At 74.8% G+C, this 48,156-nt stretch carries 51 protein-coding genes, 1 pseudogene and 1 riboswitch; of the genes and pseudogenes, 24 read left to right on the top strand and 28 right to left on the bottom strand.

Annotated elements, in window-relative coordinates:
• Positions 1 to 133: 133 nt before the first annotated feature.
• The 4 genes from qcrB to ctaE are packed head-to-tail and all read right to left on the bottom strand — an operon-like array spanning position 134 to position 4,410.
• Positions 134 to 1,816, bottom strand: coding sequence for a cytochrome bc1 complex cytochrome b subunit (gene qcrB / locus ACI797_RS24165; RefSeq protein ID WP_456862203.1), 1,683 nt, complete (start codon positions 1,814 to 1,816; stop codon positions 134 to 136).
• Positions 1,816 to 2,913: a cytochrome bc1 complex Rieske iron-sulfur subunit gene (gene qcrA, locus ACI797_RS24160; protein ID WP_456862200.1), complete on the bottom strand. Its 1,098-nt coding sequence runs from the start codon at positions 2,911 to 2,913 to the stop codon at positions 1,816 to 1,818. Before qcrA ends, qcrB begins: the two co-directional genes overlap by 1 nt.
• On the bottom strand, positions 2,910 to 3,788 hold the full coding sequence (qcrC, locus tag ACI797_RS24155; RefSeq protein ID WP_456862198.1) for a cytochrome bc1 complex diheme cytochrome c subunit: 879 nt from the start codon (positions 3,786 to 3,788) through the stop codon (positions 2,910 to 2,912). The genes qcrA and qcrC overlap by 4 nt, the downstream gene beginning before the upstream one ends.
• A gap of 7 nt (positions 3,789 to 3,795) precedes the next feature.
• Positions 3,796 to 4,410: an aa3-type cytochrome oxidase subunit III gene (gene ctaE / locus ACI797_RS24150; RefSeq protein ID WP_456539362.1), complete on the bottom strand. Its 615-nt coding sequence runs from the start codon at positions 4,408 to 4,410 to the stop codon at positions 3,796 to 3,798.
• Between the two features lie 134 nt (positions 4,411 to 4,544).
• Here ctaE and ACI797_RS24145 point away from each other — a divergent pair, with 134 nt between their 5' ends.
• Complete coding sequence (locus tag ACI797_RS24145) at positions 4,545 to 4,955, top strand: hypothetical protein (RefSeq protein WP_456539361.1); 411 nt, start codon at positions 4,545 to 4,547, stop codon at positions 4,953 to 4,955.
• Positions 4,952 to 5,995, top strand: a complete 1,044-nt coding sequence (gene trpD / locus ACI797_RS24140) for an anthranilate phosphoribosyltransferase (RefSeq protein ID WP_456862195.1) — start codon at positions 4,952 to 4,954, stop codon at positions 5,993 to 5,995. Before ACI797_RS24145 ends, trpD begins: the two co-directional genes overlap by 4 nt.
• Before the next feature lie 56 nt (positions 5,996 to 6,051).
• Here trpD and ACI797_RS24135 read toward each other — a convergent pair whose 3' ends face one another.
• Both ACI797_RS24135 and ACI797_RS24130 read right to left on the bottom strand, forming a co-directional pair.
• Positions 6,052 to 6,339, bottom strand: coding sequence for an Lrp/AsnC family transcriptional regulator (locus ACI797_RS24135; protein WP_456862193.1), 288 nt, complete (start codon positions 6,337 to 6,339; stop codon positions 6,052 to 6,054).
• The gene (locus ACI797_RS24130) at positions 6,336 to 8,192 is read right to left on the bottom strand and encodes a DEDD exonuclease domain-containing protein (RefSeq protein ID WP_456862191.1); all 1,857 of its coding nucleotides are present in this window, start codon (positions 8,190 to 8,192) and stop codon (positions 6,336 to 6,338) included. The genes ACI797_RS24135 and ACI797_RS24130 overlap by 4 nt, the downstream gene beginning before the upstream one ends.
• 207 nt (positions 8,193 to 8,399) lie before the next feature.
• Here ACI797_RS24130 and ACI797_RS24125 point away from each other — a divergent pair, with 207 nt between their 5' ends.
• From ACI797_RS24125 to ACI797_RS24105, 5 genes are all read left to right on the top strand, one after another.
• A complete protein-coding gene (locus tag ACI797_RS24125) occupies positions 8,400 to 10,136 on the top strand; it encodes a D-alanyl-D-alanine carboxypeptidase family protein (protein ID WP_456862189.1) in 1,737 nt (578 codons plus the stop codon).
• Between the two features lie 83 nt (positions 10,137 to 10,219).
• Positions 10,220 to 10,534, top strand: coding sequence for a hypothetical protein (locus ACI797_RS24120; RefSeq protein WP_456862188.1), 315 nt, complete (start codon positions 10,220 to 10,222; stop codon positions 10,532 to 10,534).
• 165 nt (positions 10,535 to 10,699) lie between these two features.
• Positions 10,700 to 10,878: riboswitch (cyclic di-AMP (ydaO/yuaA leader) on the top strand.
• Positions 10,879 to 11,002: 124 nt separating this feature from the next.
• Complete coding sequence (locus ACI797_RS24115; protein WP_456862186.1) at positions 11,003 to 11,992, top strand: NlpC/P60 family protein; 990 nt, start codon at positions 11,003 to 11,005, stop codon at positions 11,990 to 11,992.
• 80 nt (positions 11,993 to 12,072) lie between these two features.
• On the top strand, positions 12,073 to 13,338 hold the full coding sequence (locus tag ACI797_RS24110; protein WP_456862184.1) for a M48 family metallopeptidase: 1,266 nt from the start codon (positions 12,073 to 12,075) through the stop codon (positions 13,336 to 13,338).
• Entirely contained in the window at positions 13,335 to 14,471 is a 1,137-nt protein-coding gene (locus ACI797_RS24105; RefSeq protein ID WP_456862182.1) for a glycosyltransferase family 4 protein, read from the top strand. Before ACI797_RS24110 ends, ACI797_RS24105 begins: the two co-directional genes overlap by 4 nt.
• Here ACI797_RS24105 and ACI797_RS24100 read toward each other — a convergent pair.
• Positions 14,459 to 16,252, bottom strand: coding sequence for an AMP-dependent synthetase/ligase (locus tag ACI797_RS24100; protein WP_456862180.1), 1,794 nt, complete (start codon positions 16,250 to 16,252; stop codon positions 14,459 to 14,461). The genes ACI797_RS24105 and ACI797_RS24100 overlap by 13 nt on opposite strands.
• Before the next feature lie 189 nt (positions 16,253 to 16,441).
• Between ACI797_RS24100 and ACI797_RS24095 the strand changes: the two genes are divergently transcribed.
• The 4 genes from ACI797_RS24095 to ACI797_RS24080 are packed head-to-tail and all read left to right on the top strand — an operon-like array spanning position 16,442 to position 19,318.
• Positions 16,442 to 16,873: an SRPBCC family protein gene (locus tag ACI797_RS24095; protein WP_456539351.1), complete on the top strand. Its 432-nt coding sequence runs from the start codon at positions 16,442 to 16,444 to the stop codon at positions 16,871 to 16,873.
• An 11-nt stretch (positions 16,874 to 16,884) separates the two neighbouring features.
• A complete protein-coding gene (locus ACI797_RS24090) occupies positions 16,885 to 18,030 on the top strand; it encodes an ArsA-related P-loop ATPase (RefSeq protein ID WP_456862177.1) in 1,146 nt (381 codons plus the stop codon).
• Entirely contained in the window at positions 18,027 to 18,341 is a 315-nt protein-coding gene (locus ACI797_RS24085; RefSeq protein ID WP_456862175.1) for a hypothetical protein, read from the top strand. Before ACI797_RS24090 ends, ACI797_RS24085 begins: the two co-directional genes overlap by 4 nt.
• Positions 18,338 to 19,318 (top strand): ROK family glucokinase, encoded by a 981-nt coding sequence (locus tag ACI797_RS24080; protein WP_456862174.1) that lies wholly within the window; start codon positions 18,338 to 18,340, stop codon positions 19,316 to 19,318. Before ACI797_RS24085 ends, ACI797_RS24080 begins: the two co-directional genes overlap by 4 nt.
• Positions 19,319 to 19,339: 21 nt before the next feature.
• On the opposite strand, the gene ACI797_RS24075 is transcribed toward ACI797_RS24080, so the two are convergent.
• From ACI797_RS24075 to ACI797_RS24060, 4 genes are read right to left on the bottom strand one after another with little or no spacing between them, the layout of a single operon-like run.
• Positions 19,340 to 20,578, bottom strand: coding sequence for an ornithine cyclodeaminase, nickel-pincer nucleotide-dependent (locus tag ACI797_RS24075; protein WP_456862172.1), 1,239 nt, complete (start codon positions 20,576 to 20,578; stop codon positions 19,340 to 19,342).
• A 16-nt stretch (positions 20,579 to 20,594) separates the two neighbouring features.
• A complete protein-coding gene (locus ACI797_RS24070; protein ID WP_456862169.1) occupies positions 20,595 to 20,930 on the bottom strand; it encodes a VOC family protein in 336 nt (111 codons plus the stop codon).
• A 39-nt stretch (positions 20,931 to 20,969) separates the two neighbouring features.
• On the bottom strand, positions 20,970 to 21,665 hold the full coding sequence (locus ACI797_RS24065; protein WP_456539345.1) for a hypothetical protein: 696 nt from the start codon (positions 21,663 to 21,665) through the stop codon (positions 20,970 to 20,972).
• The gene (locus tag ACI797_RS24060; protein WP_456862167.1) at positions 21,662 to 22,459 is read right to left on the bottom strand and encodes an alpha/beta hydrolase; all 798 of its coding nucleotides are present in this window, start codon (positions 22,457 to 22,459) and stop codon (positions 21,662 to 21,664) included. The genes ACI797_RS24065 and ACI797_RS24060 overlap by 4 nt, the downstream gene beginning before the upstream one ends.
• A 107-nt stretch (positions 22,460 to 22,566) precedes the next feature.
• Here ACI797_RS24060 and ACI797_RS24055 point away from each other — a divergent pair, with 107 nt between their 5' ends.
• A complete protein-coding gene (locus ACI797_RS24055) occupies positions 22,567 to 23,325 on the top strand; it encodes a lysophospholipid acyltransferase family protein (RefSeq protein WP_456862165.1) in 759 nt (252 codons plus the stop codon).
• A 94-nt stretch (positions 23,326 to 23,419) separates the two neighbouring features.
• Here ACI797_RS24055 and ACI797_RS24050 read toward each other — a convergent pair whose 3' ends face one another.
• Genes ACI797_RS24050 through ACI797_RS24040 form a run of 3 tightly spaced genes read right to left on the bottom strand, consistent with a single transcriptional unit; the run spans position 23,420 to position 26,461 of the window.
• Positions 23,420 to 23,983, bottom strand: a complete 564-nt coding sequence (locus ACI797_RS24050) for a TetR/AcrR family transcriptional regulator (RefSeq protein ID WP_456862163.1) — start codon at positions 23,981 to 23,983, stop codon at positions 23,420 to 23,422.
• 1 nt (position 23,984) lies between these two features.
• Positions 23,985 to 24,929, bottom strand: a complete 945-nt coding sequence (locus ACI797_RS24045; RefSeq protein WP_456862161.1) for an alpha/beta fold hydrolase — start codon at positions 24,927 to 24,929, stop codon at positions 23,985 to 23,987.
• Positions 24,926 to 26,461 (bottom strand): flavin-containing monooxygenase, encoded by a 1,536-nt coding sequence (locus ACI797_RS24040; protein ID WP_456862159.1) that lies wholly within the window; start codon positions 26,459 to 26,461, stop codon positions 24,926 to 24,928. Before ACI797_RS24040 ends, ACI797_RS24045 begins: the two co-directional genes overlap by 4 nt.
• Positions 26,462 to 26,560: 99 nt before the next feature.
• On the opposite strand from ACI797_RS24040, the gene ACI797_RS24035 reads away from it, so the two are divergent.
• Positions 26,561 to 27,457, top strand: a complete 897-nt coding sequence (locus ACI797_RS24035; RefSeq protein WP_456862157.1) for a short-chain dehydrogenase/reductase — start codon at positions 26,561 to 26,563, stop codon at positions 27,455 to 27,457.
• A gap of 58 nt (positions 27,458 to 27,515) precedes the next feature.
• The gene (locus ACI797_RS24030) at positions 27,516 to 27,881 is read left to right on the top strand and encodes a nuclear transport factor 2 family protein (protein ID WP_456862155.1); all 366 of its coding nucleotides are present in this window, start codon (positions 27,516 to 27,518) and stop codon (positions 27,879 to 27,881) included.
• A gap of 91 nt (positions 27,882 to 27,972) precedes the next feature.
• On the opposite strand, the gene ACI797_RS24025 is transcribed toward ACI797_RS24030, so the two are convergent.
• Positions 27,973 to 28,617 carry a class I SAM-dependent methyltransferase gene (locus ACI797_RS24025; RefSeq protein ID WP_456862153.1) on the bottom strand — a complete coding sequence of 215 codons (645 nt, stop codon included), beginning with the start codon at positions 28,615 to 28,617 and terminating at the stop codon, positions 27,973 to 27,975.
• A 14-nt stretch (positions 28,618 to 28,631) separates the two neighbouring features.
• Positions 28,632 to 30,107 (bottom strand): glycerol kinase GlpK, encoded by a 1,476-nt coding sequence (gene glpK / locus ACI797_RS24020; protein ID WP_456862151.1) that lies wholly within the window; start codon positions 30,105 to 30,107, stop codon positions 28,632 to 28,634.
• A 35-nt stretch (positions 30,108 to 30,142) separates the two neighbouring features.
• Between glpK and ACI797_RS24015 the strand changes: the two genes are divergently transcribed.
• Genes ACI797_RS24015 through ACI797_RS24005 form a run of 3 tightly spaced genes read left to right on the top strand, consistent with a single transcriptional unit; the run spans position 30,143 to position 31,690 of the window.
• Positions 30,143 to 30,625: a polyadenylate-specific 3'-exoribonuclease AS gene (locus tag ACI797_RS24015; RefSeq protein ID WP_456862149.1), complete on the top strand. Its 483-nt coding sequence runs from the start codon at positions 30,143 to 30,145 to the stop codon at positions 30,623 to 30,625.
• A complete protein-coding gene (locus ACI797_RS24010; RefSeq protein ID WP_456862147.1) occupies positions 30,622 to 31,116 on the top strand; it encodes an N-acetyltransferase family protein in 495 nt (164 codons plus the stop codon). The genes ACI797_RS24015 and ACI797_RS24010 overlap by 4 nt, the downstream gene beginning before the upstream one ends.
• Before the next feature lies 1 nt (position 31,117).
• Positions 31,118 to 31,690: a GNAT family N-acetyltransferase gene (locus ACI797_RS24005; RefSeq protein WP_456862145.1), complete on the top strand. Its 573-nt coding sequence runs from the start codon at positions 31,118 to 31,120 to the stop codon at positions 31,688 to 31,690.
• A gap of 17 nt (positions 31,691 to 31,707) precedes the next feature.
• Here the strand turns inward: ACI797_RS24005 and ACI797_RS24000 are convergent, their stop codons facing one another.
• Positions 31,708 to 32,103, bottom strand: coding sequence for a PaaI family thioesterase (locus tag ACI797_RS24000; RefSeq protein WP_456862144.1), 396 nt, complete (start codon positions 32,101 to 32,103; stop codon positions 31,708 to 31,710).
• A 125-nt stretch (positions 32,104 to 32,228) separates the two neighbouring features.
• Here ACI797_RS24000 and ACI797_RS23995 point away from each other — a divergent pair, with 125 nt between their 5' ends.
• From ACI797_RS23995 to ACI797_RS23985, 3 genes are read left to right on the top strand one after another with little or no spacing between them, the layout of a single operon-like run.
• Positions 32,229 to 33,254, top strand: a complete 1,026-nt coding sequence (locus ACI797_RS23995) for a 6-phosphofructokinase (RefSeq protein WP_456862142.1) — start codon at positions 32,229 to 32,231, stop codon at positions 33,252 to 33,254.
• A gap of 26 nt (positions 33,255 to 33,280) precedes the next feature.
• Positions 33,281 to 34,618 (top strand): class II 3-deoxy-7-phosphoheptulonate synthase, encoded by a 1,338-nt coding sequence (locus tag ACI797_RS23990; protein ID WP_456862140.1) that lies wholly within the window; start codon positions 33,281 to 33,283, stop codon positions 34,616 to 34,618.
• Positions 34,611 to 35,648: a threonine aldolase family protein gene (locus ACI797_RS23985; RefSeq protein WP_456862138.1), complete on the top strand. Its 1,038-nt coding sequence runs from the start codon at positions 34,611 to 34,613 to the stop codon at positions 35,646 to 35,648. The genes ACI797_RS23990 and ACI797_RS23985 overlap by 8 nt, the downstream gene beginning before the upstream one ends.
• Positions 35,649 to 35,656: 8 nt before the next feature.
• Here ACI797_RS23985 and ACI797_RS23980 read toward each other — a convergent pair whose 3' ends face one another.
• From ACI797_RS23980 to ACI797_RS23950, 7 genes are all read right to left on the bottom strand, one after another.
• Positions 35,657 to 36,829 carry a S8 family peptidase gene (locus tag ACI797_RS23980; protein ID WP_456862136.1) on the bottom strand — a complete coding sequence of 391 codons (1,173 nt, stop codon included), beginning with the start codon at positions 36,827 to 36,829 and terminating at the stop codon, positions 35,657 to 35,659.
• 148 nt (positions 36,830 to 36,977) lie between these two features.
• Positions 36,978 to 37,304, bottom strand: a complete 327-nt coding sequence (locus ACI797_RS23975; RefSeq protein WP_456539328.1) for a GYD domain-containing protein — start codon at positions 37,302 to 37,304, stop codon at positions 36,978 to 36,980.
• Positions 37,305 to 37,383: 79 nt separating this feature from the next.
• The gene (gene bfr, locus ACI797_RS23970) at positions 37,384 to 37,875 is read right to left on the bottom strand and encodes a bacterioferritin (RefSeq protein ID WP_456862134.1); all 492 of its coding nucleotides are present in this window, start codon (positions 37,873 to 37,875) and stop codon (positions 37,384 to 37,386) included.
• 38 nt (positions 37,876 to 37,913) lie between these two features.
• Positions 37,914 to 38,108, bottom strand: coding sequence for a (2Fe-2S)-binding protein (locus ACI797_RS23965; RefSeq protein ID WP_456862132.1), 195 nt, complete (start codon positions 38,106 to 38,108; stop codon positions 37,914 to 37,916).
• Positions 38,109 to 38,270: 162 nt separating this feature from the next.
• The gene (locus tag ACI797_RS23960) at positions 38,271 to 39,197 is read right to left on the bottom strand and encodes a deoxyribonuclease IV (protein WP_456862129.1); all 927 of its coding nucleotides are present in this window, start codon (positions 39,195 to 39,197) and stop codon (positions 38,271 to 38,273) included.
• Positions 39,198 to 39,199: 2 nt separating this feature from the next.
• The gene (gene pknB, locus ACI797_RS23955) at positions 39,200 to 41,197 is read right to left on the bottom strand and encodes a Stk1 family PASTA domain-containing Ser/Thr kinase (RefSeq protein WP_456862127.1); all 1,998 of its coding nucleotides are present in this window, start codon (positions 41,195 to 41,197) and stop codon (positions 39,200 to 39,202) included.
• A gap of 108 nt (positions 41,198 to 41,305) precedes the next feature.
• Complete coding sequence (locus ACI797_RS23950) at positions 41,306 to 41,725, bottom strand: pyridoxamine 5'-phosphate oxidase family protein (protein ID WP_456862125.1); 420 nt, start codon at positions 41,723 to 41,725, stop codon at positions 41,306 to 41,308.
• Between the two features lie 61 nt (positions 41,726 to 41,786).
• Between ACI797_RS23950 and ACI797_RS23945 the strand changes: the two genes are divergently transcribed.
• The 3 genes and pseudogenes from ACI797_RS23945 to ACI797_RS23935 all read left to right on the top strand — a co-directional run.
• A complete protein-coding gene (locus ACI797_RS23945; RefSeq protein WP_456539322.1) occupies positions 41,787 to 42,110 on the top strand; it encodes an Rv2175c family DNA-binding protein in 324 nt (107 codons plus the stop codon).
• A gap of 7 nt (positions 42,111 to 42,117) precedes the next feature.
• Positions 42,118 to 42,459, top strand: coding sequence for a lycopene cyclase domain-containing protein (locus ACI797_RS23940; RefSeq protein WP_456862123.1), 342 nt, complete (start codon positions 42,118 to 42,120; stop codon positions 42,457 to 42,459).
• Positions 42,381 to 42,665: pseudogene (locus ACI797_RS23935) on the top strand (hypothetical protein); the annotation flags it as partial. The gene ACI797_RS23940 and the pseudogene ACI797_RS23935, both read left to right, overlap by 79 nt.
• Here the strand turns inward: ACI797_RS23935 and ACI797_RS23930 are convergent.
• From ACI797_RS23930 to ACI797_RS23920, 3 genes are read right to left on the bottom strand one after another with little or no spacing between them, the layout of a single operon-like run.
• Positions 42,662 to 43,597: a phytoene/squalene synthase family protein gene (locus ACI797_RS23930; protein ID WP_456862122.1), complete on the bottom strand. Its 936-nt coding sequence runs from the start codon at positions 43,595 to 43,597 to the stop codon at positions 42,662 to 42,664. The pseudogene ACI797_RS23935 and the gene ACI797_RS23930 overlap by 4 nt on opposite strands.
• Entirely contained in the window at positions 43,594 to 45,075 is a 1,482-nt protein-coding gene (gene crtI, locus ACI797_RS23925; protein ID WP_456862120.1) for a phytoene desaturase family protein, read from the bottom strand. Before crtI ends, ACI797_RS23930 begins: the two co-directional genes overlap by 4 nt.
• Complete coding sequence (locus tag ACI797_RS23920; RefSeq protein WP_456862118.1) at positions 45,072 to 46,265, bottom strand: polyprenyl synthetase family protein; 1,194 nt, start codon at positions 46,263 to 46,265, stop codon at positions 45,072 to 45,074. The genes crtI and ACI797_RS23920 overlap by 4 nt, the downstream gene beginning before the upstream one ends.
• Before the next feature lie 126 nt (positions 46,266 to 46,391).
• On the opposite strand from ACI797_RS23920, the gene metF reads away from it, so the two are divergent.
• Positions 46,392 to 47,282, top strand: a complete 891-nt coding sequence (gene metF, locus ACI797_RS23915) for a methylenetetrahydrofolate reductase [NAD(P)H] (RefSeq protein ID WP_456862116.1) — start codon at positions 46,392 to 46,394, stop codon at positions 47,280 to 47,282.
• On the opposite strand, the gene ACI797_RS23910 is transcribed toward metF, so the two are convergent.
• Complete coding sequence (locus tag ACI797_RS23910) at positions 47,266 to 47,880, bottom strand: hypothetical protein (RefSeq protein ID WP_456862114.1); 615 nt, start codon at positions 47,878 to 47,880, stop codon at positions 47,266 to 47,268. The two genes, metF and ACI797_RS23910, sit on opposite strands and share 17 nt — an antisense overlap.
• Positions 47,881 to 48,156: the final 276 nt, after the last annotated feature.

Below are 48,156 nucleotides of genomic sequence, written 5' to 3'. Positions count from 1 at the left end.
CCGCCCCCCCCCCCCCAACAAATCACGGGCGCCCCCCGCAGCCCACCCCGTGGGGGCGGGGCACGGGGGGCGGGGTAACCAGCTGGGCCCCGGCGCACCGCGGGCGCCGGGCCCCGGCTGCGAACGACCTCGCCTAGTCGCGCGGCTCCTGCGGCCGTCCGCCGTCGGAGGGCCGGCCACCCTCGGACGGGCGGCCGCTGGTGGTGAGCTCGCGGCCGGGCTCCGCCGCGGCCAGCCCGCGGCCCTCCGCCCGCTGCTCGGCCTCCACCGCCGTCGGCGACTCGATCGGGCTGAAGAACCCGCGGATCGCGCGCCGGGCACCGCCGACCTGGTTCATCCGCTTGGGCACCGGGGCGCCGCCGTAGGCCAGCGCACCGTGACCGTGCTCGTCGACCGCGCCGAGCGGCTGGTGCACCTCGATGAACTCACCGTGGGGCAGCCGCCGGATGACGCCGGTCTCGATGCCGTGCTCGAGCACCTCGCGGTCGTGCTGCTGCAGGCCCAGGCAGATGCGGTAGGTGATCACGTACGCCAGCGGCGGGAGGACCACCATGCCGATCCGGCCGAACCAGGTCATCGCGTTGAGGCTGATGTCGAACTTGTCGGCGATGACGTCGTTGCCGCCGGAGATGAGCAGCACCACGTAGAAGGTGAGCGCCATCATGCCCAGCGAGGTCCGGACGGGGACGTCCCGCGGCCGCTGGAGCAGGTGGTGCGAGGCGGTGTCCCGGGTCAGCTTGCGCTCGATGACCGGGTACAGCGCCAGGAGCGTGAACATGATCCCGGGCAGCACCAGCGTCGGCCAGACCGGCGCCGGGATGGTGTAGCCGCCGGGCAGGACGATGTCCCAGGCCGGCCACAGACGGGTCGAGCCGTCGAGGAAGCCGACGTACCAGTCGGGCTGCGACGCCGCCGACACCTGCGCAGGGTTGTACGGCCCCCACAGCCAGATCGGGTTGATCTGCACCAGGCCGCCGAGCGCGGCGCACACGCCGAACACCACGAAGAACAGACCGCCGGACTTCGCCGCGAAGACCGGGAAGAACCGGTTGCCGACGACGTTGTGCTCGGTCCGACCCGGCCCGGGGAACTGGGTGTGCTTCTGCTTGATCAGCAGCAGCAGGTGGATCGTGATCAGCGCCAGGATGATCCCCGGGAACAGCAGGACGTGCACGATGAAGAAGCGCGAGATGATCAGTTCACCCGGGAAGTCTCCGCCGAAGACCGCGAAGTAGGCCCACGGACCGATCACCGGGATGGACAGGATGATGGCGCTGATGATGCGGAGGCCGGTACCGGAGAGCAGGTCGTCGGGGATCGTGTAGCCCGTGAGCCCCTCGAGGAGCGCCAGCACCAGCAGGCCCACGCCGATCAGCCAGTTGGTCTCGCGCGGCCGGCGGAAGGCGCCGGTGAAGAAGATGCGCAGCAGGTGCACCACGATCGAGGCGACGAACAGCAGCGCCGCCCAGTGGTGCAGCTGCCGCATGAACAGGCCGCCGCGGACGTCGAACGAGAGGTCGAGGGCCGAGTCGTAGGCCGCCGACATCTCGATGCCGCGCAGCGGTGCGTACGAGCCGTCGTAGACGACCTCACGCATCGAGGCGTCGAAGAAGAACGTCAGGTAGGTACCGGACAGCAGCAGGACGACGAAGGAGTAGAGCGCGATCTCGCCCAGCAGGAACGACCAGTGGTCGGGGTAGACCTTGTTCAGGGTCCGCCGGAACCAGTTGGCCGCGACGAAGCGCTCGTCGAGCTCGACGGCGGCCTTGCCGAGGCGCGTGGTCGGCACTCCCGGCGCGGTGGCGGTGCGAGCCATCAGGCGTTCTCCCGGTTCCAGTAGCTGGGCCCGACGGGCTCAGGGTAGTCGCTGCGCGCGACGAAGTAGCCGTCGTCGTCGACCGTGATCGGCAGCTGGGGGAGCGAGCGCGTGGCCGGCCCGAAGACCGGCTTGGCCGCCTTCGTGATGTCGAACTGCGACTGGTGGCACGGGCAGAGGATCCGGCTGGTCTCCTGCTCGTACAGCGACACCGGGCAACCCAGGTGCGTGCAGATCTTGGAGAACGCGACGTAGTCGGCGTAGCCGAAGTCCTCCTGGCCGGGGCGCGCCTCGTAGACCGCCATCTGCTCCGGCCGCAGCCGGAAGAGCATGGTCGCGGCGTCGCTGGCCCGGTTGCCGCCCTCGACCGCCGGGAAGACCGTCTCCAGCGAGCCCGGCTCGGCGTCGCCGGGCCGGATCGGGGTGCCGTCGTCGCGGACCAGCCGGACCCCGCGGCCCCACGGGGTGGTGCCCAGCGGGTTGCCCTTGTTCGGGTCCTTGATCAGACCGCCGAGCGGGAGGATGAGCGCCAGGCCGACGCCGCCGCCCATGAACAGCAGCGAGCGGGTGAGCAGCTTGCGCCGGGCCAGGCCGCTGCGGTGGCCCCAGCCGACGAGCGTCGCCGACGTCGTCATCTGGTCGAAGTGGCCGGCGTCGTGCTTGACCTGCACCGCGGTCTCGTGCGGCAGGAGCTTCTTGGTGTAGAGGACCAGGCCGATGCCCACGAAGGTGAGGGCCAGGCCCAGGGTCGCCCCGAGCAGCGGGGTGAACAGCGTGCTCCAGGTGCCCGGGTGCTCGGCCCAGTTCCACTCGGGCAGGAACCAGCCCGAGCCGACGTAGACGACGACGAAGCCGAACGACAGCAGGCCGGCGAGGAAGAACAGCGTGCCCACCTGGCGGACGGCGCGCTTCTCCAGCGTCGAGCCCGGCTCGGGGCCCGGGTCGACGTGCAGGACCTCGACGCCGTCCTGGGCCGCGCCGAGGGCGTCCAGCTCGTCGCGGCTCATCGTGGCCAGCCGCTCCCGGCTGTACTGGGCGTCCAGCCCGCCGTGCTCCTGGCCCCCGGTGCTGCCCGGGCGCTCCTCGCGCGCACTCACGCCTTGCTCCCCATCCAGAAGACCGCGAACATCATCGCCCCGATGCCGACGACCCAGATCACCAGACCCTCACCGACCGGGCCGATCCGGCCGATGCCGGCGCCACCGGGGTCGGACTGCTCGTTGAGCGTCTGCACGTAGTCGATGATCGACCGCTTCTCCTCGGGGGTCAGCTGGTTGTCCCCGAACACCGGCATGTTCTCGGGGCCGGTGAGCATCGCGGTGTAGATCTCGAGGTCGGTGCTGTCGACCAGGCTGGGAGCGGCCTTGCCGGAGGAGAGCGCGCCGCCGCGGCCGACGAAGTTGTGGCAGGAGGAGCAGTTCAGCCGGAACAGCTCGCCACCCACGGCCACGTCGCCGTCGCGCAGGTCCCCGGAGGGGAGCGTCGGGCCGCCGCCGTTGGCCTGGACGTAGGCCATCAGCTGGTCGATCTCCTCGTCGGAGAAGACCCGGGGCTTGTTCTGCGCGTCGGCCTCGTTGCGCACCAGCGGCATGCGGCCGGTGTGCACCTGGAAGTAGACGGCCGCCTCGCCGACGCCGATGAGCGACGGGCCGCGGTTGGGCACGCCCTCGAGGTTGTCGCCGTGGCAGGTGATGCAGCTGGTCTCGTACAGCTCGCGACCGGCCTCGACCGCGGCCGACCCGGAGGTGGCGCCGTCGTCGGCCGCGTTGGCCGGGGCGAGGGTCGAGTACAGGGCGCCGGTGAGCACCAGCGCGGCCATCAGGCCGGCGACGTTCGCCACGCGGCGGCGCGCCTTGGAGCGGCGGCGGGCGCGGGCCCGGTCGGCCGGCGCGCCACCGGAGCGGCGGCGACTGCCGCCGGCCGGGGACTCCTCGTCGCGCGGGGCGTCGGACTGCGGGTTCGTGGTGGACACCGTTTCCCTAGCGGATCAGGTAGATCGTGGCGAAGAGCCCGACCCACACGACGTCGACGAAGTGCCAGTAGTAGGAGACCACGATCGCCGAGGTCGCCTGCGCCGGCGTGAAGCGGCCCATGGTGGACCGGATGAGCAGGTAGACGAAGGCGATCAGCCCACCGATGACGTGCAGCGCGTGGAAGCCGGTGGTCAGGTAGAAGACCGAGCCGTACGTCGAGGACGAGATCGTCGTGGCGTGGTCGGTGACGAGCACGCGGTACTCGTTCGCCTGGGCGAGCACGAAGACCAGGCCCATGACGAAGGTGATCGTGAACCAACGGCGCAGGCCGTAGACGTTGCCCTGCTCGGCCGCGAACACGCCGAGCTGGCAGGTGACCGACGACGCGACCAGGATGATCGTGAAGACCAGCGCGTACGGCAGGTTGAGCTCGGTCGGCTCCGGCGGCCACCCCTCGGTCGCCCGGGCGCGCGCGGTGAAGTACATGGCGAACAACCCGGCGAAGAACATCAGCTCGCTGGAGAGCCAGATGATCGTGCCGACGCTGACCATGTTCGGTCGGGTCAGGGAGTGCACCCGCGACGTGTCGAAGGTGCTGCTCGCAACGGGGGCCGTTGTCACGGCCTCATCATGGCATCGGCGCAGGGTGGTCACGACCGCGGGTGCGATGGCGTGGCGGCGACCGTGACCTCCTCGAGACCGAGCGCCGGCGGCCTTCCCGGGAACCGCTGGTCGCGGGCACTAGGCTCGCGCGCGTGACCGAAGCAACCGTGCTGGTGTACAGCTCCCGTCCCGAGGTGCGGGAGGCCGTCCGCACGGCCGTCGGCCGCCGGCCGGCCGCCGACGTCGGCCCGCTCACCTGGGTCGAGTGCGTGACCGGCGACGAGGTGGTCACGGCCGTCGACCTCGGCGGGATCGACCTCTGCATCCTCGACGGCGAGGCGCAGCCGACCGGCGGTCTCGCGCTGGCCCGCCAGCTCAAGGAGGAACTGGTCGACAGCCCGGCGCTGTGCGTGCTCATCGCGCGCCAGCCCGACCGCTGGCTGGCCCACTGGTCGATGGCCGACGGCACGCTGCCGCTCCCGGTCGACCCGCTGACCGCGCCCGCCGTGGTGGCCGAGCTGCTCCGCGAGCACGCCGCGCGGCCGCCCGCCACGCGGCGGTGACCACCCCCACCTGGCCGGGGCTGCTGACCCGGCTGCTGGCCCGGCAGGACCTCACCGCGGCCGACACCGCCTGGGCGATGGGCGAGATCATGTCCGGCGAGGCCAGCCCGGCGCAGATCGCCGCCTTCGTGGTGGCGCTGCGGGCCAAGGGCGAGGCGCCCGAGGAGGTCGCCGGCCTCGCCGACACCATGCGCGACCGCGCGACGCCGGTCGACCTGCCGCTGGACAGCGTCGACGTCGTCGGCACCGGCGGCGACGGGGCGCACACGGTCAACATCTCCTCGATGGCGGCGGTGGTGGCCGCGGCCACCGGCGCCCCGGTGGCCAAGCACGGCAACCGGGCGGCCTCGTCGTCCTCGGGCTCGGCCGACGTGCTCGAGGCCCTCGGCGTCGCCATCGACCTGCCCGCCGACGGGGTCGCGCGGTGCGTGCAGCAGGCCGGCATCGGGTTCTTCTTCGCACCGGTCTTCCACCCCGGCATGCGGCACGCGGCCGTGCCCCGGCGGGAGATGGGCATCGGCACCGTCTTCAACTTCCTCGGCCCGCTCACGAACCCGGCCCGCCCGGTCGCCGCGGCCATCGGCTGCGCTGACCTGCGGATGGCGCCGGTGCTCGCCGCGGTGCTGGCCGGGCGGGGCACCCGCGCGGTGGTCTTCCGCGGGGACGACGGGCTGGACGAGCTGACCACGGCGACGACGTCCTCGGCCTGGGTGGTGCGCGACGGCGAGGTCGAGCCCGACCGCGTCGACCCGACCGCGCTGGGCATCGCCCCGCCGCCGGAGGGCGCGCTGCGCGGCGGCGACCCGCGGTTCAACGCCGATGTCTTCCGCCGGGTGGTCGACGGCGAGCGCGGGCCGGTGCGCGACGCCGTCCTGCTCAACGCCGCGGCGGCGCTGGCCGCCTACGGCACGCGGGCCGAGCGGCTGCACGACGCCCTGGCGGCCGGCATGGCGACCGCGGCCGCGGCGGTCGACGACGGCCGGGCGGCCGCGCTGCTCGACCGGTGGGTGGCGGTCAGCCGGGAACTCGCGCAGACCTGACGCCCCCCTGCAGGGTCCCGGCGTGGGCGTGCGAGCGTCGGGGGCAAGGGGTCCTCTCAGTCGGCGGTGTCGAAGCCGATGGAGAAGGCCGACTCGAGGTCGTGCTTCGAGTAGGCCCGGAAGGCGATGTGGGTGTCGGTGTCGACGACGCCGGGCACCTTGTTGATCCGCCCGGCGATCACCTCGGCGATCTGCTCGAACTCGCGCACGCGGACGACCGCGATCAGGTCGGTGTCGCCGGCGACGGAGTAGACCTCGCTGACGCCCTCGAGGTCGGCGACGGCCTGGGCCACCTCGCCGATGGAGTCGGTGGCCGCGTCGATCATCACGATGGCGGTGATCACGCCGGGGAGCCTAGCCGGGGTCGCCGGTTCGGCGCGGCCTCCGGCCGCACGCGGTCCGGGCGGGCCCGCGTGCCCAGCGAGCGGGAGTCGGCGAAGGGGTCGCGCTCGGCCCGGCCGGCCTCGACCCGGTCGAGGAAACCGGTGTAGGGACCGGTGCCCGGGGCGGGGCAGGCGAGCACGCCCTCCACCTGCACCAGCCGCGTGCCCGGCTTCTCGATCCAGCGCATGACCAGCTCGGTCTCGTCGACGGAGGCGGCGGGCTCGTCCTCGGGCCCGACGGGGGTCTCGGCGGTGGCCAGCAGGCCGGCCAGCGTGCCGCGCACGGTCGTGCCCCGCGGCGCGTTCCCCGCGGCGACCAGCCGGCCGCGGCGGACGACGGACAGCTGCCAGCCGCCGTCGCCGTCGGGACGGGCGAGCACGAGCTCGCGGACGCGGGCCAGCGACTCCAGCCGCTGGCGGCGGCGGACGGCGCGCACCAGCACCGCGATGCGGTCGCGCAGCACGGCGGCGTCCTCGTACCGCTCCTCGGCGGAGAGCCGCTCGACCCGGGCCAGCAGCGGGGCGACGATCTCGCGCGGGTCGGAGGCGACGGCGGACCGGAACACCGCCGCGATGCCGGCGTACTCCTCGACCGACTGGGCGCCGGTGCACGGCGCCCCGCAGCGGCCCATGCCGGCCAGCGCGCAGGCGGTGGTGTGCGTCCGCGGCGAGAGGCGGGCGGTGCACTGGCGCAGCGGCAGCGCCTCGTGCACCGCGGCGGCCGCGGCGTCGGCCGCCCGGCGGTCGGGGAACGGCCCGAGGAACACCCCGGCGCCCGGGCGGACCCGGCGGACGACGGAGAGCCGCGGGAAGGGCTCCTCGGTCAGCCGCAGCCACAGCGCGCGCTCGGGGAAGCGGGACCGGCGGTTGTAGCGGGGCTTGTGCTCGGCGATCAGCCGCAGCTCGCGGACCGCGGCCTCCAGGTCGTGCGCGCAGGACAGCGCCTCGACCCGCGTGGCCAGCCCGATCATCTCGGTGATGCGGCTGCGCTGCTCGCTGGCGGAGAAGTAGCTGCGGACGCGGCTGCGCAGGTCGTTCGACGTCCCGACGTAGAGCGGCTCGTCGCGCGGGCCGCGGAAGACGTAGACGCCCGGACCGTGCGGGACGTCGTCGGCCAGGTGCCGCTTGCGCCGCCGCTCGGGGTCGATCTGCCGGGTGAGCGAGGTCAGCTCCTCCAGCGACGTGATGCCCAGCGGGCCGAGCCGCTCGAAGAGCCCGTGCAGGACGTCGACGGTGGCCCGCGCGTCGGCCAGCGCGCGGTGGCACGGCTGGGTCGTGGTGGCGAAGTACGGGGCGAGGGTGGCCAGCTTGCAGTTGGGCACCTCGTCGCTGGTGAGCAGCCGCCGGGCCAGGACGGCGGTGTCGACCGACGCGGCCGGGGGCCAGGCGAAGCCGTTCTCGGCGCAGGCGGCCTTGAGGAAGCCGATGTCGAACGGCGCGTTGTGCGCCACCAGCACCGCGCCGCGCGCGAACTCGAGGAAGGCGGGCAGGACGGCGCCGATCCGCGGGGCGGTGGCCACCATCGCCGAGGTGATGCCGGTGAGGACGCTGATGTAGGGCGGGATCGCGGTGCCCGGGTCGACGAGCGTCTGGAACTCGCCGAGCACCTCGCCGCCGCGGACCTTGACCGCGCCGATCTCGGTGATGGCGCTGTCCTTGGGCGAGCCGCCGGTGGTCTCGAGATCGACGACGACGAAGGTCACCTCGGCCAGCGGCGTGCCGAGCTCGTCGATCGTCGCCTGCACGAAGCCCGGCGGGTCGAAGACGCGGGAGCCGGCCCGGGGAGCGGGAAGGGGACCGGGGGAGGGGGGCACGGGGCGGACGGTAGGTCGGGGGGCCGACAGTCCCGGGGACGCGCGCCGGGCCCGGGGGGCCGGGCACCGTTCGGCGACGGCGGGCGCCGGAGCCGCCCACGGGTCGCCCGGGAGGGGTAAAACGGCTGCTCACCTGGCGAGGAGGGAGGGACCAGGTCACGATTCCGTCGTAGGGGCGCAGCGGCCCCGTCCCGCAGAGGTGGTTGCATGCTCCCGCGCTCCCGGTGGCGCGCCCGACGCCGGTGGACGGCGATCCTCCCGGTCGTCGTCGTGGCCGCCGCGGTCGCCGTCGCGACCCCGGCCGCCGCCGCGCCGAGCGACCAGCCCGGCGGCACCTCCGGCGTCCTCGACAGCTCGGCGCTGGACAGCCTCCAGCAGCGCGCCGCCGAGGTGCAGTCCGGGCTGCAGCAGCGGCAGGCGGAGATCGCGGCCGCGCGCGAGGAGCTCGCCCTCGCCCAGCAGCAGGTCGACGCCGCGCAGGCCGCGCTCGCCGACACCGAGGGCGTGCTCGCCGAGCGGCAGGCGGTGGTGGCGCGGTACGCGGCCGCGGCCTACCGCGACGGCGGTTCGCTCACCCCGCTGACGGTGCTGCTGACCGGTGGCGACCCCGGCGACATCGTCGCGGCCCTGGGCTACCTCGACGCCGTCGACGCCTACACCGCCGAGGTGCTCGCCGCCGCCGAGCAGCAGCGGCAGGCCGCGCTGGCCGACCAGGCCGCGGCGCAGGCGGCGCTGGACGCCGCGCGGCAGCGGGCCGACCAGGTGCAGGTGCAGATCCAGGAGCTGGAGGCGCAGGCCGCCGCGGTCACCGAGGAGCTCGACCGGGCGCTCGACGTCGTCGACGACCAGCTCACCCAGCTGCAGCGGGAGCAGCTGGAGGTCAACTCGCGAACGGCGGCCAACTGGCGGGTCTACGTCGATCAGCTCGCCGCCGCCGGGGTCGTGCCGCCGCCCGCCGCCGAGCTGCTCGACCCGGCCGCGACGCTGCCCGCAGGGCTGGTCCCGGTCGCCTCGGCCGCCGGTGGCGCGCAGGCCGGCGCGGCGCAGCGGCCGGGCCAGCCGACCTCGCTGCTCGTCCTGCCCGCCGAGACCCTCGCCGCCGTCTCGGCGGCCATGGACCAGCTGGGCCTGCCCTACGCGCCGGGCACCGCGGGCCCGGACTCGTGGGCCTGCGGCTCGCTGGTTCAGTCGGTGTTCGGGGCGGCCGGGCTCCAGCTGCCGGGGGACCAGGCGGGGCTGTTCGCCGGGACCACGCCGGTCGACGCCCGCGACGTCCTCCCCGGCGACCTGGTGTTCCTCGGCACGCCCGAGTCGGGGCTCGGGCACGTCGGCATCGCCCTCGACCCGCAGACGATGCTGGCCGCCGACGCCCGGGCCGGCGCCGTCGTCGTCCGCCGGCTGCCGACCGACCAGGTGATCGGCATCGGCCGACCGAGCCTCGGCCAGCGCGCACCGGTCGCGGCCCCCGGGCCGACGGGCGGCGCGCTGCGGGTGGAGTGCGGCAACACCGTCTACCCGCCGAGCTACGACGGCGCCCGGTCGTGGGGCGGCTACCCCAACGGGCTGATCCCGCCCAGCGCGCTGTGCCCGATCGGGGTCGGCGGCCACTCGCTGCGCTGCGACGCCGCCGCCGCGTGGAAGGCGATGTCGACGGCCTTCGCCGGGACCTTCGGCACGCCGATCTGCATCACCGACTCCTACCGCACCTACGCCAGCCAGGTGCGCCTGTACGGGCAGAAGCCCGCGCTGGCCGCGGTGCCCGGCACCAGCAACCACGGCTGGGGGCTGGCCGTGGACCTGTGCGGCGGCATCGAGTCCTTCGGCACGCCGCAGTACGCCTGGATGGTGGCCAACGCCGGCCGCTTCGGCTGGCTGCACCCGACCTGGGCCGACCCGGGCAACGGGCGCGAGGAGCCGTGGCACTGGGAGTACGCAGGCACCTGACCGCCCGCCTGTCAACCCTCGCGGCCCGGAACTGTCGGTGGCCGCTCCTACCGTGCGGACGACTCACGGAGGAGAACACACCGATGCTCATCGACTGCGACACCTGCACCTCCCGCGGGACGGGCTGCGCCGACTGCGTCGTCACCGTGCTGCTGGGCGCGCCCCCCGGCTGGCAGACCGACGACCCGGTGGTCCTCGCGCTGCCCGACCGCGCTCCCGCCCGCACCGAGCCGGCCCGGACGGCCGAGGACGCCGTCGTGCCACCCCCGGGCGTGGTCGTGGAGTTCGACGACGTCGAGCGGCGCGCGGTGCGCGCCCTGGCCGAGGTCGGGCTGGTGCCCCCGCTGCGCCACTCCCCGGGCACGTCCGGCGGCGAGGACGGCCGGCGGACCGGCTGAGTCGCGGTACCCCCGGCGCCATGTGGGGCGATCACGGCGCGCCGCCGTGATGCTGCTCGCAGTGACGATCACGACAAACCCAGGGGGCCCCGTTTGTCACACCTGCATCACGCCCGTATGGTCGCTCCGTTCGACCGAGCGGTCGTCGCCCACCGGGGCGGCCTCGGACGGACACCGCCGAATCGCCGACGGCACCGCCAGGTGTCCGAGGTGAACCGGGGACCCACCGCAGTACTGGGGTGAGTTCTCACGTGCGCCGGCTCGCCGGGGCACCGAGATAGGGCACCTTTTTCTTCCCAGCCCGAACCCGTCAGCTAACTCGGTAGGCGGTCAGCTGAGGAAGAAGGAGAGCCGCCGAACGTGGCGACGTCTCGCCCTGCCCTGGGGCATGCCCACGCACCCTCCGAACCACACCGCACCACCCGCACCCGCCCCTCCGCCTGGCTCCGTTCCGGGCTGCTGCTGGGCGTGACCGCGGCGCTGACCGTCACGCTGCTGCCCGGCACGGCCGCCGCCGAGCCCGGCCGCGCGACCTCCCCCGAGCAGGCCGCCCAGCTCGTCGCCGAGGCCAGCCACCAGCTCGAGGTCGTCCAGGAGCAGGTCAACACCGCCCGCGAGGAGCTCGCGCTGCAGCAGGCCGCCGTCACCGCGGCCGAGGCCGACGCCGCCGCGGCGCAGCAGCAGCTCGACTCGCTCGACGGGCAGATCCGCCAGCTCGCCCACAGCGCCTACACCGGCGGCGACCAGAACCTGCGCGCGCTGGACGTGATGCTGACCAGCGAGTCCGCCGAGGACTTCCTCACCCAGCTCGGCACCCTCGAGGCGATCGCCGGCCACACCACCGAGGCGATCGAGGAGGTGGCCGAGGCGGCCGCCGCGGCCGAGGACGCCCGCGGCGAGGCCGACGCGGCCGCCGCGGAGGCCCAGCAGACCCTGGACACCATCGAGGCCCAGGAGGCCGAGCTCCAGGCGGACATCGCCGACTACCAGGAGCAGTACGACCAGCTGACCGCTGCCCAGCAGCAGCAGGTCGCCGCCGCGCACGGGGGCGAGTCCCTCGCGGCCCCGGCCGTCGCGCCGGCCGCCGCCCCGGCCGCCGGTGGCAGCGCCGCCGCGCAGACCGCGGTCAGCACGGCGCTGGCGCAGGTCGGCGACCCCTACGTCTGGGGTGCCGGTGGGCCGAACAGCTTCGACTGCTCCGGCCTCACGCAGTACGCCTACGCCGCGGCCGGCATCAGCCTGCCGCACTCGAGCAGCATGCAGTCGCGGATGGGCACCCCGGTGTCCCGCGACGCCCTGCAGCCGGGCGACCTGATCTTCTTCTACAGCCCGGTCAGCCACGTGGCGATGTACATCGGCAACGGCCAGATGGTGCACGCGTCCACGTCCGGCCAGCCGGTGAAGGTGGTCAGCGTCGGTTCGATGCCGGGCTTCAACAGCGCCCGCCGCATCGCCTGAGCGGCCAGGCTCGCCACGAGGGCCGGTGACCCCGACGGGGGTCACCGGCCCTCTGCGCGCCCGGACCCTATGGTGGCCGGGTGACCGTCCGCCGCGCCGCACTGGTCGCGGCGGTGCTCCTCGGCGCCGCGTTCGTCCTCGTGGTGGTCCTGCGGACCCCCTGGACCGTGCTGCCCACGCCGCCCGGCGGCTCGCCGCCGGTCGACCCCACCGCCGGGCTCCCGGCCGACGTCGTCGCCCGCGCCGACTCCTTCGCCGCGGCGATCCGGCCGGCCTCGCTGGCCAACCTGGTCCTCGGCCTGGCCGTCACCGCCGTTCTCGGCCTCACCCGGCTGGGCGCCCGCCTCGTGCGCGCCGTCGCCGCCCCGCTCGGCGGCGGCTGGGTCTGGCAGGTCCTCCTCGGCACGCTCGCGCTGGGCGTCGTCGGCCGGCTGGTCACCCTGCCGCTCGCGGTGTACGGCGAGGTGGTCCGCCACCGGTACGGGCTGTCCACCCGCAGCTGGCCGCTGTTCCTCCGCGACGTCGCGGTGTCCACCGCCATCGACGCCGGCCTGACCGCGCTCGGCGTCCTGGCCCTGGTGGTGCTCGCCCGCCGGGTGCCGCGGTTCTGGTGGGCGTGGGCCGCCGCCGGCGCGGCGGTGCTCGTGGTCGTCGGCTCGTTCCTCTACCCGGTCGTCATCGAGCCGGCGTTCAACCGCTTCGAGTCCCTGCCGGCCGGCCAGCTGCGCACCGACCTGTTCGCCCTGGCCGAGGAGAACGGCACGCCGATCGAGGACGTGCTCGTCTCCGACGCCTCGCGGCGCACGACGGGGCTCAACGCCTACGTCTCGGGCTTCGGCTCGACCCGCCGCGTCGTCCTCTACGACACGACGCTCCGGACGCTGCCCGACGACGAGATCGAGTCGATCGTCGCCCACGAGCTCGGCCACGTCGCCACCGACGACGTCCTCACCGGCACGCTGACCGGCGCGCTCGGCGCCGCGGCCGGCGTCGCCCTGTTCGGCTGGCTGCTGACCTGGTCGCCGCTGCTGCGCCGGGCCGGGGCCGACGGGCCGGGCGATCCGCGGGTGATCCCGCTGGCGCTGCTCCTGGTCGCGGCCGGCACGCTGCTGGCCACCCCGGTGCGGAACCTGGTGTCGCGGCACGTGGAGGCGCGCGCCGACGTGCACGCCCTCGACCTCACCCGGGACCCGGACGCCTTCGTGTCCATGCAGCAGCGGCTGGCCACGCGCAACCTCGCGCAGCCCGACCCCCCGGCCGCCTGGCAGTGGTTCTTCGGCAGCCACCCCACCTCCTCCCAGCGGGTGGCCCTGGCGCGCGACTGGGCGGAGCTGGACCGGCCGTGACGAGCCCCAAGACCCTGGTCGTCACCAACGACTTCCCGCCGCGCCAGGGCGGCATCCAGACCTTCGTCGCCGCGCTGCTGGCCCGCACGGACCCGGGGTCCCTCGTCGTCCTGGCCTCGCGGTCGCCGGGGTGGGAGGCCTACGACGCCGGGCTGCCCTACCCGGTGGTCCGGCGGCCGACGTCGATGCTGCTGCCCACGCCGGGGACCGCGCGGGCGGCGGCCGAGCTCGTGCGCGCGCACGCCTGCGACACCGTCTTCTTCGGCGCGGCCGCCCCGCTGGGGCTGCTCGGCCCCGGCCTGCGCGCGGCCGGCGTCCGGCGCCTGGTCGGCGCCACGCACGGCCACGAGACCGGCTGGGTGGCGCTGCCCGGCTCCCGGCAGCTCATGCAGCGCATCGCCGGCGAGCTGGACCTGCTGACCTACATCAGCGAGTACACCCGCGGCCGGCTGGCGCCCGCGCTGGGCGACCGCACCGCGCTGGCCCAGCTCTCACCCGGCGTCGACGTCGACCACTTCACCCCGGACGCCGACGGCGCGGCCGTCCGCCGCCGGCACCGGCTGGGGGAGGCGCCGGTCGTGGTGTGCGTGTCGCGGCTGGTCGCCCGCAAGGGCCAGGACGTGCTGGTGGGGGCGTGGCCGCGCGTGCTGGCCCGGCACCCCGGCGCCCGGTTGCTGCTGGTGGGCGGCGGGCCGCTGGAGAAGAGCCTGCGCCGGGCGGTCACGGCCGCCGGGCTCGAGGGGTCCGTCGTCCTCGCCGGGCCCGTGCCGCCGGCGGAGCTGCCGGCCCACTACGCCGCCGGGGACGTGTTCGCCATGCCGTGCCGGACCCGCCGCGGCGGGCTCGACGTGGAGGGGCTGGGCATGGTGTTCCTCGAGGCGGCGGCCTGCGGCCGGCCGGTGGTGGCCGGCACCTCCGGCGGCGCCCCGGAGGCCGTCCGGGACGGCGTCACCGGGCACGTGGTCGAACCCCGCTCACCGGCCGCGGTGGCGACGGCGATCAGCGGGCTGCTCGACGACCCGGCGAAGGCCGCGGCGATGGGCGCGGCCGGCCGGGCGTGGGTCGAGCAGCGCTGGTCGTGGGCGCACATCGCCGCCACCTTCGAGCGGCTGCTCGCCGGTCAGCGGGAGTAGAGCGCCTCGACCTCGGCGCCGTGCTCCTTGAGGACGACGGCGCGCTTGAGCTTCAGGCTCGGCGTCAGCATGCCGTTCTCCTCGGTGAAGTCCGAGCCGAGGACGCGGTACTTCTTGATCGCCTCGGCGTTGGAGACGGCCTTGTTGGCCTCGGCCACCGCGGCGTCGAGCTCCTTGATCAGGTCCTCGTCGTCGCGCAGCTGCTCGACGGTGGTGTCCTCCGGCTTGCCGCGCTGGTCGAGCCAGGCCGGCAGGGCCTCCTCGTCGAGGGTGATGAGCGCGGCGATGAACGGCCGCTGGTCGCCGACGACGATGCACTGGCTGACCAGCGCGTGCGCGCGGAGGCGGTCCTCGAGGACGGCGGGGGCGACGTTCTTGCCGCCCGCGGTCACCAGGATCTCCTTCTTGCGGCCGGTGATCTTGAGGAAGCCGTCGCCGTCGATCTCGCCGAGGTCGCCGGTGTGGAACCAGCCCTCGTCGTCGATGGCCTCCTTAGTGGCCTGCTCGTTCTGCCAGTAGCCGCGCATCACGATGCCGCCCTTGATGAGGATCTCGCCGTCTTCGGCGATGGCGGCGGAGACGCCGGGCAGCGGGCGGCCCACGGTGCCGATCCGGAAGGCCTCGTCGTGGTTGACCGAGGCGGCCGCGGTGGTCTCGGTGAGCCCGTAGCCCTCGTACACCGTGACGCCGATGCCCCGGTAGAAGTGGCCGAGCCGCTCGCCGAGCGGGGCGCCGCCGGAGACCGCGCCGATGCAGCGGCCGCCGAGCGCGGCGCGCAGCTTGCCGTAGACCAGCTTGTCGAACAGCGCGTGCTGGGCGCGCAGGGCGAGGCCGGGGCCGCCGTTGTCCTGCGCCCGCGACCAGTCGATGGCCACCCGGGCGGCCTTGTCGAAGATCTTGCCCTTGCCGCCGGCGTCGGCGGTGGCCTTGGCCTGGTTGTAGACCTTCTCGAACACCCGCGGGACGGCGAGCACGAACGTCGGCTTGAACTCGCCGAGGTCGGCCACCAGGTTCTTGACGTCGGGGGTGTGCCCGACGACGGTGCGGGTCTTCACGGCGCCGACCTGCAGCACCCGGGCCAGGACGTGGGCCAGCGGGATGAACAGCAGCAGCGAGCCCTCGACCGACAGGAACCGGCCGAGCAGCGTCATGCCGTTGTTGATCTCGAAGAGGAAGTTGCCGTGGGTCAGCTCGCAGCCCTTGGGCCGGCCGGTGGTGCCGCTGGTGTAGATGAGCGTGGCCAGGCTGTCGGCGCCGAGCGTCGCCCGGCGGGCCTCGAGCTCGCTGTCGGGGACGTCCCCGCCGGCCGCGGTCAGCGTGCCGACCACGTCGTCGTCCATGACCCACACCGGGCCGAGCTCCGGGGCCTGGTCGCGCACCGACTCCATGGTCTCGGCGTGCTCGGCCCGCTCGACGATCGCGGCCTTGGCGGCGGAGTCGGTCAGGATCCAGGCCACCTGGTCGGCGCTGGAGGTCTCGTACACCGGCACGGTGACGGCGCCGGCGGCCCAGATGCCGAAGTCGCAGACGGTCCACTCGTAGCGGGTGCGCGCCTGCAGCGCGACCCGGTCGCCGGGGCCGACACCCGCGGCGATGAGCCCCTTGGCCACGCCGGCGACCTGGTCGGCGAACTGCTTCCAGGTGACGTCCCGCCACTGGCCGTCGCGGTGGACGCGGTACCCGACCTCGTCGCCGTGCTCGGCGACGTTGGCGGCCAGCAGGTCGGGGATGGCCTCGCCGGGGCCGACCTCCGTGGTCGCGGGGACGCTGAACTCGCGCACGCCTGGTCCTCTCCTCCCGGACCCTCCATCGGGCGCCGTCGCCCGCGGATCCGAGTACGGGTCTCGATCAATCTAACTGCAAAGTCCCCGAGCGTCCTACTCGTGAGTAGCCGGAGGACCCACCCGTGGGTGGCAGAGGGGTCCCCACCGCCCCCGTGCAGCGCCCGCCGAGCGGTTAGCCTGCCCTCCATGGCCGACCAGTCCACCCAGTCGATCGTCGTCGATGCGCCCGCGGCCGACGTCATGGCGGTCATCGCCGACTTCCCCGCCTACCCGCAGTGGGTCGCCGCCGCGAAGAAGGTGGAGGTGGTCGAGGACGGCCCCGACGGCCGGGCCCGGCGCGTGCACTTCGTGCTCGACGCCGGCGCGGTGAAGGACGACTACGTCCTCGACTACACGTGGGACGGCGACCGCCAGGTCTCCTGGACGCTGGTCAAGGGCCAGATGCAGAAGCGCCAGGACGGCTCCTACACGCTGGTGGAGAAGGACGGCGCCACCGAGGTCACCTACTCCATCACCATCGACCTCTCGATCCCGATGCTCGGGATGATCAAGCGCAAGGCCGAGAAGGTCATCCTCGACACGGCGCTCAAGGAGCTCAAGAAGCGCGTGGAGAGCTGACCGGCGGGCCGATGCGCACGCTGCTGTTCACCGGGCCGGGCGGCGCCGGGACGTCGACGACGGCCGCGGCCGCGGCCGTGCGGGCCGCCCGCGGCGGTGCCCGCACGCTGCTGGTGACCCGCCAGGCGCCGCCGGTCGCCGGGCTGGCCGCGGTCGCCGGGCTCGAGCTGGCCGTCGTCGACGCGCAGGCCGCCGCCGAGCAGGCCTGGCGGACGCACGCCGCCACCCTCGCGGCGCTGGTGCCGCAGGTGGACCTGCCGCCGGCCAGCTCGGTCGTCCCGCCGCCCGGGGCCGCGGAGCTGGCCGTGCTCGCCGCCCTCGACCGCGCCGACGCCGACGTCGTCGTCCTCGACGCCGGCCCGCTGGAGGCCGGCACCGCCCTGGTCGCGCTGCCCACCACGCTGCGCTGGTGGCTCGACGTCGCGCTGCCGCCGCGGATCCGGGCGCTGGCCGCCATCCGCACCGCCGCCGTCCGCTCCGGTGCCGCCCGGTCGGGGCCGGTCGACGCCGTGCTCTCCGCCGTCCCCGCCGTCGAGCAGCTGCTCGCCCGGGTCCGCCCGGCCGATCCCGCCGCCACCTCCGTCGTCCTCACCGCCACCGGCCGGCCTGCGGCCGTGCGCGCGCTGCGCGCCGCGGCCACGACGCTCGGTCTGCTCGGCCAGCGGCCGGCGGCGGTCGTCGCCCGGGAGCTGCCCGGGGGCCCGGGGGAGTGGTGGGCCGGCCGGCTCGCCGAGCAGGAGGCGGTGCTCGCCGACCTCGCCGCGATCGCGCCCCTGCGCCGGGTGCCCGAGTCGGCGGCGACCCCGGCGGACGTCGACGGGCTGGGCCCGCTGCTGGACGCGCTCGAGCTGCCCGACCCGGCCCCGCTGCCGGCGCCCGCTCCCGAGCGGCTGGACGGGACCTGGCGGCTGGTGCTGCCCCTGCCCTTCGCCGAGCGCGACCGGGTGGAGCTGACCCGCTGGGCCGACGACCTGGTCGTCACCGCGGCCGGCGTCCGCCGCTCGGTCCGCCTGGACGCCCTGCTGCGCCGCTGCGCGGTGACCGGCGGCCGGCTGGCCGACCCGGGCACCGCCCAGGCGCGCCTCGAGGTCACCTTCGCCCCGGATCCCCGGCTCTGGCCGGCCGATCTGCTTCCCGCCGAGGAGAGTTCCCCATGACGACCGGTGCCGACTGGGCCGAGCAGGCCCGCCGCCTGCTGGAGGCCGTGAAGGAGGCGGCGCAGACCGAGACGGCCGAGCACGACCCGGCCGCCGGCGAGTGCAAGTGGTGCCCCCACTGCCAGGTGCTGGCCGTGCTGCGCGGCGACCGGCCCGAAGTGACGGCGGCGCTCGACGACGTGCTCGCCACGGCCTCGGCGGCGCTGCGCTCGTTCTCCGGCGAGACACCGGCGCAGGAGCCCCCCGGCCACGAGGACGACCCCTCGCACAGCGATCCCGCGCCCGAGGTGCAGCGGATCGAGATCGCGTGATCCCGGCCGCGCAGCAGCCCGCGGTCGGCGTCGACATCGGTGGCACCAAGGTGGCCGGTGGCCTGGTCGCCCCGGACGGGCGGGTGCTCGACACCGCCCGGCGGGCGACGCCCGGTGCCTCGGTGACCGAGACCGAGGACGCGATCGCCGGCGTGGTCGCCGACCTGCTGGGGCGGGCCGAGGGGCCGGTCGTCGGGGTGGGCGTCGGCGCGGCCGGCTGGTTCGACCGCACCGGCGACACCGTGCTGTTCAGCCCGCACCTGGCCTGGCGGCACTCCACCCTGCGCCAGGACCTCGCCGCCCGGCTGCGGCTGCCGCTGTGGGTGGGCAACGACGCCGACGCCGCCGCCTGGGCCGAGTACCGCTACGGCGCCGCCCGCGGCGCGGACCTGGCGCTGATGATCACGCTCGGTACCGGCATCGGCGGCGGCATCGTGATGGACGGCCGGCTGCAGCGCGGCTCGCACGGGGTGGCCGGCGAGTGGGGGCACATGCGCGTGGTCCCCGACGGGCGGCTGTGCGCGTGCGGCAACCGCGGCTGCTGGGAGCAGTACGCGAGCGGCACCGCCCTGGGCCAGACGGCGCGGGAGGTCGCCGCGTCGTCCCCGGCCGCCGCGGGCCGGCTGCTGGAGCGGGTGGACGGCGTCGCCGCCCGGCTGACCGGCGAGCACGTCGCCGCGGCCGCCGCCGACGGCGACGCCCTGGCGCTGGAGCTGGTCACCGAGGTCGGCACCTGGCTCGGGCAGGGCATCGCCGACCTCGCCGCCGTCCTCGACCCGGAGGTGGTGGTCATCGGCGGCGGCGTGAGCAAGCTGGGGGAGCTGGTCCTCGCCCCGGCGCGCCACCGCCTGGAGCGGGCGCTGCCCGGCCGCGGCTTCCGGCCCGGGCCGCGGGTGGTCGCCGCCGAGCTGGGGCCGCAGGCGGGGCTGGTGGGCGCGGCCGACCTGGTCAGGACCGGAGTGGATCCGTCGGCGTGACGCGCACCGATCCCCTCCGGATCAGGTGAGCTCGCGGGCCAGCTGCTCGAGGAACAGGCCGATGTCGGTGACGATGCCCATCGCCTGGGCGCTCCCGCGGTCGGCGAGCTTGGTGACCGTCGCCGGGTTGATGTCGACGCAGACCAGCGGCACCGACGCCGGGAGCAGGTTCCCGGTCGCGATCGAGTGCAGCATCGTCGCGACCATGATGCAGAAGCCGACGTCGTGCAGCTCGGCGCGCATCGCGCGCTGACCCTCGATGACGTCGGTGTGGACGTCGGGCAGCGGCCCGTCGTCGCGCACCGAGCCGACCAGCACGAACGGCTTGCCGGCCCGCACCATCGCGTGCATCACGCCGCCGGTGAGCACCCCGGAGTCCACCGCGGCCCGGATCGACCCCGCGCGGCGGATGGTGTTGATCGCCCGGATGTGGTGCTCGTGCCCGTGCGGCACGCCGGAGCCCTTGGCGAGGTCGACGCCGAGCGACGTGCCGTACAGCGACGCCTCGATGTCGTGCGTGGCCAGCGCGTTGCCGGCGAACAGGACGTCGACGTAGCCGGCCTCGACCAGGCGCACCATGGCCGGTGAGGCACCGGTGTGGACGACGGCCGGGCCGCCCACCCACAGCACCCGCCGCCCGGCGGCCTTCACCTCGCGCATCCGCTCGGCGATCTGCCGGACCAGCAGCGCCTGCGGCTTCTCGCTGGAGGCGACCGACGACATGAACCCGAACGCCTCCTCCTCGCCGCGGACCACCGCCGGGGGCATCTCGACGCGCACCCCGTTCGCGCCGCACACCACCCGGTCGCCGGCGCGCACGTCGCTGACCGGGACGGTGCGGACGACGACCCGGCCACCCTCCTCGCCGACCACCAGGCCGCAGTCCATCTCGGCGCGGTCGACGGCGAGCCACTCGCGGTCGAGGCGGACGAAGGTGTCCAGGTTGGTCGTGGAGTAGAAGTCCTCGGGGAAGACGCCGTCGGCCGGTGCCGGGCGCAGCGTCGCCGTCCCCGGGTCGACGGCGTTGGCGCCGTGGGTCTGCAGGCGCATGAGGATCCGGTCGAGCAGGTCGGCGTCCGCGGTGCGGACCGAGACCACCGCCCGCGACTCGTCCTCGTGCTCGCGGCCGAGGTCCAGGCTCTCGATGCGGTAGTCGCCGCCGTACTCGAGGACGTCGTCGAGGACCCGCGCCAGGATGCCGGTGTCCATGAGGTGCCCGGTCAGGGCCACGGTCGCGGAGTGCGGCGCGGTGGTGCTCACCGACCGGACGCTAGCGTCAGGCGCCCGTCACGACCACGGTGTTGCCGTCGGGGTCCCGCAGCCGCAGCACGCGGCCGACGCCGGCCGGCTCGGGGCCGTCCCGGACGATCCCCGCGGCGCCGAGCCGGGAGGTGACGGCGTCGACGTCGTCGGTGCCGAGGACGACCGTCGACCGGCCGGCGCGGTCCGGGTCGACCCAGACCTGCACCCCGCGACCCTCGCCGAGGTGCCACTCCACGAGCCCGTCCATCGGGCGGGTGTCCGGGCCGCGGCCGAACAGCGCCGAGTACCAGGACTCGGCGCGCGGGGCGTCCGAGACGGTGGCCTGCGCCAGCACGCTCGTGAAGTCCATGTCAGGGAGGACGCCCGGCGCCGGCCGGACTCATCGGTCTCAGACGACCGCGCCGTCGTCCCCGTCGTCGTCCGAACGGTCGCGCATCCGCGACACCGCGACGAACACCCCGCCGGCGACGGCGGCGACGCCGAGGAACAGGCCGAGGTCCTGGGACAGGCCGATCAGGCTCGGCGCCCAGACCAGCAGCACGCCCGCGGCGATGAGCAGGAAGGCGTACAGCGACGCCGGCGACGGCAGGCCGACCGGGGGCGGCGGCGGGGGCTCGAAGTGCTCGTCGGGCCGGTCGAGCACGTCGGGCTCGGCCGGCGGCGGGGGAGGGGGCAGCGGGGCGTCGGCCGGCGGGTCCTCGACCGGCGTCCGCCCGTTCTCGGCCTCGTAGGCGGCGACGATGCGGGCCCACTCGGCGTCCTCGTCGAGGTCCCGGCGCAGCCGCGCCCGCTCGGGGACCGGGCCGCGGGCGTGCTCGTCGGCCTGCTGGTCGACGAGGGTGCGGGCCTCGGCGCGGCGGGCCCGGTCGACCCAGAGCCGGTCGCTCGGCGGGCTGGGGAGGAACACGGTGCGGGTGTACGGGCCCACGTCGGTGGCCGGCTCGAGGTAGGCGGCGATCCCGGCGTCGTAGAGCACGTCGAGCAGATGGTCGCCGACCCGGGGGTCGACGTCGCGCAGCGGGCTGTAGAGGGCGGCGTCCAGCCCGTTGTCCCGGCGGCCCCGGCCGCGGCGCGGCTCGCTCATGCCGGCTCCGCCGCGGCGGTGCGCTCGCGGATCCACACCGCCGACCGCTCGAAGATCAGCGGGGCGTCGTTGTCGAGGGTGGCGACGTGGTAGCTGTTCTCCAGCACGACCTCGGTGGCGTCGGTGCTGGAGATGCCGGCCAGCAGCGCCGCGGTGGAGGCCGGCTCGACGACGTGGTCCTCGCGGCTGCGGAAGACCAGCACCGGCGCGGTCACCTTCGCCAGGTCGGCCCGGGTGGCGGTCCACAGCCGGCGCAGCCCGAGGACGGCGCGGGTGGGCAGCTTGGGGTAGGCGAGCTCGGTGACGCCGGGCTTCTTGATGTCGCTGCCGATCGGCGCCCAGCTCGGGGTGACCCGCGCGAGCAGGGGCAGCAGCTTGGCGTCGAGGCGCAGGGTCATCAGCGACGGGTTGACCAGCACCAGGGCCGCGACGTCGTCGGGACGCCGCTCGGCGAGCCGGATCGACAGGGTGCCGCCCATCGACAGCCCGGCCACCACGACCCGGTCGACGTCCTCCGCGAGCTCGTCGAACGCCGCGTCGACCGCGTCGACCCAGTCGTCCTCGGTGGCGAGGTTGCAGTCCTGCCAGCGGGTGCCGTGCCCCGGCAGCAGCGGGCAGCGGACGGCGAAGCCCTCGGCCGCGAGGTGCTCGCCCCACGGCCGCATGCTCATCGGCGCGCCGGTGAAGCCGTGCACGAGCAGGACACCGGTGCGCCCCTCGGGCCCGTCCCCGCCCGGGAAGGCGAACGGCTCGGCGCCGGGCAGCACCTCGGCGGGCACGTGCGGTCCGGGCACAGGGGCTCCTCCTCGCGGGTCCGGCGGGGCGTCCGGCGACCTTGCGGAACCACTCCGTTTGTCGTGGGGCCACCGGGATCCCTAGTCTGGCAGTTCCAAGAGGAGGCGTGTTGTTCTACTGGTTCCTCAAGTTCGTCGCGGTCGGGCCGCTGGCCAAGCTGGTCTTCCGCCCGCAGGCGGAAGGCACGGAGAACGTGCCCTCCACCGGGGCGGCGATCCTGGCCAGCAACCACCTGTCCGCCGCGGACTGGGTGTTCATGCCGCTGTCGCTCAAGCGACGGGTGACCTTCCTGGCCAAGCAGGAGTACTTCACCGGCACCGGCCTCAAGGGGTGGGGGCAGCGCGTCTTCTTCGCCGGCAGCGGGCAGGTGCCCATCGACCGCACCAACGCCAGCGCCGCCGAGGACGCCATCCGCACCGGCCTGCGGATCTTGCGCGAGGGCAAGCTGCTCGGCATCTACCCGGAGGGCACCCGCTCGCCCGACACGCGGCTCTACCGGGGCAAGACCGGCGTCGCGCGCATGGCGCTGGAGACCGGGGCGCCCGTCGTGCCCGTCGCGATGATCTACCGCGCCCGACGGATGCCGTTCGGCCGGAAGCTCGTGCGGGTGTGCGTGAAGTTCGGCAAGCCGCTGGACTTCAGCCGCTACGAGGGCATGTCGGGCGACCGCTTCGTCGAGCGGTCGATCACCGACGAGATCATGTACGAGATCATGACCCTCTCGGGCCAGGAGTACGTCGACGTCTACGGCGCGACCGTCAAGAAGTCGATGGACGCCACCGGCGACAGCGCCGCCGAGGTGCTGCGCCGGCTGCAGCCGCCGCAGGACGAGTCCGGCGACCGGGTCGACTCCATCGCCAGCTGATCCCCTCGTGCCGAGATCCCGTGATCTCGGCACGTGAGGGCTGGTGGGGTGCCGAGATCCCGGGATCTCGGCAGGCGCGTACCGGTCGTCCTGGTCAGCGCGCGACGAGCCGGTCGAGGACGTCGCGCAGCAGGGCGAGGAGGTCCTCGCGGGACATGCTCGGCTCGCGGGTCCACTGGCCGACGAGGTCCTCGGTGAAGGCGAACCAGGAGCGCACCAGCTGCCGCCGGCGGGTGTCGTCGGGCAGGTCTAGGGCGGTGAGCGCGACGTCGACGAGCCGCTCCCGGGTCTCCTCGTAGATCTCGGCCACCCAGGGGTCGCCGCCGGCGGCGCCGCGGACGACCGCCAGGTGCGCCTCGCGGTAGGTCTCCACCCAGCCGACGTAGCGGTCCAGCATCCCCGGCAGGTGCTCGGCGGCCGGCGTCCCGCTCGCCGGGAGCAGGTGGTCCTCGAGCAGCCGCGCGGCCGCCCGCGTCACCGCGGCGTAGTAGTCCTTCTTGGTCGGGAAGTAGTGGAACAGCAGGCTGCGGCTGATCCCGGCCCGGCGGGCGACCTCGTCGATGGTCAGCTCCTGCACGGGCGTGGTCGGCAGCAGCTCGAGCCCGATCGAGACCAGCTGCGCGCGGCGGTCGTCCGCCGAGCGGCGCGCGGAGGTCATCTCACGCCGCCGCCGGTTCCCGCACCGCCGCGGCGAGCAGCCGGCCGATCGCCTCGGCCACGAGCTGCGGCCGCTCCTGGGGGAGCATGTGCCCGGTCCGCGGGACGACCTGCAGCCGCGCGTCGGGCAGGGCCTCGGCCAGCTGCTCGCTGTGCCGCAGCGGGGTGAGCTTGTCGGTGTCGCCGACGATGACCTCCACCGGCACCCGGGCCAGCGCCGCCAGCTCGGTGCGCTTGTCGTGGTCGCCCAGCGCGGGCAGGAACGCCGTGAACGCCCGCACCGTCGAGGCGTGCATGATCTCGGCGCCGGCGAGCACCATCGCGTCGGTGGCGTCGGCGCCGTAGAGCAGGTCGCGGACGATCTTGCGGTGCCGCGGGTGCGCCGGGGGCACGGCCTGCCGCAGCCGCTCGATCACCCGGGCGGCGGCCAGCGCCGCGGTCAGCGCGCCGGGGGTGAGCCGCTGCCGGATCCGCTCGGCGCGGGTCCGCGGCTCCGGGGCGAGGTCGCCGGCAGAGGTCGAGACCAGCGCGGCGCCGCGCACGCGGTCGCCGAAGAGCTCGGGCCGCGCGGCCGCCAGGCACATGATCGTCATGCCGCCCATGGAGTGGCCGCCGAGCACCACCGGCCCGGACGGCGCCAGCCGGTCGAGGACGGCGGCCAGGTCCTGGCCGAGCTGGTCGATCGAGACGTCCGCGGTCGGGTGGGTGGGCGAGCCCCACGTCGAGCGGCCGTGCCCGCGCTGGTCGTAGCGGACCAGCCGGAGCTCGCCGGCCGCGGCCCGCGGGGCGAGCAGGTCGGCGACGTCGTCCCAGGCCGCCTGCGCCAGCGTCCAGCCGTGGGCGAGGACGAGGGTGACCGGGGCGTCGTCGGGGCCGTCGACGGTCGCGTGGAGCACGGCGCCGTCGGGGGTGCCGACGGCGGCGGTGCGGCGGAGCAGCGCGGTCACGCGGCCACCTCCAGGGTCCGGGCGGCCCGGCCGACGTAGTTCTCGCGGTCGAAGGCCGAGAGCATCTTCCGGAACCGGAAGGTGAAGTCCGGCCAGAGCGTCGAGTTGTGGCCGTGCTCGTCGAGGTACCAGCTGGCGCACCCGCCGGCGAGCCACACGGTGCCCTGCGACCGGCCGGCGATGAGGTCGCGGTAGGCGGCCATGGCCTCCGGCGTCGTCTCGAGGACCTCGAGCGCCTCGTCGTCCATGGTGCGCAGCGCGGCGTCGACGTAGGCGACCTGCGACTCGATCATGTAGACCATCGACGTGTGCCCGACCCCGACGTTGGGGCCGACCAGCAGGAACAGGTTGGGGAAGCCGGCCACCGTGGTGCTGCGGTTGGTGATGATCCCGTCGGCCCACACCTTCGCGAGGGTGCGGCCCTCGCGGCCGGAGATCTTCTCGGCGATCGGCAGGTCGGTGACGTGGAAGCCGGTGGCCAGGACGAGGACGTCGGTGGGCCGCTCGACGCCGTCCGTGGTGACCACCGAGCGCGGCCGGACCTCGGCGATGCCGGCGGTGACCAGCTCGGCATTCGGCGCGGCGACCGCCGGGTAGTAGTCGTTGCTGATCAGGATGCGCTTGCAGCCGATCGTGTAGCCCGGGGTCAGCGCCGCGCGCAGCTTCGGGTCGCGGACCTGCCGGGCCAGGTGCGCCCGGGCCACCTTCTCGACCGGCTCGAGGAAGCGGCGCTGCTTGGCCATGCCGACGACGAGCAGCTCGCGGACGGCGTAGAGCAGCGCGCGCACCGCCTTCTGGAACAGCGGCACGTGCCGGTAGAGCCACCGGGCGCTGCGCTTCACCGGGCGGTCGGTGCGGGGCACGATCCACGGCGCGGTGCGCTGGTAGACGGCGATGCTGCCGACGGCCGGTTGGATGGCCGGCACGATCTGGATGGCGCTCGCCCCGGTGCCGATCACGCCGACGGCCCGGCCCTCGAGCTCCACCGCGTCGTCCCAGCGGGCGGAGTGCATGAGGTCGCCCTCGAAGGTCTCCAGGCCGGGGATGTCGGGGTAGGTGGGGTCGGCCAGCGCCCCGGCGGCGGAGATCAGCACCCGGGCGCGGAACTCGCCGGCGGTCGTGCTGACCAGCCAGCGGCGGCTGTCGTCGTCCCACCGGGCGGCGGTGACGTCGGCGCCGAAGACGACGTGCCGGCGCACCCCGTACCGGTCGGCGACGTCCTGCAGGTAGGCCTGGATCTCCGGCTGCCCGGAGTACGAGCGCGGCCAGTCGGGGTTGGGCGCGAACGAGAACGAGTAGAGGTTCGACTGCACGTCGCAGGCGGCGCCGGGGTAGTGGTTGTCGCGCCAGGTCCCGCCGACGTCGTCGGCCCGTTCCAGGACGACGAGGTCGGTCTCGCCGCGCTGCTGCAGCTGGATCGCCATGCCCAGGCCGGCGAAGCCGGAGCCGATGATCGCGATCTTCACCTCCCGCACGGCGTCGTGGGCGGGGGTGGCGCGGATCTGCGCTGTCTTCTCCAGGGGCGAGGTCACGACGGGGCTCCTTCGCGGGTCGTCCTCGGCTTGCTGAGCACTGCTCAACAAGCTACAACTCTGTTGAGCAGTGCTCAACTCGACGCAGAGGAGCTCCCGATGGCCCGTCGTCCCCGCACCCCGCTGGCCGGCAAGTCGGTCCTGATCACCGGCGCCGCCCGCGGCATCGGCGCCGCGCTGGCCCGCAAGGCCGCCGCCCGGGGCGCCCGTGTCGCGCTGGCCGGCCTCGAGCCGGAGCTGCTGGCGCAGGTCGCCGCCGAGCTCGGCCCGGAGCACCTCTGGGTGGAGTGCGACGTCACCGACGCCGAGCAGCTGCAGGCGGCGGTCCGGCGGACGGTGGACACGTTCGGCGGGCTGGACCTCGTCGTCGCCAACGCCGGCATCGCGCCGCTGACCACCGTGGCCACCTCGTCGGCGCGGGCGCTGTCGCGGACGATCGAGGTCAACCTGATCGGCGCCATGCTCACTGCGCACGCGGCGCTGCCCGAGGTCGCCAAGCGGCGCGGGCACGTGCTGCTGGTCAGCTCGGCGGCGGCGTTCACGGTGCTGCCGGGCATGAGCGCGTACTGCGCGGCCAAGGCAGGGCTGGAGCGCTTCGGCGACGCGCTGCGGCTGGAGGTGGCGCACCGCGGCGTCACCGTGGCCAGCGCGCACCCGACCTGGATCGACACCGACCTGGTGCGCGACACCGAGGAGGCGCTGCCCACGTTCAAGGCCACCCGCGGCCAGCTGCCGGGGCCGCTGGGTGCCTACACATCGGTGGAGGCCTGCGCCGAGGCGCTGGTGCAGAACCTGGAGACGCGCGGCCGGCGGGTGTTCGTGCCGCGGTCGGTCGGCGTCGTCTCGGCGCTGCGCCAGGTGGTCACCGGCGCGCTGGCCGAGAAGGTGGCGGTGAAGGTGTCGGCCGCGCGGGTGTCGCAGCTGGAGCAGGACATCGCCGCGCTGCAGGGACGGGAGTTCGGCCGCAACTCGGTGGGTGACCGCGGCGCCGCCTGAGCGGGTCGTCGCTCGAGACCGCCGATGAGGACGCCGGCCGCCGGCAGTCTCTGCCGGCATGAGCCGGAACACCGACACCGTCGAGCGCTACCTCGAGGGTTTCCGCCGCAACGACCACGCGCAGATCCTCGGCTGCCTGACCGACGACATCGAGTGGACGGTGTTCGGCGCCTTCCACCTGACCGGCAAGCAGGCCTACGACGAGGCGATCGAGGGCCCGGGCTGGGTCGGACCGCCGCGGCTGGAGGTCGTGCGGATGGTCGAGCAGGACGACGTCGTGATGGCCGAGCTGTACGGCGAGGTGCCGCAGCCCGACGGCGGGACCGGGCGGCTGTCGATGGCGGAGGTCTTCGTGATGCGTGACGGCCTCATCGCCGAGCGCCGCGCCTGGGTCATCCCCCTGACGGAGAACACCTACCGCTGAGGGCCTGCCGCCCGACCGGGCGTGATCATCGGCAGGTGGCCGGCCGGCACGCCGCAGCGGGCAGCCACCTGCCGGTGATCATCGCGGGCGATCAGCCGGCGGGGCGGGCCAGGACCTCGACGTCCCACCGGTAGCCGGGCCGGGTCCGGAGGGTCGTGCGGGCCGAGACCGCGTACCGCTGGTGCAGGCCGCGCCAGATGTGCCGGGCCGCCGCGTCGTTGATCAGGCGGAACATCGACACGACGACCACCCCGTCGCCGGTGAGGTGCTCCTCGTAGCGGCGAACCACGCCGAGCGGGTCATCGAGGTAGTACAGGACCTCGTTGAAGACGACGACGCCGTACTCGTCGTCGGGCACGAAGGACGCCGCGTCGGCGCAGGAGAACCGCCCGCGGCCGACGTGCCGCTCCCGAGCGCGGTCGATCGCGACCGGTGAGACGTCCACGCCGCTGAAGCGCGACCGGCCGTCTCCGAGGTGGTCGAGCAGGATGCCCTCCCCGCAGCCCACCTCCAGGACCGAGCCGCCCGGGGCGAGCGCTCGGCAGTAGGCGGCCAGGACCCCGTAGCGGGGGGCCTCGTCCAGCGACCGCAGGTAGTCCCACACCCCGCTGGTGTACTGGGCGTCGAACACCCGCCGACCGCCCGCCAGCGCGCGGTACGGCGCGACCGCGGAGAGCGCCTTGCGGCCGCGCCGGTGCAGGGCCTGCGGAACCTGGCCGAGGCGGGGCGTCGCCATGGCGGCCGGGGCCCTCAGCCGGCCCAGCCGCCGGCGCGGCGGACGGCGTCGCGCCAGCGGTCGTAGCGGCCGTCGTCCCGGCGGCCCGGGGTGGGCTCCCAGCGGGCGTCGAGGGTCCAGGTGGCGGCCAGCTCGTCGGTCGAGCCCCACACCCCCGTGCCCAGCCCGGCGAGGAACGCCGCCCCCAGCGCCGTGGTCTCGGCCACCACCGGCCGGCGCACCGGTACGTCCAGCTCGTCGGCCTGCAGCTGCATCAGCAGGCCGTTCCCGCTCGCGCCGCCGTCGGCCGACAGCTCGGGCACCGAGAGCCCGGCCTCGGACACCATCACGTCGACGACGTCGCGCACCTGGAACGCGATCGCCTCGAGGGTGGCCCGCACGAGGTGCGCCCGCGTCGTCCCGCGGGTGATGCCGAGGACCGCGCCACGCGCGTGCGGGTCCCAGTGCGGGGCGCCCAGGCCGGTCAGCGCCGGCACGAAGACGACGTCGCCGGAGTCGTCCACCGTGCGCGCCAGCCCCTCGGTCTCGGCGGCGGAGTCGATGAGCCCCAGCCCGTCGCGCAGCCACTGCACCGCCGCGCCGGTGACGAAGATCGACCCCTCGAGCGCGTAGACCAGCCCGTCGCCGAGGTCCCAGGCCACGGTGGTGAGCAGCCCGGCGTCCGACCGGACCGGCGTCGTCCCCGTGTTGGTGAGCACGAACGAGCCGGTGCCGTACGTGCACTTGGTGTCGCCGGGGGAGTAGCAGGCCTGCCCGAACAGCGCCGCCTGCTGGTCGCCGGCGATCCCTGCGATCGGCAGCTCCAGGCCGAGGAACGCGTCGGGGTCGGTGGTGCCGACGACGCCGGAGCTGGGCACCAGCTCGGGCAGGGCGCCCCGCGGGACGTCGAACAGCTCGCACAGCTCGTCGGACCAGCCGCCCGCCGCCAGGTCGTAGAGCAGCGTGCGGCTGGCGTTGCTCGGGTCGGTGACGTGCCGGGCCCCCCCGGTCAGCCGGGCGATCACGTAGGAGTCGACGGTGCCCAGCGCCAGCGGGCCGTTCCGGACCCCGTTCCACAGCTCCGGCTCGTGCTCGGCCAGCCAGGCGAACTTCGTGCCGGTGAAGTACGGGTCCAGGCGCAGGCCGGTCAGCGCGGCCACCCGCTCCTCGACGCCGTCGGCGCGCAGCCGGTCGCAGACCGCGCTGGTCCGCCGGTCCTGCCAGACGATCGCCGGCCGGGGCGCGCGCAGCGTGCGGCGGTCCCACACCACCGCGGTCTCCCGCTGGTCGGTGATGCCCAGGCAGGTCGGCCGCGCGTCGGTCCGCGCGAGCGCCTCGCGGCAGGCGGCGACGGTCGCCGTCCAGATGTCGTCGGGCTCGTGCTCGACCCAGCCGGGGCGGGGGAACAGCTGGGCGAACTCGCGGTACCCCTTGGCGAGCACGCCGCCGTCCTCGCCCACGACCAGCGCGGTCACCCCGGTCGTGCCTGCGTCGATGGCCAGAACGGGCATGAGCCGCAACCTAGCGCCCGCCTACGGTGGGTGCCGTGCGGCGGTTCTTCTACGACACCGAGTTCATCGAGGACGGGACGACGATCGACCTCGTCTCGATCGGCGTCGTCGACGAGACCGGTCGCGAGTTCTACGCCGTCAGCACCGAGTTCGACGACCGCAAGGCGATCCCGTGGGTGCGGCGCAACGTGCTCGACAAGCTGCCCTCGCCCGCCGATCCCGCCTGGCGCAGCCGGGAGCGCATCCGCGAGGACCTGCTCGCCTTCCTCACCGGACCGGGGGAGGAGGTCGAGCTGTGGGCCTGGTTCGCCGCCTACGACCACGTCGCCCTCGCCCAGCTGTGGGGGCCGATGACGGCGCTGCCCCGGGCGATCCCGCGGTTCACCCGCGAGCTGCGGCAGCGCTGGGACGACGTCGGGCAGCCGCCGCTGCCGCCCAAGCCCGGCGGCACGCACGACGCGCTGGTCGACGCCCGCTACAACCTGGAACGGTGGCGGGCCATGGAGCTGGCGCGGTGACCGTCCGGACCGGCGGGGTCGACGACCTGCCCGCCGTCCTCGGGCTGCTCGACGGCGCCGTCGCGTGGCTGGTCGCGCAGGGACGCACCGGGCAGTGGGGCGACCGGCCGTGGTCGGAGTCGGCGCAGCGGGTCGAGCGGACCCGCGCGCTCATCGGGGCGGGCGAGCTCCTGCTGCTCGACCGGGACGGCGCCGCGGTGGCCGCGCTGGTCCACGGGCCGCGGGCGCACGACTACGTGCCGCGCGCCGAGGAGGACGAGGACTACGTCCTGCTCCTGGTGGGCGACCCGACCGCCCGCGGGGCCGGGCGGCGGCTGCTCGACGAGGCGTGGGACCGCGCCCGGGCCCGCGGGGTCGGCCGGCAGCGGGTGGACTGCTACGGCGGGGACGACGGCAAGCTCGTGCGGTTCTACGAGTCGGCCGGCTTCACGCGGACGGCGACCTTCGAGGTGGGGGGCTGGCCGGGACAGCTCCTCGAGAGGCAGGCCTGACGTGGACGTGACCGCCGCCGAGGCCCGCACGCTGCTCGCCCGCGCCTTCGCCGACGACCCACTGATGGCGTGGTTCTTCCCCGACCCGGACTCGCGGCCGCACTGCTGCGCGGCGATGTTCGGGCTGTTCGCCGAGCAGTACCTGCGCGCCGGGCGGGTCGACGTCGTCCGCCGCCGGGCCCCGGTCGCCGTCGCCATGTGGCGGTGGCCCGGGCCCGCGCACGAGGACGACGGGCTGCCCACGCTGCCCGGCCTGATGGTGGCCCTCATGGGCGCCGAGCGGGCCGCCGGGATCGGCCGCGCCATGTCGGTCATCGGGGAGCGGCGCCCGCCCGAGCCGCACGCCTACCTGCACCTGCTCGGCGTCCACCCCGACGCGCAGGGACAGGGGCTCGGCGGCGAGGTGCTCGAGCGCGGGCTGGCCGTGGCCCGCGGGGCTGGGCTGGTCGCCTGCCTGGAGACGATGAACCCGGCCAACGTCCCCTTCTACGAGGCGCACGGCTTCGCGGTGCGGCACGAGACGCAGCTCGCCGCCGGCGGGCCGACGGTGTGGGGGATGGCCACCGCGGTGTGAGCGGTCGCGAGCGGTGCTCAGCCGCCGCCGAGCACCGCCTGGGTCTGCGTGGTCTGCGCGACCAGCCGGCCGCCGTCGTCGGTGACCTCGACGCCGACGACGATGAACGAGCGGCCCACGTGCACCGGGCGCGCGACCGCGTGCGCGGCGCCCGACCGCACGCCGCGGACCAGCGACGTCGACGACGCCACGGTGGACGTGGACGCGCCGGCCGGCAGGTTGAGGTAGGCGCACACGGCGCCCACCGAGTCGGTGAGCGTCATCAGCGCCCCGCCGTGCAGCACGCCGCCGGCCGTGCACCGCTGCGGCGACCAGGGCAGGCGGCCGGCGACCTCGTCGGGCGCGGCCCGCTCGAGCTCCACGCCGGACACCTGCGCGAAGGGCATGAGGGCCAGCAGCTCGTCGGGGCTCACCCGGGCGATCCTGCCGGATCGCGTGTGACGCCTGTGACCGGTGTCACCCACCGGTTGCGGCCGGCGTCGCGACCTGCGGCATCATGGCGCGGACAGGCCCGGCGACCTCGTGCGGAGGACGGCACATGCGGATCGGCATCCTCACCGGCGGCGGCGACTGCCCCGGCCTGAACGCGGTCATCCGGGCGGTGGTCCGCAAGGGCGTCACCGAGCACGGCGACGAGGTCGTCGGCTTCCGCGACGGCTGGCGCGGCGTGCTCGAGGCCGACACCGTGCCGATGGACCTCCCGGCGGTGCGCGGCATCCTGCCCCGCGGCGGCACGGTGCTCGGGACGTCGCGGACCAACCCCTACGGCGTGGAGGGCGGCGCCGACCGGGTGCTGGCCAACCTCGAGCGGCTGGGCATCGAGGCGCTGATCCCGATCGGCGGCGAGGACACCCTGGGGGTGGCCACGAAGCTGTCGGAGGCGGGCGTGCGCGTCGTCGGCGTCCCGAAGACCATCGACAACGACCTGGACTCGACCGACTACACCTTCGGCTTCGACACCGCCGTGGGCGTGGCCATGGAGGCCATCGACCGGTTGCACACCACCGGCGACAGCCACCACCGCACGCTGGTCGTCGAGGTGATGGGGCGGCACGCCGGCTGGATCGCGCTGCACGCCGGCATGGCCGGCGGCGCCAACGTCATCCTCATCCCCGAGCACCCCTTCGACGTCGACGCCGTCGTCGCGCACTGCCAGCACCGCTTCGCCTCCGGCTACTCGCCGATCGTCGTGGTGAGCGAGGGCGCGGCGCCCAAGGGCGGCGAGCTGACGCTGACGACGGGGCAGACCGACGCGTTCGGCCACGTCCGGCTCGGCGGCATCGGGGCGGCGCTGGCCGCGCTGCTCGAGGAGCGCACCGGCCGGGAGGCGCGGGCGGTCGTCCTCGGGCACATCCAGCGCGGTGGGACGCCGTCGGCGTTCGACCGCGTGCTCGCGACGCGCTTCGGGCTGGCCGCCGTCGACGCCGTCCACGACGGCCAGTCGGGGGTGATGGTGGCGCTGCGCGGGACCGACATCGTCCGCGTCCCGCTGACCGCCGCCACCGCGCGGCTCAAGCTCGTGCCGGTCGAGCGGTACGCCGAGGCCGAGGTCTTCTTCGGCTAGGGGCGGGCCCCCGTACCCTGGGGCGTGTGAGCCTCACCGAACCTGCTGAGCTGGTCCCCGACCTGGACCGGTGGCGGACCCTGCCCGCCGCCCAGCAGCCGACGTGGCCCGACCGCGGCGCCCTCGACTCGGTCCTGGAGACGCTGTCGACGGTGCCGCCGATCGTGGCCCCCGCCGAGGTCGACACCCTGCGCGCGCAGCTGGCCGACGTCGCCCGCGGCAAGGCGTTCCTGCTGCAGGGCGGCGACTGCGCGGAGACCTTCGACCTCAACACCGAGCCGCACCTGCAGAGCACCACCCGCACCCTGCTGCAGATGGCGATCGTGCTCACCTACGGCGCGAGCGTCCCGGTGGTGAAGGTCGGGCGGGTGGCCGGGCAGTACGCCAAGCCGCGGTCCTCCGACGTCGACGCGCTCGGCCTGCCGTCCTACCGCGGCGACATGGTCAACTCGCTGGAGCCCGTGCTCGAGAAGCGCATCCCCGACCCGCACCGGCTGGTGCGCGCGTACGCCAACTCGGCGGCGGCGATGAACATGATCCGCGCCTACGCGCGCGGCGGCCTGGCCGACCTGCACGCCGTCCACGACTGGAACAAGGACTTCGTCGCCAGCTCCCCGGCGGGCGTGCGCTACGAGGTCATCGCGCGCGAGATCGACCGCGCGCTGGCGTTCATGAAGGCCTGCGGCATCGACCACTCCGCCATGCGCTCGGTCGAGCTGTACAACAGCCACGAGGCGCTGATCCTCGACTACGAGCGGGCGCTCTCCCGCACGCACGAGGGCCGCGCCTACGACCTCTCCGCCCACTTCGTCTGGGTGGGCGAGCGCACCCGGCAGATGGACGGCGCGCACATCGAGTTCGCCTCGCGGATCGCCAACCCGATCGGCGTCAAGATCGGCCCCACGACGACGCCGGAGCAGGCGGTGGAGCTCGTCGAGCGGCTCGACCCCGAGGGCGTCCCCGGCCGGCTGACCCTGATCAGCCGCATGGGCAACGGGAAGATCCGCGACGTCCTGCCGGGCATCGTCGAGAAGGTCACCGCCAGCGGGCACCTCGTCGTCTGGCAGTGCGACCCGATGCACGGCAACACCCACGAGTCCTCGACCGGCTACAAGACCCGGCACTTCGACCGGATCGTCGACGAGGTCCTCGGCTTCTTCGACGTGCACCGGGCGTTGGGCACCTGGCCCGGCGGCATCCACGTCGAGCTGACCGGCGAGGACGTCACCGAGTGCCTCGGCGGCGCGATGGAGATCAGCGACGAGGACCTCAACAGCCGGTACGAGACCGCCTGCGACCCGCGGCTCAACACCGGGCAGTCCCTGGAGCTGGCGTTCCTGATCGCGGAGATGCTGCGTGGCTAGTCCCACCCCGACACCCCCGGCCGCTGACCTGATCGACCTCCGTTCCGACACCGTCACCCGGCCCACGGAGGCCATGCGCCGCGCCATGGCCGCCGCCGAGGTCGGCGACGACGTCTACGGCGAGGACCCGACGGTCAACGCCCTCGAGGCGCGCGTCGCCGAGCTCATGGGGCACGAGGCGGCGCTGTTCGTGCCGACCGGCACCATGGGCAACCAGATCGGCATGCGGCTGCTCGCGGAGCCCGGGCAGGAGGTGCTCTGCGACGCCGACGCGCACGTGGTCACCTACGAGCTGGGCGCGGCCGCCGCGGTCTTCGGCCTCTCCACGCGCACGGTGGTGTCGGCCGGCGGCCGGCTCGACGCGCGGGCGCTGGTCGAGCAGGTGCGGCCGCGCGGCGACCCGTACCTGACGCCCACCGCGGCGATCGCGGTGGAGAACACGCACAACCGCGGCGGCGGGCTGGTGCAGCCGCTCGACCAGCTGCAGGCGCTGTGGGACTGGTCCCGGGAGACCGGGGTGGGCGTCCACCTCGACGGCGCGCGGCTGTTCAACGCCGCCGTCGCGTCGGGGACCGAGCTGGCCACCTACGGCCGGCTCGCCGACACCGCGTCGGTCTGCCTGTCCAAGGGCCTCGGTGCGCCGGTCGGGTCGGTGCTGGTCGCCTCGGCGGAGCGGATCGCCGCCGCCCGCATCTGGCGCAAGCGGCTCGGCGGCGGGATGCGGCAGGTCGGCGTCCTCGCCGCAGCCGGGCTGCACGCCCTCGACCACCACCTCGACCGGCTGGCCGAGGACCACGAGCACGCGCAGCTGCTGGCCAAGCGGCTGGGCGTCGACCCGGCCGGCGTCGAGACCAACATGGTGGTGCTGGACGACGTCCCGGCGCCGATGGTGGCCGAGGCCGCCAAGGCGCAGGGCGTGCTGGTCAGCCAGGTGAGCGCCCGTCGGCTGCGGCTGGTCACCCACCTGGACGTCGACCGGGCGGCCGTGGACCGCGCGGCCGACGTCCTGGCGTCGCTGCTGGAGCGCTGAGCCCCGCCTCAGTAGGTGGTGAACAGCAGGTCGTTGTTCGCGGTGCGGTTGGTCGAGACCTTGTTCTTCGTGGTCAGGCCCTTGATGGCCGTGGCCACCGCCGCCGGGCTCGCCGTCGGGTTGCGCTGGAGGTGGAGCGCCGCCACGCCGGCCACGTGCGGGGTCGCCATCGACGTCCCGTTGATCGTGCTGGTGGCCGACGGGCCGGTGGACCAGGCGCTGGTGATGCCCACCCCGGGCGCGAACAGGTCGACGCAGTTCCCGTAGTTGCTGAAGGACGCCGGTCGGTCGGTCCGGTCGCTCGCCCCGACCGTGAGGGCGCCGGCGACCCGGGCGGGGGAGGACTTGCAGGCGTCCTGCGGGACGCCCATCGCGTTGCCGTTGCCGGCCGCCACCGCGTAGGTGACCCCGTCGGCGATGGAGCCGGCCACCGCGGAGTCCAGCGCGCTGCTGACGCCGCCGCCGAGGCTCATGTTGGCCACCGCGGGCAGGCCGGTCTCGTGCTGGGCGGTCACCCAGTCCACCCCGGCGATGACGCCGGAGATGCTGCCGTTCCCGGCGCAGTCGAGCACGCGGACGCCGACCAGGGTGACGCCGTCGGCCACGCCGTACGTGGCCCCGCCGATCGTGCCCGCGACGTGCGTGCCGTGGCCGTTGCAGTCGGTGGCGTCGGCGTCGCCGTCCACGAAGTCGTGCCCGGACAAGGCCCGACCGCCGAACTCGGTGTGGCCGAGCAGGATGCCGGTGTCGATGACGTAGGCGGTGACGCCGGAGCCGCTGGCCTCGGTCGTGTAGGTGCTGTTCAACGGCAGGTGCCGCTGGTCGATGCGGTCCAGGCCCCAGGTGGCACCGGACTGCGAGGCGGCGACCTGGACCGGCAGGTCCGCCTCCACCGCGGTCACACCGGGCAGCTGCCGGAGCCGGTCGGCCAGCCCCGGCGGGAGGGTGACGGCGAAGCCGTCGAGCGCCGTCGAGTACACGTGCTCGATCCGCCCGCCGATCGCGCGGGCGCGCTCGGCGACGGCGGCGGCCGGGCTGCCGTCCTCCAGCGTCACGATGTAGGACTGGAGACCGGGGGCGACCGGGGCGACCGGGGCGGCCGCCGCGGGTGCGGCGGTGAGGCCGAGCCCGGTGGCGGTCAGCGCCGCGGTGGCAGCGGCGAGGAAGCGGCGGGAGTGCACGGGGGTCTCGTCTCGGGTAGCGGCACACCCCGGCGGCGTGCGCGGCCCCGGCAGTCAACCGAGGCGATCCGGCCACCTGAAGTCACCACGCCGCTGCGCCGTGTAGCTACCCGGGGGTACACGGGCGCGCCGCAGGGGTCGGGGCGGGCTACGCCCCGGGTGGCCGGTAGCCGACCTGCGCGGCCCGGCGGAGGGCCTCGAGCGTCTCGTCCACGCTGAGCAGGACCGTGGTCTCCATCCCGTGCAGCGCCCCGCCGCTGCTCAGGGCGATGGCGACGCTCGCCATCGACACGTCGTCCGGCGCTTCCCAGAGCGTGTAGCCGTCGTGGCTGCCGAAGGCGTACCAGAACCCGTGCAGGCTGCCCCCGACCGATTCGATGTACGTGCGAGCCGCCTCGCGCCGGTCCTCCGGGTTCGCCACCAGCCGTGCCCAGGTCTGCGGGGTGTAGCTGAACCTCGTCAGGTAGAGCGTCATCGTCGCCGTCCCCCGTCCGTGAGGTGAGGCGGCGCAGCCTAGCCCCGCCCGAGGACCTCGGGCAGGACGGAGCACGCGGTCAGTCGGTGGCCCCGGTGGTCGGCTGCTCGATCTGCCCGGCGAGGTAGAGCTGCTCGCCGAGGGTGTCCATGAGGTGCAGCTGCGTCTCGAGGTAGTCGATGTGGTGCTCCTCGTCCTCGAGGATGTCCTCGAACAGCCGCTTGGTGGTGCGGTCGCCGACCTGCTCGCAGTAGGCGATCGCCGGCCGCAGGCGCTCGACCACCTCGAGCTCGATCGCCATGTCCGACTCGAACTGCTCGCGCACGCTCTGCCCGATGCGCAGGGCGAACAGCTTCTGGTAGTTGGGCAGGCCCTCGAGGAAGAGGATGCGGTCGGTGAGCCGCTCCGCGTGGGTCATCTCCTCGATGGACTCCTTGCGGGTGTACTCGGCGAGCTTGTTGTAGCCCCAGTTCTCCTGCATCTTCGCGTGCAGGAAGTACTGGTTGATGGCGGTCAGCTCGCTGGTGAGCTGCTCGTTGAGCATCTCGATCACGCGGGCGTCACCCTGCATGAGGTCCTCCTCGGCTCGGTTGCGCCGAGGCTATCGGCTCACGCGACGGCGGGGACGTCCAGCCCGTGCATGGGGTCGGCCGCGCGCAGCCGGTCGCAGATGCGGTCCAGGCAGCTGCCGCACCCCGTGCCGGCGTCGCAGGCGTCGCCGACCTCTTCCTCGGTGCGCGCGCCCTCGGCGATCACCTCGGCCAGCCGCGTCTCGCTGACGGCGTAGCAGATGCAGACGTACACGCGGCACTCCGGTGTGCGGGGAAGCAAAGGCTCGCCTAAGTTAGCCGACCCTTACCCCCGCTGCCAAGTGTCGCAGGTCAGCGGGGGATCCGACCGCCTCAGCGTCCCGTCGCGGGGCGCCGCGCGCTGCACCGATCCGGACGTCCCGCGTGACCGATGCGGTCAGGCGGCGGCGGGGGAGTCCTCGGCCGGGGCGTCCCGCAGCGAGCACAGCAGCGCGATGTCGCGGGCGTGACCGGCCCACGGCGACCCGTCGAGCTCGCTGGGGGTCTCCACGACGACCGGGACGCCGGACGTCGAGGGGTGGGCGAGCAGCTCCCGGAAGGGGCCGACGCCGTGGTCGCCGCCCGAGATGGTGCCCGCCCCGATCGTGGTGTGCCGGTCCCGCTTGGAGCCGCACTCGTCGAGGGAGTCGTTGGCGTGCACGAGGGCGAGCCGGCCGGGGCCCACGGTCGCCTCCAGCGCGTCCAGCGTCGCGGTCATCCCGCCCGGGAGCGCCAGGTCGTGCCCGGCCGCCCAGGCGTGGCAGGTGTCGAAGCAGACCCCGACCAGCGGGTGGCCCTCGAGCGCCTCCAGGTACGGGCCGAGGTCCTCCACGGTGGCCGCCAGCGACCGCCCGCCGCCTGCGGTGGGCTCGACCAGCAGCCGCGGGCCGTCGTCGGGCAGCGCCTCGAGCACCGGCAGCAGCCGCTCGTGCAGCTGCCGCAGCGCTGCCTCGTAGCGGTCCTCGCCGACAGCGGAGCCGGCGTGCACCACGACGCCGCGGCAGCCCAGCTGGGCCCCGCGCAGCAGGTTGTGCCGGATCGTCGCGATCGACTGCTCGACGGTGGCCTCGGTCGGGGAACCGACGTTCACCAGGTACGGCGTGTGGATGAACGACGGCACGCCGCGCTCGGCGCACCCCGCGGTGAAGGCGGCGTCCTGCTGGGGGTTCCCCGGCGTCAGCCTCCAGCCGCGCGGGTTGCCGACGAACACCTGGACGGCGCGCGCGCCGACGGCGTCGGTGTAGGCGAGCCCGCCCTTGGCCAGGCCCCCCTTGATCTGGATCTGCGCGCCGATCGGCGGCGCGGTCCTGCCGTGGTCGTGCACCGCTACCCGAAGCTCACACCGAGCTGCACGGTCGTGCCCTCGTCGACGACCTCGCCGGGGCGGGGGCTCTGCTGGTAGACGCGGTCGCCGGCGATGAAGGTGCTCACCTTCACCTTCAGCCCGACGCCCTCGAGGATCGCGGTGGCCTCGGCCGCGTCCTTGCCGCGGACGTCGGGCACCTCCACCCGCGGCACGCCGGCGGAGACCTGGATCGTCACGGTGCTGCCGTAGGGCGCCGGCCCGGCCGCGGGGTCGGGGGTGACCGCCATGACCTGGCCGGGTGCGACGTCGCGGCTGCGGCCGTCGTCGGCGCGCTCGACGGTGAAGCCGAGCTGCTCGAGGGTCGCGGTGGCCGCCTCGGGGGTCGAGCCGATCACGTCCGGGATCTCGACCGGCGCACGGCCCAGGCTGACGTAGACGGTGACCAGCTGGCCGCGGGGGAGCGGCGTGCCGGGCGCGGGGTCGAACCGGGTGACCAGGCCCTCGGCGACCTCGTCGTCGTACTCCTGCTCGACGGTCACCTGCAGCGCCGGCTGCTCCTGCAGCGCCGCCACGACGGCGTCCTCGGGCTGGCCCACCAGGGCCGCGTCGACGAAGAACCGCTCCGGGCCCTTGCTGACGACCAGACGGACGTCGGTGCCGCGGATCGCCTCGCCGCCGGCCGGGTCGGCGGCGATGACGACGCCCGCCGCGACGTCCTCGCTCCACCGCTCCTCGCAGCAGTCGGGGTCGAGCCCGGCCTCCTGCAGCAGGCCGATGGCGGTGTCCTGCGGCCGGCCCACCAGGTCGGGCACCGTCGTCCACCGCCCGGAACCCAGCCACCAGCCGACGGCGCCGATGGTGACGGCGAGCAGGAGCACGATCGCCACGACCAGCCGCGCCCGCCGCCGGCGGATGTGGTCGGGGACGCCCGGCCGGGGGCGCACCGGCGGGCGCTGGCCGACCACGTTCTGCGTCGGGCCGGCGCCGAGCACGCTGGTGCGGCTGCCGCCGTGCCGCGGGGTGTTCAGCACCTCGGTGCCCGGGCGGATGTCGCGCGTGCCCGGGTCGCTGGGGTGCCGCGGGCGGGTGGAGTGCGAGCGGTTGGTGGGCCGCAGCGTGTCGGGGCGGGCCGAGCTGCGCCCGGTGGGCACCGGCACCCGCTCGATGCCGAGGTCGTCGCGCAGGTCGGCCAGCTCGGCGAGGAAGGCCCCGGCGTCGAGCGGTCGGGCGGCCGGGTCGCGGCGGGTGACCCGGGCGACGAGGTCGTCGACCTGCCAGGCGATGCCCGGGACCTCCTCGGAGGGGACCGGCATGTCGTGGTGGACGTGCTGGTAGGCCACCGCGAGCGGGGTGTCGCCGCCGTAGGGCGGGTGGCCGGTGAGCATCTCGTAGAGGACGACGCCGGCGGCGTAGACGTCGCTGCGGGCGTCGGCCTTGCCGCGCTCGAGCTGCTCGGGGGAGAGGTAGGCGACCGTGCCGATGAGCACGCCCCCGGTGGCGCTGGTCTGCCCGGTGCCGGCGACGGCGCGGGCCAGGCCGAAGTCGGCCACCTTGACCACGCCGTCGACGCCGATGAGCACGTTCTCGGGCTTGATGTCGCGGTGCACGATGCCGGCCCGGTGGGCGGCGGTGAGCCCGGCGAGCACCGGCTCGAGGACGGCGAAGGCCTCGGCCACGGTGAGCCGGCCGCGCGCCTGCAGCAGGTCGCGCAGCGTACGGCCGCGCACCAGCTCCATGACCAGGTAGACCATCCCGCGGTCGCTGCCCTGGTCGCTGACCGAGACCACGTTGGTGTGGCTGAGCATGGCCGCGGCGCGGGCCTCGCGGATGAACCGGTCGACGAACGTTGGGTCGTGCACCAGGTGGTCGGCCATGATCTTGACCGCGACCGTGCGGTGCAGCCGCAGGTCGGTGGCCGAGTAGACGGTCGACATGCCGCCGCGCGCGACGCGCTCCTCGAGGCGGTAGCGCCCCTCGAGGACGACCCCCACCACGGGATCGGTCACGACGGTGTCCACTCCAGCGAGTGTAGGAGCGTCGGGGGCCCTTCCCGGCGAACCACGCGGTGGGCGGGGTCGCCGGGGCGGCTGTGACGAATGGGTGGCCCCCTGCCCGGGGGGCGGTCGTCACCCCAGGTCGGCGGACAGCCAGTGCTCGGGCTCAAGCTCGACGACCACCTGCTCGCCGTGGTCGGCCAGGGAGGACGAGACGTAGCCCTCGACCGCCTCGGGTGGCAGGTAGCGGCGGGCCATCGCCCGCACGTCGTCCTCGGTGGCCGGCCGGGTCGCCGCGACCGGGCCCTCGACCGACACGTAGCGGACCGACGGGGCGACCCGGTGCACCAGCATGCTGAACCGGCCGGCCGCCGCGATCCGCCGCGCCTTGCGCGACCGGGCCGGGGTCACGATGCGCAGCCGCCCGCCGGGCTCGTAGCCGTACCAGATCGGCACGGTCAGCGGACCTCGCCCGTCGCCGTCGGCGACCGACAGCGCGGCGACGTGCGGCTCGGCCAGGAACTGCTCGCGGTCGTCGGGGAGGAGGGCCATGTCGCCGACGCTAGGGCGGACGGCCGACGATCCCGCGGCGGTCCTGAATAAGCTCGGCGCCATGGAGACGCTCACCCCGCAGGAGGTCGCCCAGACCCTCGGGGTCTCGCCCAACCGCGTCCGCCAGCTCATCCGCGACGGCAAGCTGATGGCGGTCCCCGGCAGCGGCAACAGCCGGATCCCCGCCGACTTCCTCAAGGAGGGGGCGGTCCTCAAGCACCTGCCCGGCCTGCTCACCGTGCTGCGCGACGGCGGGTTCAGCGACCAGGAGGCCTTCGAGTGGCTCTTCCGGGCCGACGACTCCCTGCCCGGCACGCCGGTCGAGGCGTTGCGCGGCGACCGGCACACCGAGGTTACCCGCCGCGCCCAGGCGCTGGCGCTGTAGCGCCCGCATGGGGCACCTGACCTACCTCGCGCTGCTGGCCGGGTGCCTGCTGGTGACCGCGCCGCTCGAGGTCTTCCTGCGCACCCGCGTCTACGCCCGCTGGCGGCGGCTGCTGGTTGCGCTGGCGCCCGGGTTCGTCGTCTTCGTCGCCTGGGTGCTGTACGCGATCGCGCAGGGGCACTGGGACTACAGCGACGCGCGCACCCTCGGCGTCCGGCTACCCGGCGGGATCCCGGTCGAGGAGGTCCTGTTCTTCGTCGTCGTCCCGGTGTGCGCCGTCCTGGCGCTGGAGGCGGTGCGCCGGGTGACGCGGTGGGACGCCGGCTACCCCGCCGAGGACGAGTCGTGAGCTACTCCGCGCTCGCCGTGGTCGCCGTCGTCGCCGTCCTGGTCGTCGACCTGGCCGTGCTGCGCACCCGGATGGTGACCCGCAGGGTCTTCTGGGTCGCCTACGCGATCATCCTGTTCTTCCAGCTGGTGATGAACGGCGTGCTCACCGGCCTGGACGTGGTCGTCTACGACCCGGGCTCGATCTGGGGGCCGCGGATCGCCTACGCGCCGGTGGAGGACCTGCTGTTCGGGTTTGCGCTGGTCGTGCTCACCCTGGCCAGCTGGGCGGCGGTCAACCGGCGGGCCAACACCGCCAGGCGGCGCGGCTTCGACACCCGCACCCGGCGGTCGAGCACCCGGTAGCCCGCCTTCTCGATCTCGGTGAGGATGCCGCCGTACAGGTCGGTCGCCGCGCGCACGCAGTCCCGCGATTCGCGGGCGAGCATCGGCGTCCCGGGAGCGGCGTCGTCGTAGCGGCGCCGGACGATCGCGACCATCTCCCGCACGAGCGCCTCGAACCGCGCGTCGTGGCGCTTCTCGGCCAGCTGCTCGCGGGTGACGCCGTGCGCGGCCATGAGGTCCGCGGGCAGGTACACGCGGCCGCGGTCGACGTCCTCGCCGACGTCGCGCAGGAAGTTGGTCAGCTGGAACGCCTCGCCCAGCGCGATCGCGTGCGGCGCGGCCTCCTCCCGGGTCACCCCCGGCGCGGTGCCCAGCACCGGCAGCACCATGAGCCCGATGACCGCCGCCGAACCCCACATGTAGCGGTCCAGCGCGTCGAGGTCGGCGTAGCCGGCGACGGTCAGGTCGCTCGTCATCGCGGCCAGGAAGTCGACCAGGTGGTCGACGTCGATGGCGTACCGGCGGTAGGTGTGCACCAGCGCCAGGCGGACCGGGTCGTCGGACCAGCCCGTCTCCAGCTCGGCCAGGGCGGCGCGGGACCAGTCGGCGAGGTCGCCGGCCGGGTCGGCACCGGGGACGTCGACCAGGTCGTCGGCGGTGCGCGCGGCGGCGTAGAGCGCGTGCACCGCCGGCCGCCGGTCGGGCGTGAGCAGGCGGGTCGCCAGGTGGTAGCTCTTGCCGTGCCGGGCGGCGATCGCCGCGCAGTGCCGGTAGGCGGCGTCGAGCTGAACCTGCCGGTCGGCGACCGCGGTCATCCGGTGATCCTCTCGGCGGCCAGCCGGCCGCTCATCAGCACCATGGGCACGCCGACGCCGGGCTGCACCGACGACCCGGCCAGGACGACGTTCTCCGGTCCGGACCGCGGCAGCGTGGACGGGCGGAACGGCCCCGTCTGGCCGAAGGTGTGCGCCAGCGCGAACGGGGTGCCGGCGGCCATCCCCTGCGCGGCCCAGTCCCGCGGCGTCGCGAGCTCCTCGACCTCGACGGCGCCGGAGATGCCGGTCCACCCGCGGGCCTCCAGCGTGGCCAGCAGCTCGTCGCGGTAGCGGGGGGCGAGCGCCGGCCAGTCGATCGACGGGTTGCCGCCGCTGCGCGGGTCGAGGTTCGGCGTCGGGGCGACGACGCTGAGCACCTGCCCGCCCGTCGGAGCCAGCGAGCGGTCGGTCGCCGACGGCATGCTGACCAGCAGGCTCGGGTCGCTCATCGGGCGCCCCTCGACCGTGAGCTCGCGGAAGACCTGCTCCCACGCGGCGCCGAAGCTGATCGTGTGGTGTGCCTGGCCGGGCAGCCCCGCCCGCACCCCGAGGTGCAGCGCGACGCAGGACGGCGAGTACACCGGCCGGCGGGGACCGCGCAGGCCGGGCACCAGCCGGGCGGGCGCGTCGGCGGTGACGACGACGGCGTCGGCCGGCAGCAGCTCGCCGTCCGCCAGCCGCGCGCCGGTGACCCGCCGTCCGGACGTCGGCAGCTCGCGGACCGCCGTCCCGTACCGGAACACCACCCCGGCGTCGGCGGCGGCGTCGGCCAGCGCCCGGGGGACGGCGCCGATGCCGCCCACCGGGTGCCAGACGCCGGCGCCGATGTCGAGCTGCGCGATGACGGCGTAGGCGGCGATCGCGCGGAACGGGGAGACGCCGGCGTAGAGCGCCTGGAAGCTGAACAGCCGGCGCAGCCGGTCGTCGGCGAAGCGGCCCGCGACGTGGTTCGACAGCCGGCGGAAGCCGCCCCGTCGGACGAGGGTCAGCAGCTCCGGCCCGAGCAGGTCGAGCGGGGAGTCGAGGTTGCGGTCGATGAAGGTGGTGAGCTGCAGGCGGTAGAGCTCGGCCAGCTCGCCGAGGTAGCGGCGCAGGGCCGCGGCCTCGGCCGATCCGCACAGCGCCTCGACGGCGGCGGCGAACCGGTCGGGGTCGGCGGGCACGTCGAGGTGCGAGCCGTCGGCGAACTGCGCGCGGTAGGTCGTCTCGAGCGGGACGAGCTGCAGCCGGTCGGCGAGCTTGTCGCCGACCGCCGCCAGGGTGTCCTCGAGCACCTCGGGCGCGGTGAACACCGACGGTCCGGTGTCGAGCGTGTACCCGCCGCGGGTCACCACCCCGGCCCGGCCGCCCGGGCCGGGACCGCGCTCGACGACGGTGACCTCGCGGCCGGCACCGCGCAGCCGCAGCGCGGTGGCCAGGCCGGCCAGACCCGCGCCGACGACGACGACGCGGTCGGTGCGACCGGGGACCGTCCTCACGCGGTGCGGGAGGTGGCCGCGACGGCGAGCGCGTCGAGCGCGGCCCGGGCGTCCTCCGCGATGGGGGCCGCGGCGATGGCGGCGCGGGCCTGCGCGGTGCGCTCGGCGATCCGCTCCTCGACCCGCTCCCGCGCGCCGGTGGCGTCGATCAGGTGGCGCAGCGCGTCGAACTGGTCGGGGCCGGCGTCGGGGTTGCCCAGGGACTCGCGCAGCAGCGTGCGCCCGGTCTCGTCGGCCTCCAGCTCGGCGAGGGCGACGAGCAGGGTCTGCTTGCCCTCGCGGAGGTCGTCGTCGGCCGACTTGCCGGTGACGGCGGGGTCGCCGAACACCCCCAGGACGTCGTCGCGCAGCTGGAACGCCTCGCCCAGCGGCAGGCCGATGGCGGTGTAGGCCTCGAACACCCGCGGGCCGGCGCCGGCGATCGCCGCGCCGAGCTGCAGCGGCCGCTGCACGGTGTAGCCGGCGCTCTTGTACCGGGCGACGGTCAGCGCGCCGTCCGGCCCGGGCAGCCCGCCGGCGGCGCGCAGCAGGTCGAGGTACTGGCCGGCGGTCACCTCCGTGCGCATGGTGTCCCAGACGCCGCGGGCGCGGGTGAGCGCGGTGGCGGTGATGCCGGAGCAGCGCAGCAGCTCGTCGGACCAGACCAGGGCGAGGTCGCCGACCAGGATCGCCGCGCCCACGCCGAAGGTGCCGGCGTCGCCGTCGAGCCGCTCGTCGCCGTGCCGGGTGGCGAAGCCGAGGTGGGTGGACGGCCGGCCGCGGCGGGTGCTCGCGCCGTCCATGACGTCGTCGTGCACCAGGGCGCTGACGTGCACGAACTCCAGCGCGGCGACCGCGCGCAGCACCGCGTCGTCGTCCTCCACCGGGCCCCCGGCCTCGGGTGCGGCGCCCCGCCAGCCCCAGTACGCGAACGCCGGCCGCAGCCGCTTGCCGCCGCGGGCGAGGGCGCACACCTCCTCGGTGACCGCGCCGAGCGAGGGGTCCATGCCGGCGAGGGTGCGGCGCTGCCGGTCGAGGAACACCTCGAGCGCCTCCCACACGCGGGCGCGCAGCCGGTCGAGGTCGACGGCGGCCAGCCGGTCCGGTGCGTCGAGGTCCTGGGTCCCGGCGGTCACGTGATCAGTATTGCCCGATCCGGTGGGGCGCCACTCCTCCAGCACCAGGGGGCGGGTCCTGCCGTCGATGGTCACGGGCGTCTCCTCGGGTGGCTGCGGGCGCGGCGAGACCTCTTCGGCGCGGCGGCCGCCTCCGGATGCACCCGGCGGCCGTGTTTCTCACACCGACTCCCCGGTTCCGGGTACGTACTCTCGTCCTCCGTGACCACGACCATCCGCGAGCTGCTCGCCCAGGGGCGCCCGACGTGGTCGTTCGAGTTCTTCCCGCCGAAGACCGCGGAGGCCGAGCGCCAGCTGTGGACGGCGCTGCGCGAGCTCGAGCGGCTCCAGCCGTCTTTCGTGTCGGTGACCTACGGCGCCGGCGGCACCACCCGCGAGGGCACCGTCGCCGTCACCGAGCGGATCGCGACCGAGACGACGATGACCCCGCTGGCCCACCTGACCGCGGTCGACCACAGCGTCGCCGAGCTGCGGCACGTGGTGAGCCGGCTGGCGGCCGTGGGCGTGCGGAACCTGCTCGCGCTGCGCGGCGACCCGCCCGGCGCCGACCCGCAGGCCGAGTGGATCGCGCACCCGGAGGGCTTCAGCTACGCCGCCGAGCTGGTCGAGCTGATCCGGTCGATGGGCGACTTCAGCGTGGGCGTGGCCGCCTTCCCCGAGCGGCACCCGCGGTCGCCGGACTTCGACACCGACGCCGACATGTTCGTGGCCAAGTGCCGCGCCGGCGCCGACTTCGCCATCACCCAGATGTTCTTCCGCGCCGAGGACTACCTGCGGCTGCGCGACCGGGTGGTCGCCCGGGGCTGCGACGTCCCGATCATCGCCGGCGTCATGCCGGTGACCAACGTCAAGATGATCAACCGGATCGTCCAGCTGTCGGGTCAGGCGTTCCCGGCGGACCTCGCGGAGCGGTTCGCCGCCCTGGACGGCGACCCAGCCGCGGTGCGGGCGTTCGGCGTGGACGTGGCGACGGACCTGGTGCGGACCCTGCTCGACGAGGGCGTGCCCGGCATCCACTTCATCACCATGAACCGCTCCACGGCGACGCGGGAGATCTACGCCAACCTGGCGGAGCTCACCCCGGCGCCGTGACGGTCAGCGCCTCGCGGGCCAGCCGCGCAGCGCGCCGCAGCCCCTCCCGCTCCGCCGCGTAGCCGCCGAAGACGCCGACGACCGGCAGGTTGGCCAGCGCCCGGTGGTGCAGCCGGCCCTTCGGCCGCGCGTCGAGCGACTCGTCGATGCGGCCGAGCATCCGGGAGAGCCGCCACACGGTGCGCACCGGCCCGCGCTTGGCGCCGAGCGCCTCCTCGCGGTAGGTGCCGCTCGCGTGGGTCATGAGCGGGCGGACCTTCTCGGCCGGCAGCTTGCGGTCGAGCAGCACCCGGGCGAGCAGGGCGACCCGTTCGGCGGGGTCGGTCACCTGGTGCTCGCCGGCCACGCCGAGGACGACGATCGACTGGACGGCGGTCCCGACGGTGTTCTGCAGGGGGAGCAGGTCGGCGAGCTTGCCGGCGAAGCGCGGGGCGGCCGACACCACCGCGGCGATCCGCGAGACCTGCTCGGCCCACCAGTCGTCGCGCTGCTCCAAGGGGAGGGCCGGTGGGCGGCCGAGCCGGCGCACCAGCGGGGTGGCCAGCCGGTCGACCCGGCGCAGCACGTCGACGATCACCGCATCGCTGATCGGAGCCATGGGGAAGCGGTGCCCCGTGTCGCGGGGAGTCACGCGTGGCGATCCCCACGGGAGGCGCTCCGGTGACCGTTGCCGGCGCTGGTCAAGGGGTCGCGTGTCCTTGTGGACAAGCCGCTGGCCTGGGGATTCAGGAGGCGCCGCGGCCGGTTCGGCGGTAGACTTCGAACACCTGATCGAGCTGGTGAGGAGGTGTTCCGGTGGACGAGGTGGCCTCGGCGCTGGACGCGCTCGCCGGCGAGGATCTGCACGCGCTGCCCGCCGAGGACCTGCTGGACC

This window comes from Geodermatophilus sp. SYSU D00691 (assembly GCF_054050275.1).
Note: the sequence above shows the minus strand (reverse complement) of the source record. Positions and strands in the feature narration are given on the sequence as shown.

Excerpts from the sequence above, each read along its gene's own strand:
- qcrB (WP_456862203.1), bottom strand. The coding sequence starts at position 1,816 with ATGGCTCGCACCGCCACCGCGCCGGGAGTGCCGACCACGCGCCTCGGC.
- ACI797_RS24125 (WP_456862189.1), top strand. The coding sequence starts at position 8,400 with ATGCTCCCGCGCTCCCGGTGGCGCGCCCGACGCCGGTGGACGGCGATC.
- ACI797_RS24120 (WP_456862188.1), top strand. The coding sequence starts at position 10,220 with ATGCTCATCGACTGCGACACCTGCACCTCCCGCGGGACGGGCTGCGCC.
- ACI797_RS24095 (WP_456539351.1), top strand. The coding sequence starts at position 16,442 with ATGGCCGACCAGTCCACCCAGTCGATCGTCGTCGATGCGCCCGCGGCC.
- ACI797_RS24090 (WP_456862177.1), top strand. The coding sequence starts at position 16,885 with ATGCGCACGCTGCTGTTCACCGGGCCGGGCGGCGCCGGGACGTCGACG.
- ACI797_RS24085 (WP_456862175.1), top strand. The coding sequence starts at position 18,027 with ATGACGACCGGTGCCGACTGGGCCGAGCAGGCCCGCCGCCTGCTGGAG.
- ACI797_RS24070 (WP_456862169.1), bottom strand. The coding sequence starts at position 20,930 with ATGGACTTCACGAGCGTGCTGGCGCAGGCCACCGTCTCGGACGCCCCG.
- ACI797_RS24065 (WP_456539345.1), bottom strand. The coding sequence starts at position 21,665 with ATGAGCGAGCCGCGCCGCGGCCGGGGCCGCCGGGACAACGGGCTGGAC.
- ACI797_RS24050 (WP_456862163.1), bottom strand. The coding sequence starts at position 23,983 with ATGACCTCCGCGCGCCGCTCGGCGGACGACCGCCGCGCGCAGCTGGTC.
- ACI797_RS24035 (WP_456862157.1), top strand. The coding sequence starts at position 26,561 with ATGGCCCGTCGTCCCCGCACCCCGCTGGCCGGCAAGTCGGTCCTGATC.
- ACI797_RS24030 (WP_456862155.1), top strand. The coding sequence starts at position 27,516 with ATGAGCCGGAACACCGACACCGTCGAGCGCTACCTCGAGGGTTTCCGC.
- ACI797_RS24025 (WP_456862153.1), bottom strand. The coding sequence starts at position 28,617 with ATGGCGACGCCCCGCCTCGGCCAGGTTCCGCAGGCCCTGCACCGGCGC.
- glpK (WP_456862151.1), bottom strand. The coding sequence starts at position 30,107 with ATGCCCGTTCTGGCCATCGACGCAGGCACGACCGGGGTGACCGCGCTG.
- ACI797_RS23995 (WP_456862142.1), top strand. The coding sequence starts at position 32,229 with ATGCGGATCGGCATCCTCACCGGCGGCGGCGACTGCCCCGGCCTGAAC.
- ACI797_RS23975 (WP_456539328.1), bottom strand. The coding sequence starts at position 37,304 with ATGACGCTCTACCTGACGAGGTTCAGCTACACCCCGCAGACCTGGGCA.
- bfr (WP_456862134.1), bottom strand. The coding sequence starts at position 37,875 with ATGCAGGGTGACGCCCGCGTGATCGAGATGCTCAACGAGCAGCTCACC.
- ACI797_RS23950 (WP_456862125.1), bottom strand. The coding sequence starts at position 41,725 with ATGGCCCTCCTCCCCGACGACCGCGAGCAGTTCCTGGCCGAGCCGCAC.
- ACI797_RS23945 (WP_456539322.1), top strand. The coding sequence starts at position 41,787 with ATGGAGACGCTCACCCCGCAGGAGGTCGCCCAGACCCTCGGGGTCTCG.
- ACI797_RS23940 (WP_456862123.1), top strand. The coding sequence starts at position 42,118 with ATGGGGCACCTGACCTACCTCGCGCTGCTGGCCGGGTGCCTGCTGGTG.
- ACI797_RS23930 (WP_456862122.1), bottom strand. The coding sequence starts at position 43,597 with ATGACCGCGGTCGCCGACCGGCAGGTTCAGCTCGACGCCGCCTACCGG.
- ACI797_RS23910 (WP_456862114.1), bottom strand. The coding sequence starts at position 47,880 with ATGGCTCCGATCAGCGATGCGGTGATCGTCGACGTGCTGCGCCGGGTC.